This window comes from Ruegeria sp. AD2(2025) (genome assembly GCF_056542385.1).
The window spans coordinates 169753-226294 of sequence record NZ_JBQFZS010000001.1 but is presented as its reverse complement, the minus strand read 5'-3'; the positions used below and the strand labels follow the sequence as shown (position 1 = coordinate 226294).

Sequence of the window (56542 nt, the reverse complement as noted above, 5' to 3'; positions counted from 1 at the left end):
AGGTTCTTCCATCTGCCTGCCCCACCCCGGCAATCGCCGCATCCGCGACCCAATGCGAGCGATGGGTGCAATGCCCCGGGACCGGCTCCATCTCGGCGATGGCATCGCCTAGGCGCAGGCGGAGAGTGAAGGTCCCTTCGGAGGTGACGACATCGACCAGATGATCGCGCCCCGACAACCGATAGATCTCACCCCCAAACGTAGCGGGCAACCGGGCGTTCAACCGGGGTTTTTGCAATCCCGCTTCCAGCGCCGACCGGTCGCGCCGATGCACCAGAACCAGCCCGGCGGCAAACAGAACGCCATAGGGTGCAACGGCCAGAAGCCCCGGTGCCATCTGACCGCCGAGCGTGAACAGCGCCCATGTCAGCAACCAGAGAGACGGGGCAAATAACATCAGGATCAGCAGCGCAAAAACAAAATCGCGGATCAGCAACCCGGAATTCTGTAGCCTTTCGCGCACCAGTTTGCGAGCCGTCCAGGTCGCTGCCAGCGCCAGCAGCATCACGCCCGTCCAGAACAACAGACGCTGGGGGAAAGACAGGCTCATATCCCGGAACGGCGCGAAGGAATAGGCCAGCAGTGGGATAAAGACCAAACCAGCCACCACCCTTTGCGGGCTGCACAGAGCCAGAACGGGTGCCAATTTCGACATCATGCGGGGTAACGCGCCCTCCCAAGACATAACCGACCAGAAAACGAGAGGGGTATTCTAGCCCTGTAACCGTCTGGAACAGAAGGCTTATCATCGGTTGACGTTAAGTCAAACCCGTTAATGTACGAATTAATGTAACTGTGAACAGATAAAATGAGGGCCGAAGAACCTGTGTGTCCTCCGGCCCTTACTGTCTCTTGGCCGCTTTGACCTCAGGCGGTCAGGCCCTCGGGTTCAGGCAGACCATTGGCGCGGCAGCAGGCGGTCAGGGTATTCGCCAGCAAGCAAGCGATAGTCATCGGACCGACACCACCGGGGACCGGAGTGATGGCACCGGCACGCTCGGATGCGCTGGCAAAGTCGACGTCGCCGACCAGTTTGTTCTTGCCGTCCCGCTCGATCCGGTTGATGCCCACGTCGATGACGGTTGCGCCTTCCTTGATCCAGTCGCCTGGCACCATCTCGGGGCGACCAACGGCGGCGACAACGATATCGGCGCGGCGCACCACATCCGGCAGGTCCTTGGTGCGCGAATGCGCGATGGTTACGGTGCAGCTATCGCCCAGCAGCAGTTGCGCCATCGGCTTGCCCACAATGTTCGACCGGCCAATCACAACCGCGTCCATACCCGACAGCGAGCCATGATGGTCACGCAGCATCATCAGACAGCCCAGCGGCGTGCAGGGCACCATCGACTTCTGGCCGGTACCCAGCAGACCCACGTTCGAGATGTGGAACCCGTCCACGTCCTTGGCAGGATCGATCGAGTTGATCACCAGATCTTCGTTCAGATGCTTGGGCAGCGGCAATTGCACCAGAATGCCATGCACAGCCGGATCATTGTTCAGCTTATCGATCAGCGCCAGCAGGTCTTCTTCGGACGTGTCGACATCCAGCTTGTGCTCGTACGAGTTCATGCCGACCTCAACGGTCTGCTTGCCTTTCGAGCGGACATAGACCTGGCTGGCCGGGTCTTCACCCACCAGAACCACCGCCAGACCGGGGGTGATTCCGTTTTCTTCCTTCAGCTTTGCAACCTGATCGGCCACCTGCGCGCGGACTTTGGCCGCAAAGGCCTTACCGTCGATGATTTGGGCTGCCATCTTTCGATCCCTTCTTTCAAAACCAATCGGGCGCAAACTGCGCCCGAGCCATTCAGTCGGTTCCAATCACGCGTTCTTCACGCGCAATCGACCAGTCAATCAATATGCGCCATAGTCTCTCGGCCAGAGCGGCATCCAGGCCCAGCTCATCGGCGCTGGCGCAGACCTTGCCCACCACTTCTTCGACGCGGTCCGGGATGCGCGCGGGCAGTCCTTCGGCCGGTTTCAGCTCAGATGCGCGGTCGATATACCCCGCCCGCGTCACCAACATCTCGATCAGTTGGCGATCCAGCTTGTCGATCTGAACCCGCAGTTCCTGCATCGAGCGACAGTCTTGCGGCGGCGTCAGAGTGGGCATCGTGGTCTCCTCATGGCCCGGGGCACTCCCCGGACCACGAGATGTCTTATTCAGCGGCTTAGAACAAGCCCTCGATCTCACCTGCGTCGTTAAGGCAGATGGTTTCCGCAGCAGGTTTGCGCGGCAGACCGGGCATGGTCATGATCTCACCGCAGACAACAACGATGAAACCGGCACCTGCGGACAGGCGGACCTCACGCACCGGAACCGAGTGGCCGGTGGGCGCGCCGCGCAGGGACGGATCGGTCGAGAACGAATACTGGGTTTTCGCCATGCAGACCGGCAGGTTGCCATAGCCCGCGTCTTCCCACTCACGCAGTTGGTTGCGGATCTTGTTGTCGGCCAGAACTTCATCGGCACGGTATATGCGCTTGGCGATGGTTTCGATCTTCTCGAACAGCGGCATCTCGTCCGGATAGATCGGCGAGAAGTTCGCCGAACCACCATCGACGATTTCCACGACCTTCTCGGCCAAAGGCGCAGAGCCTTCCGAACCCAGTTCCCAGTGACGCGACAGAACCGCCTCGACCCCGTGCTCGCCGCAATAGTCTTTCACAGCCTGCACTTCGGCGTCAGTGTCGGTGACAAAGTGGTTGATGGCGACGACAACCGGAACACCGAAGGATTTAACGTTTTCGATGTGACGGCCCAGGTTTGCGCAGCCCGACTGAACGGCTTCGACGTTTTCCGCACCCAGATCGGCCTTGGCCACGCCGCCGTTCATCTTCATCGCGCGCACGGTGGCGACCAGCACCACAGCCGACGGAGCGATGCCTGCCTTGCGGCACTTGATGTTCATGAACTTCTCGGCACCCAGATCGGCACCAAAGCCCGCTTCGGTCACGACATAGTCAGCCACTTTCAGAGCGGTCTTGGTCGCGATGACCGAGTTACAGCCATGCGCGATGTTCGCGAACGGGCCACCGTGGACAAAAGCCGGGTTGTTTTCCAGCGTCTGCACAAGGTTCGGCTGCATCGCGTCTTTCAGCAGAACGGTCATCGCGCCTTCGGCCTTGATGTCGCGGCAGTAAACCGGGGTCTTGTCGCGGCGGTAGGCCACGATGATGTCGCCCAGACGCTTTTCCAGGTCTTTCAGGTCGTTGGCCAGACACAGGATCGCCATAACCTCGGACGCAACGGTGATGTCAAACCCGGCCTCACGCGGGAAGCCGTTCGACACGCCACCCAGCGAAGCGGTGATCTGACGCAGCGCGCGGTCATTCATGTCTACCACACGACGCCATGCTACACGGCGGGTGTCGATGTCGCATTCGTTGCCCCAGTAGATGTGGTTGTCGATCATCGCTGACAGCAGCGAGTGCGCCGAGGTGATGGCGTGGAAGTCACCGGTGAAGTGCAGGTTCATTTCCTCCATCGGAACAACCTGTGCATAGCCGCCACCCGCAGCGCCACCCTTCATACCGAAGTTCGGGCCAAGCGAAGCTTCGCGGATACAGATCATCGCATTCTTGCCGATGCGGTTCAGACCGTCGCCCAGACCAACGGTGGTCGTGGTTTTGCCTTCACCCGCAGGGGTTGGGTTGATCGCGGTGACAAGGATCAGCTTGCCGTCTTCGCGGTCCTGAACCGAATTGATGAAGTCCTGGCTGACCTTCGCCTTGTCGTGGCCATAGGGCAGCAGATCTGCGGATTCGATGCCGATCTTTGCACCGATTTCCTGAATCGGTTTCTTGTTCGCCTCGCGGGCGATTTCGATGTCGGATTTGTAGCTCATTGGGCAGGGTCCCTGATTGAATGCCGTGCAAAACCGACGCTTAGGGTCGGCGCTGATCAATCCATACAATTGTGTACCAGACCGATGGATATGGATTCCGACATAATCGTGCCGTGAAACGGCGTAGGGCCACTTCCTGTTGCGAGGCGCCCCGTGGCTTGTTGCGTCAGGGCGCCCAAGCGCGCTGATCGGGCACGAACAACTTCATCCTGTCGCCCAGCTTCAACGCTCCGGACCGCTCCACCCAAGCCGTCACACCGCGCCGGCCTTTGGCGGCGGGCTTGAACGCAGCGCCATGGCCAGGTTGCTCGGCCTCGATCTCGCGCCCGGGAATCACGCAGGGGCGGTTTTCCATATCAACTGTGATCGTCACACCATCGGGGCCCTGAAGCCGCGAGGACGGCGGGATATGCGTGAAATCCGGTATCCCGCGCAGCAGGATGCTGACGCCCAGAAAGGACGGGTCCAGATGATCCAGCCCTATGTCGGCCGCTGTGGCCTGCATCTCTTCCTCGGACAGGACCGAAAGCTGGCGCACATTGCGGATCTCGGTTCCTTGCGGATAGAGGTTCCTGACCCGCACGCAAGAGGCGCGGCAAAGCCCCTCGTGCCGCTCACCCCTGCCCCCCTCGAACCCGAGGGGCAGAGCGTCAACGGCCTCGGCCCGGATGGTCTTGCCCGTGGGCACATGGCCCAGCCAGACAACTTCGCCCGTGTATTCCGTTTCGCGCAAAACCGGCATGATCGCCCCTTACCTGTTCGTTGATCTCATAGCGGCCAAAAGCCAGTTGGCCAGCAAAGAAAAACCCGGGGCAAGCGCTCCGGGTTTTGATTGCTTAGGCCGAAGGCTCCGGCTCCATCCCACCCTCGGGCGGGGATTTCTTGGCCTTGGTTTTCGGGATCGCCGTGACGCTGGGTGCGTTGCCCTCGTCCGGCTTGTCACCCTCATCATCGCTTTCGCTGGGCGGCTCGCCATTCATGACGCGCTTGATCTCATCGCCGGTCAGGGTTTCATATTCCAGCAGACCTTGGGCCAGACGCTCCCATTCCTCGTGCTTTTCGGTCAGAATCTCGTGCGCGCGCTCATATCCCTGCTGGATCAGGCGCTTCACCTCTTCCTCGATGAGCTCTTTGGTGTGGGCCGAGACCGAGAAGCCAGCGGTGTTGCCCGAGTACCCTTCATGCGCTTCGGCATAATCAATATTGCCGACCTTGTCCGACATACCCCAGCGCATCACCATCGCGCGTGCCAACTGGCTGGCCTGCATGATATCACCGGCAGGGCCGTTCGAGACATGGTCCTCACCGTATTTGATGACCTCAGCAGCTTTACCCGCCATGGTCATGGCCAGCTTCTGCTCACACTCATCGCGGTGATAGTTCAGACGGTCCATTTCCGGCAGAGAGACCACCATCCCCAGCGCACCACCGCGCGGAATGATCGTTGCCTTATAGACCGGATCACATTCCGGCAGCGCCAGACCGACCACGGCATGGCCAGCCTCGTGATACGCTGTCTTTTCCTTCTGATCCTGGGTCAGCACCATGCTGCGGCGCTCGGCCCCCATCATCACCTTGTCCTTGGCGTTCTCGAAATCTTCCATCGTGACAAAGCGGCGGCCTACGCGGGCAGCCATCAGCGCAGCCTCGTTCACGAGGTTCGCCAGATCGGCCCCCGAGAAGCCCGGCGTACCCCGCGCGATGATGCGCAGGTCAACGTCAGGGCCCAGAGGCGTCTTGCGCGCGTGAACGCCCAAAATCTTCTCACGACCCTTGATGTCGGGGTTGCCCACCGTCACCTGACGGTCGAACCGGCCCGGACGCAGCAGAGCCGGGTCCAGAACGTCTTTACGGTTGGTGGCGGCCAGAATAATCACACCTTCGTTAGCCTCGAACCCATCCATCTCGACCAGCAACTGGTTGAGGGTCTGTTCTCGCTCGTCGTTACCGCCGCCATAACCGGCACCACGATGGCGGCCAACAGCGTCGATCTCGTCGATGAAGACGATACAAGGCGCATTCTTCTTGGCTTGTTCGAACATATCGCGCACACGGGATGCACCAACACCCACGAACATCTCGACAAAATCCGATCCCGAAATGGTGAAGAACGGCACACCTGCTTCACCCGCAATGGCACGGGCCAGCAGCGTCTTACCGGTGCCCGGAGGGCCAACCAGCAGCGCGCCTTTCGGGATCTTGCCGCCAAGGCGCGAGAATTTCTGCGGATTACGCAGGAACTCGACAATCTCTTCCAGCTCTTCCTTGGCCTCGTCGATACCGGCGACGTCATCAAAGGTCACGCGGCCATGCTTTTCGGTCAGCATCTTGGCCTTGGACTTGCCAAAGCCCATCGCGCCGCCCTTGCCGCCGCCCTGCATCCGGTTCATGAAATAGACCCAGACACCGATCAGCAGCAGGAAGGGCAGCAGCGTGATCAGGAAGGACTGGAAGCCCGATTGCTGCTGTTTGACAGCCTCGACAGGGATGTTCTCGTCGATCAGCAGTTTCGTCACCTCGGCATCGCCGGGTTTGATCGTCGTGTAGGTTGCGCCGCTCTGCGTGGTATAGCGAATCTGTTCGCCATCCAGCGTAACTTTGCTGACCTCGCCGCCCTGAACGGCGGTCACGAAATCGGAATAGGTTTTTTCATTGCCCTGAAGCGTTCCGCCCGGTCCGCTGAACAGGTTGAACAGTGCAAGGATCAGCAGAAACAGAACGACCCAGAAGGCGATGTTGCGAGCGTTGCCCAAGGAAAATCTCCCAGAAGGTTTCGGCGGATGGGGTCCACCGGGGTTGTTCCTTAAAATAGAGAGGATTGTGGCAGGTTCAATGCGATAAAATTGCGGTGTAGAAGTCTGGCCGGTCAGAAGGTGCCTCAACCCGCCATCCATTGGCAAATCCGACCAGCGGCGCGGCCCTTACCGCACCCCCGACCCACACGGCGGGGGCCGCCATCAACACGGCGCGGGGTTTTGCCGCCGCGCGCCAGTCGTCCAGTTGCAAGATACCCTCTTCACCCAACGCACGAATTTCAGCGCCGGGCGTGTCCGGTCCGGTCGCGACCCAGCGCCCGTCCCACAGCTCGCCGGGCGTGGTCGTCAGCGGGGCAAGGGCATTTAGCTCTCTGCAAATCCATGTTTTTTTACCATCTGCGACCAGTTGGCAACCGGCCAGAGTGGTCGTCTGACCGTTCACCACGGCCTGCACCGCCTGATCGACAGCGGTTTGCCGAGGCGGGTATTCTCGCCCCGCCAGCCATGTCACCGCAGCCACAACCAGGCGGCGGCGAATTTCTGCGGGCAAGGCCGCGACCCCGCCGCGGTCGAAACACAGATCGCCATGATGCACCTGAACATGGCGGCGCGCGGATTCCTGCGCGTATTGCGCCAAAGCCTCACGGGCTTGTGCAAGATTATTAGCGACTCGCGACAGGCCTTCGACCGTAATGCCGATCTGACCCAGCCCGGCCATGACCTCCCGAGCCCTGATCCGGTCAAAGCGGGGGTCGTGATTCGAAGGGTCGTCGATCCAGCCGATCCCCTGCCCCGTCAGATAGGTGCGCAGACGCGCCCGGGTGATCGACAGCATCGGGCGCAGCAGGGGAACACCATCTTCTGTACGCTCAGCCGCCATGCCCGACAGGCCCGAGACCCCTGCGGACCGGGCCAACCGCATCAGCACCGTTTCCGCCTGATCATCCGCGGTGTGGCCTAGCGCAATCGCCTCAAGCCCCAGATCGTCTGCCCATTCCGTCAGCAGTCGATACCGCGCCCGCCTTGCCTGATCCTGCAGGTTGCCGGACCCATCCCAGCCCTGCCATGTCAGGGTGTGATGCGGAATTCCCCAGCTTTGCGCCAGCGCCGCGACCGATTGAGCCTCGGCTGCGGACCCGGGCCGCAACCCGTGATCTACGGTGGCCGCGAACAACTCGATCCGGGTCTGCTGCGCAATCCCGCACAACAGATGCAGCAGAGCTGTCGAATCGCTGCCGCCCGACACCGCCACCCCCAACCTGCGCGGCAGCGGGTCGGGCAGGCCCGCCCGAATCTCAGACCGAAGCGTATCGGCGTCAGAGGTCAAGAACAGCCCAGCGCGGCCATTTCCTGTGTGGCCGAGCTTGCCGGGGCGGAACTTGGGAAGCGCACACCAACTTCGCCCAGCGTGATGCAGGCCTGATCGGTCTGCCCCAGACGCCCAAGTGCTGCGCCCAGTTCAAACAGCGCCTCGGGGGCCAAGGGGCCTTCGGAATCGCCGGTAAAGCTGGCCAGAAAGGCTCGCGCCGCTTCGCGCGTGTCACCGGTGCCTTCAAGCGCCTGACCACGCCGCAGGTTTGCCTGCGCCGCCAGCGGGCTACCGGGATAAGCCTGATCGAATTGCGAAAACAGGTTGGCGGCGGTCTGGAAATCTCCATCCGCAAGCGCCTGCGAAGCGGCGTCAAAATCCGCCTGCTCACCGACGGCCAGCTCACCCTGCTCGACCGCGTCGGGTTGCGTGGGCGTCGGGGCAACTGTGACCTCGGTGGGTGTCTCACCACCCAACGTCGAGGTTTCACCCAGCGTGCTCAGATCGCCGCCCTCCAGTTCGACCAGCCGGAACTCAAGATCGCCGATGCGGTTGGTGCCGTCGGCGACGATGTTCTGCACCCGCTGGTTCAACTGCTCAGTCTGCCGCGTCAGGCGCTGCAGCTCTGCCTCGATGGCATCGACACGCTCCAGCACTGAACTGCCGGACAGATTTGGCGCGGGCGAGCCGGTGGTCGAAAACTCGCGCTTGAGACGCTGGATTTCCACATGCAGCACCGTCAGCTCCTGCCGGATATCCGCCAAGGTCTGCTGATCCTGTGCCTGCGCCACACCAGCGACGGCCACAACCGCCGCCAGAACCAAACCTGCAAATCGCATCATCTTACCCCAAGGTTGAGCCGGTCAGCACCGTCACCGCGCGGCGGTTTTTGGAATAGCATTCCTCAGTGCTGCAGATTTCAATCGGACGTTCCTTGCCAAAGCTGACGGTGGTCAGCCGGTTGCCCGCCACCCCGCGCGAGATCAGGTATTCCCGCGCCGCATTGGCCCGGCGCGCGCCCAGAGCGAGGTTGTATTCCCGCGTACCCTGCTCGTCCGCGTGGCCCTCGATGGTGGCGACGAAATCCGGGTTTGCCAGCAGCCAATCGGCCTGCCCCTGCAGCACGGTCTGGGCCTGCGGGCTAAGGGTGGATTGGTCCACCGCGAACAGAACGCGATCCCCCACCGTCTGCTGGAAATAAGCAGGCGAACGCGGATCACTGGGCGAGCCCGGCACCAGCGAACCGCTGCCGCCCGCACCGCCGCCCAAGGCGGAAGGATCATTGTTGGAACAGGCGGCGATCAGGGTCAGCGCCCCGGCAGCCGCGATTTTGCTCAGAAGGTTCATCTCAAGTGCCTCGTGTTTCGTTTTGTTTATTGACGCGTTTCTATCACATTGCATGTTTGTTGTGAACGTCATCCACAGCGCGTGGAATTCAATTCTGTAACGGCCCCCAGGACGGATCGCTGCCGCCATCCGGCGTACGCACCGGGCGCAGGTTGCGCCCCGAAATATCCACCGAATACAGCGTTGACCGGCCACTGGCCCCCTGCGTTTCCCGCGTGAACATGATGACGCGCCCGTTGGGTGACCATGTGGGGCCTTCATCAAGGAACGATGCGGTCAGCAAGCGTTCTTCGCTGCCATCGGTACGCATGACACCGATATGGAACCGACCTTTGTTCTGTTTGGTGAATGCCACCAGATCACCGCGTGGCGACCAGACGGGGGTGCCATAACGGCCCTGACCAAAGCTGATCCGCGTTGCCTCACCCCCATTGGCGGGCATGATGTAAAGCTGCGGCGTCCCTGAACGGTCACTTTCAAACACGATCTGGCTGCCATCCGGCGAATAGCTGGGCGCGGTTTCAATCGCAGGCGTATTGGTCAGCCGCGCGCTTTGACCCGAGGCCAGATCCATCTTCCACAGATCCGTATTCCCGCCCTGCGTCAGCGAATACACGATCGAACGCCCGTCCGGGGAAAACCGCGGAGAGAAGCTCATCGTGCCTTCCTGCGTCGGCAGCTCTTGCCGCTTCACACGGCCCACATCCAGCAGGTAAATCCGGGGCTGGCCGGTTTCATAGCTGGTATACAGCAGCCGGTCGCCGGTGGGCGAAAAGCGCGGGGCCAGCACAATGGCCGAGCTGTCGGTCAGGTACTGCACATTCGCACCGTCATAATCCATGATCGCCAGCCGCTTGGCCCGCTGATCCTTGGGCCCGCTTTCCGAGACAAAGGCCACGCGGCTGTCGAAATAGCCACCCTCACCCGTGATCCGGCTATAGACCTGATCGGCCACCTTATGCGCCATGCGCCGCCAGCCATCCGTGGTGCCCGCGAACTGCAACCCGTTGCCCAGTTCAGCGCCCGAGAACACATCCCACACCCGGAACCGCACCGTCAGTCGTTTGCCCGAGACATTCACCGCCCCGGTCACAAGCGCCTCGGCATTGATCGCTTTCCAGTCGGCGAACTGCAGCGGCGCATCAAAGCTGCTGACCCGGCTGATGAACGCGTCTGACGAAATCTCGCGGAACAGGCCCGTTCCCGTCAGGTCCGACACCACCACGCGCGAGATATCCTGCGCGTACTGCGCCGCCGCCGCGTTATCGGGTACGAAACTGGGCACCGCGAAGGGCAAGGGCTCGATGACCCCTTCTGTCAGCTCCAGTTTCAGCTGCGCGTATACCGGCGTGGACAGGAGTGTCAGGCCAACTAGGAGGCTGGTCAGAAGTTTCATCATTTGATCCGCATCCTCTCGGGATTGAATGTAATCTCAATATCCTGCCATTGGCTGTATTTGTCAGCAGGCAGGTCGTATCCTTTTGCCCCGCAGCGCAAAATCGCGCGCCGCGCGGCCTCATAAGCCTGTTTTGCAGACGCCGCGGAACCGCCGGAACTGTCGAGCATCCGCAGGCTACCGCCAACAACCTTACCATCCGGTGTCAGCGAGAAGCCGACGACCACGACCGTCTGCAACGCATCGGTCGACAGTGAGCCGACATTCCAGCAGCGCGACACGGCGACCCGCATCGCGTCCTTCTCGCCGCTGGTTAGCGGCGGGCCAGAAGGTTCTGTGCCAGCCCCCAACGCCTCGGCCAGCGCATCGTTGATCGCCTGTTCGTCTTGCGCGGGTTCTGTCGGCGCCGGTTCGGTCGGCGCAGGCTCGGGTGTTTCGGCAACCTCGGGCTCGGGCTGCGGTGCCGGGCGGTTCGGGCGAACACGCGGGCGCGGAGAGGTGCGCGGGGCGGGGTCATCGGTCTCTTCCGCCTCGGTCACGATCTCGGGGGCGGCCTCTTCCGGCGCGGTCTGATCCTGCTGTTCCTGCTGCACCTCAGCCCCTTCGTCCAACGAGACCGGAGGGGTTTCGACATCGTCCGGCTTGGCTTCGGGCGGCGGCGGCGCGATGGGTTCGGGCGCAATCTTGTCCGCCGGTTGAGGTTCGGCCTCGGGTCCCGGAGGGACGGGCAGAACCGCAACCTCGGGCTCGGGCTGATCCAGCGTCGGAGGTTCCTCGATCAGTTCCGGTTCAGGCGCAATCTCCACAGTCTCTGGCTGGATCTCCGGCTCGGGTTCGGGCTCAGGCTGGGGTACCTCCTCGGGCTCGGGCGGTTCTTCCACAACGGGATCCGGCGCGGTGATCTGGTCCGAGGTCTCGGGCTGCTGCAAGTCTTCCGGCTCGGTCGGCACCTCAGGCGCGTTGCGCTGCGCGCTCAGCGCGGCAAACTGCTCAGACGAAATCACCGAGACGTCCTGCACAGTCATTGGCAACGGCTCGGACCGGAAGGTGCCGCCGAACAAAGCCCAGCCAATCAGGCTGACATGCGCAATTGCAGAAATCTTGGTGCCGGTGTCCACCGCGCGACCTCACCTTTACCCATCGTCCAGCGTTGGCCCGCCGGTATCGGTCACAAGGCCCACATTGGAAAACCCACCTGCATTCAGCGCGCCCATGACCTGCATCACTTGCGCGTAAGGAATGGCCCCATCCGCGCGCAGGAACACACGATCACTGCTGCGTTCTGCCGCAATGGCGCGCAGGCGACCAATCAACTCTTCGCGCTGAACGTCCGTGGTCTGGATTTGAACCCGGCCATCGGCGGTCAGGGTCACGGTCAGCGGCTCTTCGTTATCACCGGGCAAAGCACTGGCGGCGGTCTTGGGCAGATCGACCGGCACACCGACCGTCAGCAACGGGGCTGCCACCATAAAGATAATCAGCAGCACCAGCATCACGTCCACAAAGGGGGTCACGTTGATCTCAGCCATCGGCTGCGCGCGCCCGCGCCGCCGCCCACGCCTGCGCCCATTCCCGCCTGAGCTTTGCTGAACCGCCGCACCCATGGCTCAGCTATCCAACTGACGCGACAGGATGGTGGCGAATTCGTCGGCAAAGGCTTCATACCCGCCAACGATCCGGTCACTATCCGCGCTGAGCTTATTGTAGAAAATCACCGCCGGGATCGCGGCCAGCAGGCCCAGACCCGTGGCCAGCAGCGCCTCGGCGATACCGGGGGCCACAACGGCAAGGTTGGTGTTTTGCTGCTCGGCAATCTCGATGAACGCATTCATGATGCCCCAAACCGTCCCGAACAGCCCGATAAACGGGGCCGTCGAACCCACTGTCGCCAGAATGGGCAGACCTTTTTGCAGCCCTTCGGCCTCTTTCGCGATCGCCACATCCATCGACCGGTCGATCCGCGCGGTGGCCCCAGCAATCAGCCCGCCATCGGTCCGGTGCGAGCGTCGCCACTCGATCATGCCCGCCGCAAAAATCTTTTCGGAACTGCCGTCGGGCTGGGTTCCGGTCTGTTCGAACAATTCATCCAGAGGGTTCCCGGACCAGAAGCTTTCGTCAAACACCTGCGCCTCGCGCCGCGCGGCCCGGTAGTTGATCAGCTTCTGAACGATAATGCCCCAGGACCAGATCGATGCACCGATCAGCATCAGCATCACCAGTTTGACGATAAAAGTCGCGCGGGCATACAGCCCCCACATGGAGAAATCGATCTCCTGCGCCAGCGCCAGAGTTTCAGCTTCCATGAACCTGCTCTTTGTTTTGCCTGATGGCCATTTGGCCTTGTTTTGCCAAACGCTAACGCAGATGGATGTGAAAAGCCAACAGAACCACCCAGAGGGGCGAAATTGTTACATCAATGCGCGAATCTCTGCCGGAAGACGCACCGGCTTGCCTTCGGCATTCATGCACACGGCAGTCACCTCGGCCCGAAAAACCTCGGTCTCACCGCGTTTAACCAGCTGAGACATCGTCAGCCGCGCACCCGACAGTGAAACCATCTCGGTCTCGACAACCAGCTCATCCTCAAAGCGAGCCGCCGCAAGATAATCCGCCGCGATCCGCCTTACGACCCAAACAATGCCGGCATCCCGCATCGCGTTCTGATCATTGCCCAGCTTGCGCACCCAGTCCGACCGGGCACGTTCGATGAACTTCAGGTAGTTCGCGTGATAGACTACCCCGCCCATATCGGTGTCTTCATAATACACGCGAATGGGATACAGGTGTTTCATTGCGGCAGCTCCAATCTGGCAAACAGGCGCAACGCATGCGAGCGGTCCTGCGCGGCCCTCGGCAAGACAGGATCGTAGGCGGCGCGGATCAGTGCGGCAATATCGGGCCGCAGGATCGTTGCGTCACCGGCAATGGCCAACGGCGATTGGCTGCGAAAAGCGGCATCCGACCACAACAGAATCGTTTGCACCACCTGGCTCAGCGCCAATGTCTCTGCCGGAACCTTGGACAATTCCTTGTCCATCCGCAGGAATACAAAAGCCGCCCGGATGGCCCCGTCTTCTTCGAAGCGGAAAATACGGTACTGATTTGCGTCAGCCGCGACCAGACGTTCGACCAGCGGGGCCAGATCAGGGATCAAGCGATCCAGATCAGGCACCTCCAGCAGCTCCTGCCAGTCGCGGAAGAAAAAGACCATGCAATTGGCCCCCAGTTCGGGATCGGTTTCGGCCATCATATGGCCCGCCAATGTCACAACTGCCTCAAACGCCCCTTTAACGGTGGCCAAGGTCTCATCCTCAACCCCAAACACAATCGGCACAATGGGCCGCCCCCAGCGCGCAAACAGAAACTCTCCGCTCTCGCGGGTAAACAGCGCCTCGATCTGATCCGGAGTCACGCCCGCCCCTTCATCTTTTCAAAAATACTCCCGCCGGAGGCATAAAATCTAAAGCGCGCGGTATCAACCAAACAGATCGCTCTGTCCCTTGGGGGCAGCCATCCCCAAATGCGTCCACGCCTTCTGCGCCAACATCCGTCCGCGTGGTGTCCGTTGGATCAGGCCTTGCTGCAACAGATAGGGCTCAATCACCTCCTCCAGCGAATCCCGGCTTTCGGACAAGGCCGCCGACAGGGTTTCAATCCCCACGGGCCCACCCGCATAGTTCTCGGCGATCAGCTTCAGATACCGCCGATCCGCGCCATCCAGCCCCAGATTGTCGACCCCCAGCCGGGTCAGCGCTCCATCGGCCAATTCGCGGGTGATCCGCCCGTCGCCCTCGACAATGGCAAAATCCACCACCCGGCGCAGCAACCGCCCCGCGATCCGAGGCGTACCGCGCGACCGTCGCGCAATCTCGCGCGCGCCTTCATCATCCGCCGGAGCACCCAGCTTGCGGGCATTGCGGGTAACGATCTCGTGCAACTCATCGACCGTATAGAACTGCAACCGCGTCGGAATGCCGAACCGGTCGCGCAGCGGTGTCGTCAGCAGACCCATGCGCGTGGTGGCCCCGACCAACGTAAAGGGCTGCAATTCGATCCGCACTGTCCGCGCGGCGGGGCCTTCACCGATCACCAGATCCAGCTCAAAATCCTCCATCGCCGGATAAAGCACTTCTTCGACCGCAGGGTTCAGGCGGTGAATTTCATCGATAAACAACACATCACGCGATTCCAGATTGGTCAGGATTGCCGCCAGATCCCCCGCCTTGGCCAGAACCGGCCCCGAGGTCATACGGAAATTCACCCCCAACTCACGCGCCATGATCTGCGCCAGCGTGGTCTTTCCCAACCCCGGAGGGCCATGGAACAGCGTATGATCCATCGCCTCACCCCGCTGTCGGGCCGATTGGATAAAGATGCGCAAGTTCGCACGCGCTTCGGCCTGACCAATGAACTCATCCAGCGCCTGCGGGCGCAGGGCGCGGTCATTGTCCTCGGGCATGGGCGCGGGGCGCAGGGTGGGATCAGCGTCTACCATTCACTCAGCCTTTCGGAGCCAGCAGTTTCAGCGCGGCGCGGATCAGATCAGCCTCACCCGCGTCGGGCAGGCTGGCCGCCGCCTCAGCCACGGCCGAGGCCGCATCCGACGGGCCATAGCCCAGATTGCCCAGCGCCGACAATGCCCCGGCCGAAGCCGCCGCCGCACCCGAAGCCGGTTTCGGTGCACGCCGCGGCGCAGGCGCAGGTTCGGCCTCGACCACCTCCAGCGCCGGTCCATCCATCGCTTCGGTCACAGTGCCGCCCATGGCCATCACGCCCGGGGCCTTGTCCTTGAGGTCCAGAACAATGCGCTGCGCCGTCTTGGGCCCGACCCCTTTGGCGGCCTTCACCGCGCCCCAATCGCCCAAAGCAATCGCGCGGCTCACGCCATCCGGCCCCAGCGCACTGAGAATGGCCAGCGAGACTTTGGCCCCAACGCCCTGCACGGAACACAGCAGGCGGTGCCACTCCTTCTCGACCAGCGACAAGAACCCATAGAGCTGCATCAGGTCCTCGCGCACGACCATGTCGGTGTAGATCGAGACCGCCTCACCGACCCCCGGCAGCGCCGCCATGGTCCGGTCCGAGCAATAGACGATGTAGCCCACCCCGCGCACGTCGATCAGAACGTGATCCGCAGCGCGATAATCCAGCCGTCCGGTGAGTTTGCCAATCATGCGCGCACCTCTTTCATCCGCGCCTGCGGAGCGGCCCCATAATAGGAATGACAAATCGCAATCGCCAGCGCATCCGCCGCGTCCGCGCCTTTGGGTGAACAGCCGGGCAGTTGCAGCTTGACCATGTGCAAGACCTGCTCCTTCTCGGCATGCCCGACGCCCACCACGGTTTTCTTGACCCGATTGGGGGCATATTCCCCCACCGGCAGACCGGCCTGCGCCAGCGTCAGCAGCGCCACGCCGCGCGCCTGCCCCAGCTTGAGGGTCCCTGCCCCGTCCTTGTTGACAAAGGTCTGCTCAATGGCGGCCTGATCGGGCTGATGTTCGGCGATCACCTCGACAATCTGGTTATGCAGCGACAACAGCCGCTCACCCAGATCGTCGCCATCGGATTTACAAAGGCCATTGGCCACATGGCTCAGGCGGCTGCCCGTTGATTCGATGACGCCCCATCCCAAGGTCCTGAGACCCGGATCAATGCCCAGAATTCGCATGTTTTGCTTCGGCCTGCTCGGGTTTATGTGATCTTTTTTCACCGATTAGCACGAAGCGTGAACATTTTCCAAGGAAATCGGCGCATGGGTGAAACGCGACATCCATGTCGCACACGCAGCATCGCGGTCTGTTTGCGACAGCAGCCGTCCCGTTTTCGACGCTTTCCTAAGCCGAATTTCACCAATGATTTAAGGGTTTTTCAGCAATCCGGAGCTTTGCAAAAAACGCATAGGACACATGCAATTTCTGCGCTTGTAAGAGGCAATACCCATCTCTAGATGCCCGTCAGATCGCAAGATCAGATTTTAACGCAAACCAGAAGGAACAGGATATGGCTTCGCTGGACACCACCCAAATCACCACCGGCTCGTTCGGCCTTGTTGGCCGTATCGGTGCCGCATTCGCCTCGGTCGTCAATGCCGTCGTCGAATGGAACGACGCCCGCGCCACGCGTGACGTGCTGAACGGTCTGACAGACCGCGAACTGGATGACATCGGCCTGTGCCGCGGCGATATTGACGCCGTTGCTGAAACGCGCCGCTAAGGGTTTCGACCACCACTCACATGCCCCCTCGCGTCCCTGAGGGGCAAAGAAAAACACCGTATGCTGATAGGCATACGGTGTTTTTATTGGTAACGGACGTTGGCCCTTAGAACAAAACCTTGTTCAGTTGCGTCGCAAAAAACGCAGTCACCGGATCGGCTTGCATGATCCAGGCGCCAGCCTGTTCGACAGGGGTCCCCTGGTTCAAACTGTCAACGCGCGTCTCATAGGCCGAAGGGCCGAGATGTGACAGCAAGAAAGCCTTGAAGCCGAAAAAGCCAAGCAGGCACAGCAACAAGACCTTGGCCGGGATAGCCGACCGAACACGCTGAGGTTTCATCACCACCAGCCCATCCGAGCGCATCGTGGCCCGATAGCCCCGGCTAAGTTTCTGGTGTTTTTTGTTCAGACGCGTGACGCGCTGATCGAATTCCAGTTGTTTTCCAGTCATGGCAGCCTCCGAAAACCGCCCCCCGATTGCATCCAGTAACGGTAGGTAGAGATTGCGACAAAAGCGTGGCGAAAATCCACAAAACTCCTGTAAATGGCCTAATTTCCGCCCTGATTGCTTAAGATTAGCGTCGTCCATTCGCCAATCTCGTCCCTGCGCGCCAGATTGAACCCGTTTTGTAGATAAACCGAGATCACATCATCGGCCTGCTCGTTGAGGATTCCCGACAGGATCGCCTGCCCTCCATTGCGCAGATTCGCTGCAATCTCGGGGGCCAGAGCCACCAGCGGTCCTTTCAGGATATTGGCAAAGATCAGATCATAAGGCGCATGGGCCTGCAGGTCGGGATGATCGAAACCAGCAGCCTCAACACAGCGCACCGCGCCGGACATGCCATTGGCCTTCAGATTGGCCTCGGCCACATCCACGGCGACCTGATCAATGTCGCTGGCGATGATGTCACCGTCCCAGACCCGCGCGGCAGCCATGGCCAGAACGGCGGTACCGCAACCGATATCGGCCACTTTGCGCGCCTCGAACCCCTGATCCAGCAGGGCGTCCAGCGCCTTCAAACAACCCAGCGTCGTGCCGTGATGGCCGGTGCCAAAGGCCATCGCGGCCTCGATCAACAGGGGGATGCGGCCCTCGGGCAGCTTGTCGGCGTCGTGGCTGCCATAGACAAAGAACCGCCCGGCCTCGACCGGGGCCAGTTCGCGCCGCACATGGGCGACCCAATCGGTTTCGGGCAGTTCCGAGACCACAAAGGGCTTGGCGTCGAACGCAGCCGCAAGAACAGCCAGAGCGGTGTCATCAGGGGCCTCGGTGAAATAGCCGCCCACTTCCCACAGGCCCGAGCCGTCTTCGACCTCGAACACGCCGACGCCGGTGGGTTCGGGGATCAGACGCTCCATCGCTTCGCCCAGGCCTTCGGCGGCTTTCTTGCCGGTCAGGGTGGTGAGGGCGGTGAATGTGGGCATGGGGGCCTCCTGTCTGCAACGTGCCCCTGCGCCTAGGGCGGTGGGGCGACAACGTCAAGCGCACTTATTCGGCGGGGGCCGGGGCGTATTTCGACAGGATCGTTTCGTTGCCCGGCGCCGGGTGACGCGGGATCAGCAGCGACAGGGCCAGCGAAATCAGCGCCATCGCAGCCGCCAGACCGAACACCGCACCCGGAGACACCACCCACAACAGCCCCAGCAGCGCGGGTAGGAACACGGCGGCGATATGGTTGATGGTAAAGGCCACGGCGGCGGTGGGTGCGATATCCGCCGGATCGGCGATTTTCTGGAAATAGGTCTTCAATGCCAGCGCCAGCGCGAACAGCACATGGTCGATCACATAAAGGATCGCCGCCAGCAGAACGCCCCAGCCAAACCAGTAGATGCCGCCATAAGCTGCAAACACGATGGCAAGCCCGGTGTATTCGAAGATCAGCGTGCGGCGTTCGCCAAACATCGACACCGCCTTGCCCAGCATCGGCGCGGCCATCATGTTGATCATCAGGTTGATCAGGTAGAGGCTGGTGAGTTCATGCACCTCGAACCCGAATTTCTCGACCATCATGAAGCCCGCAAAGACGATGAATATCTGCCGCCGCGCACCGGCCATGAACTGCAGCGCGTAATACAGCCAGTAGCGGCGGCGCAGGATCAGTTTTTTGGTCTGCGGCGTGGGGGCGTCGAATTGCGGATAGGCCAGAAGGCAGAACAGCGCCAGCAGCGCCGTCAATCCGCCTGCGGCCATGAAAACAGTGTTGTAAGACAGATCAAACCGGTCCCATGTCAAGACAATCAGCCCATATACCACCATGGTCGAGGCTGACCCCGCCGCCACCATCCACCCCAGCATCTGAGGCGCGCGGTCCTTGGGCAGCCATTGCAACTGCAGCGATTGGTTGACCGTTTCGTAGTAATGAAAGCCGATCGAGCTGATCAGCGTCACGAACAGCAAACCGCCCAGGCTGGGAAACCAAGCCGTCACCGCCGTCGCCAGGCCCAGCATCAGCAGCGAGATCATCGCCAGAACCTGTTCCCGGACAAAAAGGATCACGGCGATCACGCCGATGGCCAGAAAACCCGGAATCTCGCGCACGGTATGCAGCAGGCCAATGTCGGCGCCGTCGAAATTGGCGGCCTCGATGACAAAATTGTTCAGCAGCGCGCTCCACGCGTTAAAGGCGATGGGCATGGTCAGAGCCATCACAAACAACAGCGTCATCGGGCGGCGCCAGAACGGAAGGCCTTTCGCCTCGGACAGGGGCATGGGGTGCAGCATTCGTCCCCTCTACGCCCATTTCGCCGGATTGACGAGGGGCAAGCAGCGCCCGCACAAAGTCTGTGCACAGGTCAGTAGAAGCTTTGCGGATCGATATCGACGGTCAGGCGTATGTCGCCCTTCAGGCGCAGCGGAGCAATCCAGCGGGCGATGGCGTCCTGTATCGGCGCGCCTTTAGGGGCTTTGACAAGCAGGCGCACCCGATGCCGCCCTCGGATACGCGCAATCGGTGCGGGTGCTGGTCCGAACACCTGTGCATCCACCGCGCGCAAAGGCGCATCGTTTCGCGCCATGGCGTTGCCGATATCAAAGACGGGCGCAACCTCGGGGCCGGACAGAACGATCCCGGCCATGCGGCCATAGGGCGGCACACCCGCCGCCTGCCGCGCGGCGGCCTCGGCTTTCCAGAACCCTTCCTCGTCACCCGACAGAATCGCGCAGATCACAGGATGCTCGGGCTGGAACGTCTGCAGCAGCGCCTGCCCCGGCTTATCGGCCCGCCCCGCGCGACCCGCGACTTGCCGCATCAGCTGAAATGTCCGCTCGGCAGCGCGCAGGTCGGACCCGTGCAGGCTGAGATCGGCATCGATCACGCCGACCAGCGTCAGCTTGGGAAAGTTGTGCCCCTTGGCCACCAATTGCGTGCCGATGACGATATCCGCGTCGCCCTCGGCAATTTCCTCGATCTTGGCTTTCAGCGCCCGGGTCGAGCCGAACAGGTCAGAGCTGAGCATCGCAATCTTGGCCTCGGGAAAGGTCGCCTCGGCCTCTTCCGCCAACCGTTCGATCCCGGGCCCGACGGGGGCCAGCTTGCCCTCGACCTTGCACGAGGGGCAGGCCTCGGGCATCGGCTTGGTCTCGCCGCATTGGTGGCACATCAGGCGTTTGAGAAACCGGTGCTCGACCATCCGCGCATCGCAATGATCGCAGGCGATCTGTTCGCCGCAGGCCCGGCACAGCGTCACCGGCGCATAGCCGCGGCGGTTGATGAACAGCAGCGATTGTTCCCCGCGTTCGATCCGCTGCCGCACCGCCTGACGCAAAGACGGAGAGATCCACGTCCCCGGCTGCATCTGCTCGGCGCGCATGTCGATGGGCTTCATCTCGGGCAGCACCGCCGCGCCGAACCGGGCCGTCAGATCGAGCCGCTCATACTTGCCCGCCTCGGCATTGGCCCAGCTTTCCAGCGAGGGCGTTGCGCTGGCCAACACCACCCGCGCGCCGCAGATCGCGGAACGCAACACGGCCATGTCACGGGCGCTGTAATGCACGCCATCTTCTTGCTTGTATGAGCTGTCGTGTTCCTCATCGACCACCACAAGCCCCAGATGACGGAACGGCAGGAACAGCGCCGACCGAGCCCCAACGACCAGTTGCGCATCCCCCTGGCCGACCATACGCCAAACCCGGCGGCGCTCGGTCATGGTCGCGCCCGAGTGCCATTCCGCCGGGCGCGCACCGAACCGCGCCTCGACCCGCGTCAGGAACTCGGCCGTCAGCGCAATCTCGGGCAGCAGAACCAGCGCCTGCCGCCCCATGCGCAGGGCTTCTGCTACGGCTTCCAGATAGACCTCGGTTTTGCCCGAGCCCGTCACGCCTTTCAACAGCGTCGTGCCATAGTCGCCCGTCCGCTGCCCGGCCTGTAGCCGCGCAACCGCAGCCGCCTGATCTTCGGTTAGCGCTTTCCCCGGCAGATCGGGGTCCAGACGCGGATAGGGCAAATCGCGCGGGCTGTCCTCTTCCCGCACCGCGCCTTGTTTGACCAAGCCTTTGACCACCGAGGACGTCACCCCGGCCTGCTCGGCCAGTTCTTTCAGCGTGAAAGCCAACCCGCCATAGTCACGCAAGACCTCCAGCACCCGCGTCCGCGCATCGGTCATGCGATCCGGCTGAGCCTCACCCAACCGGTAAACCTTGCGCATCGACGGCGGGTCACCCAGCCCCGGCGCGCGGGTCGCCAAACGCAGCATCGCAGGCATCGGCGTCAGCGTGTAGTCGGCCACCTTGCCCAGAAACACCCGCATCTCTTCCCGCATCGGCGCGACCTCAAGCACCCGGATCACCGACCGTGCCTTGGCTAGATCGAAACCACCCTGCCCCGGCCCCCAGACCACACCCAGAACCTTGCGCGGGCCCAGCGGCACCTCAACAAACGCACCCAGAAAACACCCGCCTTCGGGCGCTTTGTAATCCAGCGTCCGGTCCAGAGGCTGAGTGGTCAGAACAGCCACCAGCTCACCCTGATCGAAATACTCCTGCGCGCTCACCGCATCTCCTAACTGGGGGTTTCAGCATCGGTGTTATTGGGGTAAAGGCATCCGCGACCAAGGCCAACCCATCAAAGGACTGCCCTCATGAAATTCTTCGTAGACACAGCCGAGATCGACGCCATCGCCGAACTGAACGATCTGGGCATGGTGGACGGCGTCACCACCAACCCCTCGCTGATCCTGAAATCAGGCCGCGACATTCTGGAAGTCACCAAGGAAATCTGCGATCTGGTCGACGGCCCCGTATCCGCCGAGGTTGTCGCGACCGAAGCCGACGACATGATCGCCGAAGGCCGCAAGCTGGCCAAGATCGCACCGAACATCGCCGTGAAGGTGCCGCTGACATGGGCCGGCCTGAAAACCTGCAAAACACTCAGCGACGAAGGCCAGATGGTCAACGTGACCCTGTGCTTCTCGACCAATCAGGCGATTCTGGCCGCCAAGGCGGGCGCGACCTTCATCTCGCCCTTCATCGGCCGTCTGGACGATATCAACCTCGACGGCATGGACCTGATCGCCGATATCCGTCAGGTCTATGACAATTACGGGTTCGAGACCGAAATCCTCGCCGCCTCGATCCGCACCGTGAACCACGTGACCGACAGCGCCCGCATCGGCGCTGACGTGATCACCGCACCTCCGGGCGTCATCAAGAAGCTTGCCGATCACCCGCTGACCGACAAAGGTCTGGAAACCTTCCTCGCTGACTGGGCCAAAACCGGTCAGAAAATCCTCTGATCCCTGACGCTGCCGCGCGGTGCCGACAGGCACCGCGCCCGGCCCAACGGGCAAAGTTGATCTTTGATCAACGCACGACCAGCGGGAGCGCCCTGCCACATCACGGGCGAAATTCGCCTTTCACGTGCATTTTTCCCAAGGCAAATCGGTCAACCCGTGGTATAAGCCCGCAAAACAAAAAACGACCGGACGGGACATGAGCAGCGACCCCAAGCTAAAAGACAACCTGCGCGCCGCGATTCTGGCCGAGCCAGACGCCGTGCTGGATGACAAGGACCTGATGCAGGCCCTTGTGGCCGCCAACGAACAGGCCCGCGGCGACAACGTGATCGACCTGCGCGGCATCGCCATGCAGCGGCTGGAACAACGGCTGGACCGGCTGGAAGACACCCACCGCTCGGTCATCGCGGCTGCCTATGAAAACCTCGCAGGCACCAATCAGGTGCACCGCGCCATTCTGCGCCTGCTGGAACCCACCGTGTTCGAGGACTTCCTGCGCGCCCTCGGCAATGACGTGGCCGAGATTCTGCGCGTCGATCACATCACGCTGGTGCTTGAAACGACCGTGGTTCAGGATGACCCCGCCGTCAGCCAGTTGGGCGGCGTTCTAACCGTTGTCGAGCCCGGTTTCATCGACAACTACCTCAGCACCAACCGCAGCGGTTCCGCGCGCGAGGTCACCCTGCGCGAAATCAACCGCACCGACCCTCAGGTCTATGGCACGCAAGCCGGTGACCTGCGGTCCGAAGCCTGCCTCAAGCTGGACCTCGGCGCGGGCCGCCTGCCCGGCATGATCGTCATGGGGGCCCGCGATCCGCGACATTTCACCCCGCAGCTGGGCACCGACCTTCTGGCCTTCTTCGCGGGCGTCTTCGAACGGTCGATGCGCCACTGGCTGTCGTGAGCCTGATCTCTCCGGCCTGTCGCGACGCACTACAGCACTGGCTGGACAGTCTGAGAGCACTCGCGGGCCGGTCTGAGAACACCCTGAACGCTTATCGCAGCGACGTGACCGAGTTCCTGTCGTTCATGACCCTGCACCACAGCGAACGGCAGGGGCTGGCCGCGCTGGAACGTATCACCATTTCGGACATGCGCGCGTGGATGGCCGATCAACGCAATTCGGACGTGGGCGCGCGGTCGCTGGCCCGCAAGCTCTCGGCGGTCAAGACCTTCTACCGCTGGCTCGCCGAGCGCGAAGGGTTCGAACCCACCGCCGTCCTATCCACTCGCGCGCCCAAGTTCACCAAGAAACTCCCCCGCCCGCTGGCCGAAGACGCCGCCCGCGCCATGATCGACACGGTCGAGATGCAATCAGCCTCAGACTGGATCGCCGCCCGGGACGTGGCCGTCGTGACGCTGCTCTATGGCTGCGGCCTCCGCATCTCCGAGGCGCTGTCGCTCACCGGTAACGACGCACCCCTGCCCGCCTCTCTGCGTATCGTGGGCAAGGGCGGCAAAGAACGGGTCGTCCCTGTGCTGCCCGCCGCCCGTCTGGCGGTGGATCGTTATGTGAAACTCTGCCCCCACCCACAATCGCCCAACGCCGCGCTGTTTCGGGGCGCGCGCGGCGGTGCGCTGAACCCCGGCATCATCCAAGGCGTTGTCGCCAAGGCCCGCATGCAGCTTGGCCTGCCCGCGACCGCAACGCCGCACGCCATGCGCCACAGCTTTGCCACCCATCTGCTGTCCGCCGGAGGCGATCTGCGCGCCATTCAAGAGCTGCTGGGCCACGCGTCGCTGTCCACCACACAAGCCTACACCGCCGTCGATACCGCCCGGTTGATGGAGGTTTACAACCGCGCCCACCCAAAGGCCTGAGGCAAATGCGCTGTTCCCGCTTTTTGCTTTGCATCTGGGGCGCGCTTGGGCCATGACACGCCCATGACACTCCGGTTCAAAGCTCTTTCCGTTCATCTCTTCACCGCCACGGGCGCTGTCTTTGCGATGCTGGCCATGCTGGCCGCCGTCGAGGGAAAGTGGAGCCTGATGTATCTCTGGCTGGTCGTCTCATTCGTGGTCGACGGCATCGACGGGCCACTGGCGCGGCATTATCACGTCAAGCACAACGCCCCCGAGTTCGATGGCGTGCTGCTGGACCTGATCATCGACTATCTGACCTATGTGTTCATTCCCGCCTTCGCCCTGTTCAAATCGGGCCTGATGGACGGCTGGACCGGCTGGTTCGCCATCATCGTCATCACCTTTGCCAGCGCCATGTATTTCGCAGATACGCGGATGAAAACAAAGGACAATTCATTCTCGGGCTTCCCCGGCTGCTGGAATATGTTCGTGATCGTGATCTTCGCGCTCGAGCCCAATTTCTGGGTCATCCTGCTGCTGGTCACGTTGCTGTCGCTGGCGATGTTCCTGCCGCTCAGATTCATCCACCCGGTTCGCACCGAACGCTGGCGCACATTGTCGCTGCCGGTGGCCTTCGCCTGGACGTTCTTCGCCGGATGGGCCGCCTGGGTGGATTTCCACCCCGAAAGCTGGGCCCATTGGGGGCTGGTCGTCACCAGCCTCTATCTGGTCTCCGCCGGTATCGCGCAGCAGATGATCCCACCGCGCCGGGCCTAAAGAACTTCTTCGACCTCGAACTCGGTCCCGTTATGGGTGAAGACATCCCCCTCCTGCAGACCGGCCATCGCCAGATAGATGGGGCTTTGGGTTGAAATGCCCATATAGGTCTCACCGTCCACCTCAAACCGCGAGGTCGAGACACATACCACAAAGCGGCGATTGTTGAATCTGATCACTGCACCGGGCTGCACGGTGTCGGTCAGGCCGAAATCGGTGTTCTCGATCACATCTATTTTGGCGTGATGCGCCTGCACGGGCGCGTCGAACGCTGCTGCCAGATCGGCATTTTCGCGCGACGCAGCGATATCGTCCTTGTCATGCCCTTCCCGGTCATCCAGCTGAGAATCCCTCAGGAACGCATCGTAGTGCGCCTGGGCGGTGGCCAGTTCCTGTTCTTCCAAAGACATCAGACGATCAATGATAGTTTTCTTGCGGGCGGCGGAGGCGGTCTGACCGGTCATGCAATCTGGTCCTTCAAATTCTGTATTTTGTATAGGTTGGGGCTGCGCCCGGCCGATTGCAACAGCTATTTGCAGATCAGATCAACAGGCCAGCGGCTCCTTCATGGCGCAGCAAGGCCACTTTCGTTTCGACCCCGCCCTCGCCAGAGAACCCGCCAAGGCCCGTGGCAGACAACACCCGATGGCACGGAATGATCACAGGGATCGGATTTGCACCGCAGGCTTGCCCGACCGGCTGCGCGGGCTGACCCAACTGCTTCGCGATATCCCCATAAGTCAACGTGTCGCCAAAGGGGATGGCGAACATGATATCGCAGACCTGTTGCTGAAACGCCGACCCCGCAACGCGATATGGCAGATCGAACCGCTGCAGCCGCCCCGCGTCATAGGCCGCCACCTGTGCCGCCGCCTCGCGCAACAAAGCCGTCGCACGCCCCTCATCCCGACCATTCCAGACCAGACGGGTAATGGCACCCTCATGTTCCTCGAGGCCAAGACGTCCGAACTGCGTATCCACCGCGATCATAGGCATGGAAGTAAGGTGGCAGATGCTTCACAGCCCCTGCAACCCGAATCCTGACGATCCGTCCTTCATCTGGCCAAAAAATATCCCGGAGCGCGAGGCAGAGCCTCGCAAAAAGCCCTGCCACACGCGCTCCGATGCCAGATCAGCTCAACGCTTCATCACAGCGCCCGCACACAGCATCATGCGCGTGGCGCCCAACATCCGGCAGGATTTTCCAGCAGCGTTGACATTTCGCACCTTCGGCTTTCTCGAAAACCACACCGATCCCCTCAATCTCGGGCACGCGGAACGCTTCGGCCGGAGCCGGATCACCGGTGACCGTTAGACCTGACGTGATGCACAGATCATCCACGTCAAACGTTGCGAGCAGGTCACGGGTTTCCGCATCTTCAACATAAACGATGGGTGCGGCCTCCAGGCTGGAGCCGATGACCTTGTCCTGCCGCTGCAGCTCCAGCGCAGCCGTCACGGCACGGCGGACGCGCCGGACCTTGGCCATATTCGCTTCCAGATCGACATCCCGCCAATCGGCGGGCGTCTCAGGGAAGTCCACCAGATGCACCGAACTGTCATCGCCGGGGAACCGCTCAAGCCAGACCTCTTCCATGGTGAAGACCAAAACCGGAGCCAGCCATGTGGTCAGGCGGTGGAACAGGATATCCAACACGGTACGCGCCGCGCGACGGCGCAGGCTATCACCATCGCAATAGAGCGCATCCTTGCGGACGTCGAAGTAGAACGACGACAGATCGACCGTGGCAAAAGTGAACACGGCGCTGAACACGCCTTGGAAATCGAACGAGGCATAGCCTTTGCGCACCTGTTCATCCAATTCGGCCAGACGGCTGAGGACCCAACGTTCCAGACGCGGCATATCCTCGGGCGCAACCCGGTCTTCCTCGGTGAAGTCGGCCAGCGAGCCCAGCATGAACCGCATAGTGTTACGCAGACGGCGATAGCTGTCAGCGGTGCCCTTCAGGATTTCAGGCCCGATCCGCTGGTCGGCGGTATAGTCGGTCTGAGCCACCCAAAGGCGCAGAATATCGGCGCCGTATTGCTTGACGACCTCTTCCGGCACGATGGTGTTGCCCAGCGATTTGGACATCTTGTTGCCCTTGGCATCCAGCGTAAAGCCATGGGTCACTACGTTCCGATAGGGTGCCCGCCCCTTGGTGCCACAGGCCTGCAGCATGGACGAATGGAACCACCCGCGATGCTGGTCGGTGCCCTCCATGTAGACATCGGCGATCCCGTCCTCAGTCCCGTCCTCACGGTCCCGCAGAACAAAAGCGTGCGTCGAACCGGAGTCGAACCACACATCCAGCACGTCGAACACCTGGTCGTAGTCATCGGGGTTAACGATACCGTCGAGGATTTTCTCTTTGAACCCGTCGGCGTACCAGATATCCGCGCCGTCTTTCTCGAACGCGGCCTTGATGCGCGCGTTCAGTTCCTCATTGCGCAGCAGGTAATCCGCGTCGGTGGGCAGAGCACCTTTCTTGGTGAAACACGTCAGCGGCACACCCCATGCACGCTGGCGGGACAGAACCCAATCCGGGCGTGCTTCGATCATCGAATACAGGCGGTTGCGGCCCGTCTGCGGCGTCCATGTCACCAGCTCATCGATTGAGCGCAGGGCACGTTCGCGGATGGTATCCCCCATCTCGCCCATGCCATCGTCCAGCTTGCGGTCCACGGATGCAAACCATTGCGGCGTGTTACGATAGATGATCGGCGCCTTGGATCGCCACGAATGCGGATAGCTGTGCTTGATCTTGCCCCGCGCCAGCAGCCCGCCGACCTCGGCCAGCTTGTCGATGACCGCCTTGTTTGCGTCGCCCTCGCCACCCTTCCGAGACAGGATGTACTTGCCGCCAAAGAAAGGCAGATCGGCGCGGAACGAGCCATCGTCCATCACGTTATAAGTGATGACCTGCTCCAACATGCCCAGATCGCGATAAAGTTCGAATTCCTCCATCCCGTGCGAGGGCGCACAGTGAACGAAGCCGGTGCCTTCGGTATCGGTCACAAAGTCAGCCGCGCGGAAATCACGGATATCGTCCCATTCACCATTGCCACCTTCGGCACCGGCCAGCGGGTGGGTCAACTGGATCTTAGCCAGATCCTCCTGCGTGACATCGCACAGGCGTCGATACATGGAATCATCCAGCCGCGCCCGCGCAAACACATCCGCCGCGCGATCATCGGCCAGCAGATAACGCTCGCCAATCCGAGCCCAGCATTCCTCGGGGCGGCCTGTTACCTCATAGAGGCCATAGGAAATGTCTTCGCCATAGACCACCGCTTTGTTCGACGGCATGGTCCACGGCGTGGTTGTCCAGATCACCACGTAAGCGTTGTCCAGTGTCACATCACCAGTGTTAACCACCTTGAACTTCACCCAGATGGTAAAGCTTTCCTTGTCGTGATACTCGACCTCGGCCTCGGCCAGAGCCGTCTTCTCGATGGGCGACCACATCACGGGCTTGGAGCCCTGATACAAAGTCCCGTTCATCAGGAACTTCATGAACTCGTCGGCAATCACCGCCTCAGCGTGATAGTCCATGGTGATATAGGGATCGGGCCAGTTGCCGGTGATGCCTAGACGCTTGAATTCCTCGCGCTGGATGTCGATCCAGCCCTCGGCAAACTTGCGGCATTCCTGACGGAAGTCGACGATGTTCACCTCGTCCTTGTTCTTGCCCTTCTTGCGGTACTGTTCCTCGATCTTCCATTCGATCGGCAGACCGTGGCAGTCCCAGCCGGGCACATAGCGTGCGTCATGGCCCATCATCTGGTGGGAGCGTACGATCATGTCCTTGATCGTCTTGTTCAGCGCGTGGCCGATATGCAGGTGGCCGTTCGCATACGGGGGGCCGTCATGCAGGGTAAACGGCGTCCGGCCCTCTTTCTCGCGCAGGCGGTCATAGACGCCGATCTTTTCCCAGCGCTCCAGCCATGCAGGTTCGCGCTTGGGCAGGCCCGCGCGCATGGGGAAATCGGTTTTGGGCAGGTTCAGAGTGTCTTTGTAGTCAGGTGTCTCGGCGCACATTGGGGGCGTCCTCAGGATGGTCTTGTCGTCATGTGGATCGAAGCGGTCAGTGCGATATCTCAAGCACCTTTGCCCGGCGTCTCGTGGTATCAGAGCGCCGGGGATATAATTCGAATAATGATGGCCAAACGGTCATGCATGGCCGCGCTTATAAGACGGCCACGCCTAATGGTCCAGAGGTTCCGACCCTTGCGGCAAATGGCGCAGCTTGGCCCAGCGGTTGAGCCACGCCAGGCCCGCCAATGCCAGCCCCAAGGCCAACAGCGAGAATACCCGGATCAGCCCGCCCAGACCCGCAATGTCGATCAGAAACACCTTGGCCACCGCCAGCCCGATCACCGCTAGTCCGACCTTGCGCATCAGATCGGACCGACGCGCTAGCGACTGGTAGAACAGCACGGCCCCGATGACCAAAAGGGTAAGGGTATATGTGTAAAGCTCGGGTTGGGTGACGCCGTTGCCTTCGAACATCCCGCCCGCGCCCTGCCAGACATGCCGGATCGCCAGACCCAGCCAGACAGCGGCCAGCGCTGCGGCGGCTGCATAACTGATCCGCCGCAGCAAGACCGGCATCGCACCGATGCGCCAGGCCGAGAATCCGATGGCCAATGCAGGCAGAAGATAGGCCACCGCAAGCGTGTTCACGACCGGCGGCCCCAGTACCGGGTCGGTGAGCGGATTGATCAGCGGGTTGGCCTCGGACAGGGCCTGCGCCAGCCGGGCAATACCGTGTGCCGCGAAGAAGCCGGCCAGCAGATAGCGCGCATAGTTCAGCTTGCCGCCGAGTTCAAACCGCTGAACCTGCGCATAGGCCAGCAGCAGCCAGATGACCGCCAAAAGGCCCAGACCCCAATGGCTGTCCCTGGCCCCGCCTTCGCCGAACCCTTCAAGCCACCGCAGCAACAGCAACGACAGCAGGATGCCCGCCGTCGCCCACGCAGCACTTTCCAAGAGCAGCGTGGCGATGGGGCGAGTCAGCGGTTTCAGAAGCATCCAGCCCGCGACGAATCCAATCACGGCAGCGGCATAGACCAGCACCATCTCGGCCAGAGGCGCGTCATTGGCCCAGTCCAAGCCCGGATCCAGAACCAGCCGAACGGTTACGGTGAACACTCCGGCCCAAATGAACCAGCTCATCGGTGGCAGATCAAAGCGCCGATCCAGCGCGGCGGCCACGACGATCATCACAGTCAAAGCCACGGTCAGGGCCGCCGAACTGAGCACGATGATGCAAGCAAAGCTGAGACATGCCAGCGCCGACAGAGTGGCGAGCGAGGGCCGCATCCGGTCGTCGCCATCCACTCGCGCAAACCGTTCAGCCAGAACCACCATCATCGCCCCAAGTGCCACAGCATGCAGCGCCCAAGGGTAGGCCCCGATCACCTCTGCCGGGCGCCAGCCGACCTCAAGCGCGATGGCCATCAGCGGCGCGAACAGGGCCGAGGCACCGGCCCAGACCACGCCATAGCGCCCGCCTTGAAACGCGCGCCACGCAGCAAGCAGCGAGATCAGTGCGCCCAGCGCCACCAGCATCGTGACGATCATGGGGAAATCCGCCTCGGCCGTTTCAGCGTAGGTGTCTGCGAAGGCGCGCACCGCCGCGCCATAGTCCAACCCGTGCACCAGTACGAACCAGATCAGGCCCAGCGCAGGCATCACCGCCACATCCTGCAGCGCCTGCGCGTCCTTCGCCCAGATGATAAGCGCCAGCGTCAGCCCGGCCAGCAGCGCAACGCCCAGCCAAAACTCGCTTGTCGAATCCGCCCAGTGAATCGACAGGATCACCGAACTGGCCGCAACGGCTGCAAAGGCCAGCCGGGTCGGAAACTCGGGCCACGGATCGCCTTTCTTCCGGCGGATCATTTGCGTGATCATCGGGCCGGAATGATCGGGCCAGATACGCCGCACCGGGATCGCGATGGCGATCAGCGCGAAGGCCGTGATGCAGGTCAGATACGCGGGCTCGGTCAGCGGCGAGGACAGCACCAGCAGAAACGCTGCGCTGTAAGCTCCGACAAGAGCCAAGACGGAAATCCACGCCCAGCGCCGAACCGTGTCGATGCCCAGCCCCAGTACCGCGATCACGAAGAAATAGCCGTAAAGCCACGTCGGATCGTCCGAGGACCCACCCACGACGAACGGAGCAGCGAAGGCTCCTATCAGGCCCACCGCCGCCAAAAGCGGGCCGTGGAACCAGCCCAGAACCAGTCCAAACAGGGCCACCAGAGCCATGCCGATCAGAGCCGCCTCAGGGCCGATCAGGCCGTATAGCTGCCGCGCTGCCAGAATGGCCCCGAACAGGGTCACCAGCCCCGCCCCCGAGAAGACCGAGGGTAAATAGGCCGTGGCCGCGTCTTCGTCATCGCCAAACCGGCGGCGCACGATTTCTCCGGCAACGATCAGCGCCGCACCAAATCCCAGCGCCGCAAGCACCCGAGCGGTCGGCGGCAGCAAGCCGTTTTCGACCCCGTATTGCACCAGAAAAATCCCCGCCAGAGCCAGCGACAGCGCAGAGACCGCATAAAACCAGTTTTCGCGCAGCCACGCGGCCAGCGCGGCGAACCGATCCTCGCGCACGACGATGGCGGCGGGGGGATCGGCCGCGGGTTCGGACAAAGGATCGTCTTTCGGCTCGTCATCCACGGGCGTTGACGGTTTGGTCCACGGCGCCGGGCGACGCTCGGGAACAGTCGGGGCGGCTGGCGGAGAAACCTCGGCCGGGGTCTCGGACGATTGTCCCGCCAGCTGACGCTCAAGCTGTTCAACCCGCTTGCGCAGCCGGGACTGGCCGATCAGCAACACAACGATCGAGACGGGAATGGCCAGCACAATGAGGCCGACGAGGACAAGCAAGGATTCCAACCGAAACCTCCGGACAGTGATGGGTTGAAAATACGCCCCTCAAGCGCAGGTTAACAGTCTGGAAATCCAGATGGATATCGTGTGTTGCCGGGATCGTTCTCAATGGGGTTTGGGACGGTTCATCAGGGATGGAATAGAGACCCGACCCAATAGGCGATGGCCGCCGCGGCACCTCCGATCAGCAGGGTTTCTCCGCCCGAGCGCCACCACGGCGCCAGAGACCAGCGGCTTTTCATCGCGCCGATGGCGAAGAACACACCTGCGGTCATCCAGGCCGACAGGGTGAACGCATTCTCCATCGACAACAGGAACGGCAGCAACGGGATCATTCCGGCAACCAGAAAGGCAAAAAACGTCGCTAGCGCAGCCTTCAACGGGTGCGGATCGACGCTGCCCAACCCGTATTCGCCCTCGATCATCAGGTCGATCCAGTTGTCGTGGTTCGAGGTGATCTCATCCGTCGCCTCGTCCAGAACGTTGCCCGACAGGCCCTTTTGGGCAAGGATTTCGCGCACTTCGTCGCGCTCACCGTCCGGATACAGGCGAATATGCCTCTCTTCGATGGCGCGGATACGGTGGATGTTGTCCAGTTCAGCCTTAGTGCCGGAATAATTGCCAGCCGCCATCGAAAACCCGTCGGCCAGCACATTGGCCAGCCCCAGCGCCACGATGATGAAGGGAGACAGACCTGCCCCGGCCACCCCGGCGACGATCGCGAAGGTCGTGACCGAGCCGTCGATGCCGCCATAGACCACATCGCGCAGAACACCGCGCCCTGGCGGGGCATTGATCCGGGCGGATATCTCCTGCTGGCTGTGGCCGTGATCGGTCATGGCTGGCTCCGTCCTGTTTATGCAGGACCGCTCCAGCGCGGGCTTTGCGCCAGATCAAGTCTTGGAAAACAGCCCGCTGAGCGCGCGTTTGATCATGCCCCGGGTCGAGGGTTTGTGGCGTTTCGAAAACGGCAGGGGTCGGCAGACCTCCATCGCGGCAACACCGACCCGGGCAGTGAGCGCGCCATTCACCAGCCCCTCGCCAAAGCGGCGCGACAGTTTGCTAAGGACCGAGCCGCCCAGAATGGGTTCCAGCAGATCGTCCCCGACAGCCACAGCTCCGGTGGCGACCAGATGCACGAACACAGCCCGGGTCAGTCGCCAACTGCCCAGAAAACCCGCGCGTCCGCCGTAGATTTCCGCAATGCGCCGGATCATCCGCAGCGAGCTTGCCAGCGCCGTCGCGACATCCGCCAGCGCCAGCGGGACCAGAGCCGTCACCGTCGCGACCTGCCGGGCTGCTGCCTCGACCTCGCGGCTGGCGGCAGCGTCCAGCGGGGCCAGAAGTTCGTCTTCTGCCAGAGTAAGAAGCGTCGAGGCGTCGAATTGTTCGCCCATCCGTTCTTTTAGGCGGTCGCGGCCCCAGCGGGTTTCATCGCGCCCCTGATAGAAGGTGATCAGGCGGTTTGTAACGGTGCGGGCCTGTGACAGGTCCTCATCCGCCAAAGCCGCGTCAGCGGCACGGCGCAAGCCGTCGACACGGGACAGACGGCTGATCGCGGCCAGTTCGCGCAGCGCAATGATCAGCACGACCAGCAACAGCGCGGCGATCAGACCGGTGACAATCCATCCCAGAATGGGTGCACGCTCTAGCAGAGATATCGCGAAATCCCACGCCGCAACCGAGACCACCGCCCCCACAACTGCCAGCGCCAACCCCCAGAACCAGCGCGACAGAGCCGAGGGTTTGCGGGCCGCGAACCGAACCGCCGCCTGCATCGCCTGCCCTTGCGGCGGTGCAATGTCGGGCACGGGCGGCGCGGTCGACACGTCGGCTGCGGGCGCGTCGTTTTCCAGATCAATCAGCACGGGGCCTTTAGCCATCGACCGCCTCCTCGCGTGTCCAGACATATTTGATATCCGGCAGGTTTTCGTCATTCCCGGACCCGTCGCCGCGCGCGACCTCGACAAAGCCGTTGCGTTCATAGAACCGGCAGGCGGGGTGATTGGCCTGAAACGCAAACAGGCTCAGCTCGGACCGCCGCCCTTTGGCATGATCCAGCAAATGCCGCCCGATCCCCTGCCCGCGCGCCGGGGCAGCCAGATAGAGCGAGTGCACCTCGTCCCCGTTCAGCGCCAGAAATCCGGCCACCTGACCCTGCATCTCGGCAACCGTCACCCAGCCGAGATCGATCATCCGGCCACAAAACGCGATGGTTTCAGCCTGGGTGTGCAATTCCGGCATCCAGTCGTTCTCGCGCGCAAACCCATGCAGAATAGCGCCCGTGGTTCCGGCATCGGTGCTGCGTGCAGGGCGAAGGATCACTGTCACAGCCGGTCCCCGATCAGAAACTGCGCGGCCCGATCCAGCCGAATATGCGGAGGGCCGTCGCCGGGGTTCAGCGTCAGATGTGCCGGTGCGAACGCCATGTTACCATAATCCTCGCCCAGCCAACCGTCTGCCCCGTTGCGCGCAGGGCTCAGCAAATGGGCGGGGTCCTCTGGCAGCTCGCCGGGATAAAAGGCCGCCTGTTTGCCGCTGTCCAGCAAAGTGCCGCGCACGCAGGGCAAATCGACCCCGTTATGGCTGCGCATCTCTTCGGTGGAGGTTCGCAGCGAGGCCAGCGACAGGGCCGCCGTTTCTGCCCCCGCAAAGCTGGCCCGATCACGGGCGTCGCGGGTCAGCACCTCGATGATCGCGGTCAGGCGCGGGTGCTGCCGGTGGTGCAGGTGGTCGGCCTTGGTGGCGGCAAACAGGATACGCTCGACCCGTTTGCCCAGCAGCAGCCTGTTCAGCCACGCGTTGCGGCCCGGGCGGAAGGCCGACAGAATATCAACCATCGCACGGCGCATATCCTCGACCGCTTGCGGGCCTTTGTGGATCGCACCCAGCGCATCGACCAGAACGATTTGCCGGTCAATCCGGGCAAAGTGGTCGCGGAAGAAGGGTTTGACCACTTGGGATTTATAAGCCTCGTATCGCCGCTCCATCTCGCGGTGCAGCGAGCGGCGACGCGATGCCTCGGACAGGGCTAACGGCGCAAAGGTCAAGACGGGAGACCCCGCCAGATCGCCGGGCAGCAGGAACCGACCGGGGGTGCAGTCGTAGAACCCGGCCTCACGCGCGGCGTTCAGGTAGGCGGTGAAGCTGCGGGCGAGGGTCTGGGCCAGAGGTTCATCATGCGCGGTGGTTGGATCAGTCGACCGCGTCTGAGCCAGAAACGCCTCGGCCTCTGGACGCTTCGCAATATGTTCGAGCGTGTCCCGCGACCAATCGTCATAAGACTTGTCCAGCAAGGCCAGATCCAGCAGCCATTCACCGGGATAGTCCACGATATCCAGATGCAGCGTGCGCGGGCCCTGTAGCCCTGACAGCAAGCCCGCAGGCTGCACCTTGAAGGAAAGGCGCAGCTCGGACACGGCGCGCGTACTGTCCGGCCAGCGCGGTGTGGGGCCGGTCAGCGCCGACAGATGGGATTCAAAATCAAACCGGGGCACGGTGTCGTCGGGCTGCGGCTGCAGATAGCAGGCGGTGATCCGCCCCTCCTGCTGCGCCGCCAATCCGGTCATACGCCCCCGGTCCAGCAGGTTGGCGACCAGAGACGTGATGAACACGGTCTTGCCCGACCGCGCAAGTCCGGTGACGCCCAGCCGGATGACCGGCTCGAAGAACGTCTCGGACACGCGGTCGCCCACGGATTCGACCCCGCGCACCAGACTGTCTGCCAAGGATGAGATGACCAAGCTGTCGCCCCGCTTTTATCTTTTTTCCCAAGATAGGTAGCGGTCGCAAGACATGCCAGAGCTTTCGCCCCCCTCTTGCCCGCCCGTTCAAGGCGCGCTACCAGCGGCGCATGCCCAGATACGCGCTGAAAGTCGAATACCAAGGGGAACCGTTCGCCGGGTGGCAACGGCAGAAAGAGTTGCCCTCGGTTCAGGGCGCGATCGAGGCTGCGCTGTCGCGGATCGAACCCGGAGACCATACCATCGCCGCCGCCGGTCGCACCGATGCGGGCGTGCACGCGCTTGGGCAAGTGGCGCATTGCGATCTGGTCAAAGACTGGGACCCGTTCCGCCTGTCCGAGGCGTTGAACTATCACCTCAAGCCGCAGCCCGTTGCCATCGTGCAGGCCGCGCGGGTCGATGACGATTGGCACGCCCGCTTTTCCGCGTTGGAGCGGCAGTATCTGTTTCGCATCCTGATGCGCCGCGCGCCTGCGACCCATGATCGGGGGCAGGTCTGGCAGATCAATCATAGGCTCGATGTCGCGGCGATGCAGGCCGGGGCCGATATGCTGATCGGGCGGCATGATTTCACCACTTTCCGGTCGTCCATCTGTCAGGCCGCCAGCCCGGTCAAAACGCTGGATGAGCTGCGGGTGGAACAGGTTCAGGGCTTCTCGGGCCCCGAGATCCATTTCCACGTTCGCGCCCGGTCGTTCCTGCACAATCAGGTGCGCAGCTTTGTCGGCACGTTAGAACGCGTCGGTGCCGGGGCATGGACGCCAGAGGATGTGCGAGACGCGCTTGAGGCGGCCAACCGCGCGGCCTGCGGGCCGGTCTGCCCGCCGCAGGGGCTCTATCTGGCGCGGGTCGGGTATCCTGAACCGGTGTTTGGCTAAAGTCACACCGCCCGCAGCAACAGGCCGCTTGCGATCACCGCAATGATGAGGCCGGCGACAAGTTCGATGGTCGGGGCCAGTACCGAGGCAAAGCGCGTGGCCGAAGCCGAGGCCAACAATCCACCGCGCAGGCCAAAGGACGTCCAACCGACCAGTGTTGTCACGGTTGCCGTGCCCAGCGCCATGGCGAAGGCTCCGGCGATGCCGACCATGGCGATGCCCATCTGCCAAGTCAGGATCAGGACGAACAACGCCCCGGTGCAGGGGCGTGCGGCGATGCCTGCGATCAGGATCAGCGCCTCGCGCAGACTGCCCACCTGAGCGGCCTCTTCGGCGGTCGGGCCGTGCCGGTGGCCACAATTCGCGCAGGTTCCGTGGTCATGATCATGGTGGTGATGTGTATGCGACGTCTGGCCTTTGTGACGCCGCGCGAAGCTGCGCAGCGCGCGAAAGATCAGCCAAAGGCCGATGGCCGCAATCGCACCATAGCTGATCGGGGCCATGACCTGTTCGGTCGTGCCCACCAACGCCTCGCGCGACATCTGGAACACCAGAACCCCCGCATAGACCAGCACAACCGCAGTCACGGCCTGCCCGAGGCTGGACAGGACGCTGATCGCAGACAAGCGCCAGAACGCGACGCGGCGGCCCAGACCGTAGCCGCCGATCAGAACCTTGCCATGGCCGGGGCCGATGGCGTGGAAGAACCCATAGGCGAAACAGACGGTCAGCAGGGTCGCGATGGCCTCGGGCTGTTGGGCGCGGGCGGCGCGCAGGGACCGGGCGATCTGGTTTTGGAATTCTCGTTGCTCGCCGGCCGCCCATGCGGCCAGATGGTCAAACCCGCCGCTGCCCCAGAACCACAGCAGCAAACCACAGGCAATGGCGACGGGAACGATCAGGTACCGGGACATGAAAGCCTGATCTCGGTTGCAAATTTCTCACCAACCAGAGGGATATCGTTTTCCTCAAGGTCATAATCCGCGTCCAGCGTCCGCAGAAAGGCCTGCATCTGCGCCAGTTCTGCGTCAATATCCGGATCGCTCCGTTCGATCTGACAGACAGCGGGCCCCGAAACGGTCACGGGGCGGGTCACCTCATAGGCGGTGTAAAAGCTTTCATCAAAGGCTTTGACCGACAGGGCGTTGGCCGGGATCGGTGCGCCCTCGACCGCGCGCAGATGGGTGGTCACGATGCGCGCGTCCTCGGTCGTGGCCTGTGGCTCCAACGGGCCAGAGAGGGGGACCACCGTATCGCCCATGCGAATGACCAGATCGCCGTTATACCCTTCGACCCATTGGGCATCGAAGCCGCTTAGAAACTGTTTCTCGGAGGCGGTCAGAACACCGTCGCCGTCCTGATCCAGACGCATGTCCTCCAGAACCAGCAGCGAGTAGAACTCGTCATACGCCCAGGTCACACGGACATGGGTCAGGTTGCCTGCATCGTCGACAATGAACTCCAACCCGGTGTCGATGAAGACATGCGGGTGGGTCAGAGCCGGAAGCGGCAGGCAGCAGGTAAGCAAAGGGGCAATCCAGCGCATGACGCGAAGATAGGATGCGCGGCGAGTATCGGCAATCCAATTGCACGCGAACGTGCAGAAACCTGCCGCTCTAGCCCGGCGGGAACAGAACCAGCGTCTGCAGCGCCGTTCCCACGGGTCCTTGCGTATCAAACAGCACCGACTGGGACATGCCGATCCCCGAGGGCTGCCAGTGCGAAATCGAATCCGAGGCAAGCCAGTCTGAGACCGGCTCACGGTGGATTTGCACCGTCAGATCAGTGTTCATGAACCCCATCTCTCGGGTCGGCGCATTCCACGAAATGCCATTGCCGCAATCCGCAAGCGGGCAGAGCGCCTGAATCGGCGATGGCTCCTCACCCTCCAGCAAGGGGGGTGTGCGCATCCAGACCGTCTTGGGACCAGCGCCCTGATTGCCCCCCGTGGGATATGCGATCTGCGAATGATGGGCAAAACCGGGCAGATCGTGCCTCATCTCGCCTATGGGAAACGGGCCGTCGACCACATCCTCAAATCGTGGCGCTGGCAGAGTGATATTGGGCACATCGCCAAGTTCCCTGCGCACCATATGCATCGTCGTGGCCGTGGCACACAGCGTATCGTCCAGATCATGCACCGAGACCCGCGTGGTGGCGAGCGTCTTGGTGTGGCGCGTGGTCTCGGCCGCGACGCGCAGCCCGGCCAAGGGCAGCGGGCGCAGCAGATCGACCGTCAGCCGGGTCAGCATCTTCTCGGGGCCGACCTCGGTTTCTGCCGCCCGCACGATCAGGCCGCTGACCGGCCCTGCATGGCAGTAATCGGCAGACCAAGGTCCGCGCGCGGGATCATTGCCGACAAATGCGCCTTGAGCGTTCTGATGGAAATAGGCCTGCCCCAATACGTCCGTTGTCATCGCGGTTCCGTCGCCTCAGACCTTTTCCTGCGTGTATTTCTTTAGCTCGGCCCGCGCGATTTGACGGCGGTGCACCGCATCCGGCCCATCCGCCAGCCGCAGGGTGCGCACATGAGTCCAGGCAATCGCCAGCGGGGTGTCCTGACTGATCCCCTGCGCGCCGAACATCTGCACCGCCTCGTCGATCACTTTCAGCGCCACCCGAGGGGCCACGGTCTTGATCTGACTGATCCACGGGGCCGCCGCCCGTGCATCGCCCTGATCCATGTACCACGCCGCCTTCAGGCACAGCAGGCGGGCCATTTCGATCTCCATCCTGCATTCGGCTATGATGTCGTAATTGGCCCCAAGCTGCGCCAGCTTCTTGCCAAACGCCTCGCGCTGCAGCGAACGCTTGCACATCTGCTCCAACGCAGCTTCGGCCTGTCCGATGGCGCGCATACAATGGTGGATGCGCCCCGGCCCCAAGCGACCCTGCGCAATCTCGAACCCCCGCCCTTCGCCCAGCAGCATGTTTTCCGCCGGAACCCTGACGTCGGTGAAACGGATGTGCATATGCCCATGAGGCGCGTCGTCATGGCCATAGACCTCCATCGGGCGCAGCACCTCGATCCCGGCCGTGTCCGCGGGCACCACGATCATCGACTGGCGCTGGTGCTTGGGCAGATCGTCTCCGCCCGTCTTGACCATCACGATATACACCTTGCAGCGCGGATCACCCGCCCCCGACGCCCACCATTTCTCGCCGCTCAGAACGTAGCCCTCCCCATCCCGCACGCACGACATGGAGATGTTCGTGGCATCGGACGAGGCCACATCCGGTTCGGTCATCAGATAGGCCGAGCGAATCTGACCTTCGAGCAGCGGCTTCAGCCATTGTTCTTTCATGGTGTCCGACCCGTAGCGTTCGAACACTTCCATGTTGCCGGTGTCAGGCGCCGAGCAGTTGAACACCTCGGCCCCCAACGGGGTCTTGCCCATCTCTTCGGCGAAATAGGCGTATTCGACGGTGCTGAGACCAAAGCCCTTGTCGCTGTCGGTCAGCCAGAAGTTCCACAGACCCGCCGCCTTGGCCTTGGCCTTGAGCCCCTCAAGGATTTCAGTCTGACGCGCGGTATATTGCCAGCGATCGCCTTTGTTGATCTCAGCCTGATATTCCGCCTCAAGCGGCATGACCTCATCGCGGATCATGTCGGCCACGCGCTGCAGCAGGGCGCGGTTCTCGTCGCGCAGTCCGAATGTCATGGTCATGAAAATTCCTCTCAGCAGCCCGGCGTCAACCTTTACCTTTGCGCAAAGGATGGCTTAGCTGCACGCGGGCTGTCCAGTTGCGTGACGGCACGTCACTTGGACAAAATGAACGTAGGAGCTGCGCATATGGCGTTGTTGGTGGATACGGGGCACTCGGGTTGGCTGACAAACGAGGACATAGCCAGCGAAATCCGAAAGCACGATCCTGCAGCCGATGTGCGCACGCCCGAGACCATTGGGGATGCTGGCCAGATCAAGATGGTCGCGGTGTCAACTCTTCGGTCCGACCTTCCGCAGCGGCTGCCCAATCTGCAACTGGTGCAAAAGCTTGGGGCCGGGGTCGAAACCATCGTCAGCCATCCGAACCTGCCGGATCATGTCCGCGTGGCCCGCCTGAAACCCGACGCCCCAGCGCAGGGTATTGCCGAGTGGTTTGTGGCCTACATCCTGCGCGCCCAGCGTCACATGCCGCAATACGAGGCCGCACAGGCCCGCGCCGAATGGGCCCCTCAGGCCCCTCTGTTCACCCCCGATACCGTGGTCGGCGTTCTGGGGCTGGGCCACATCGGCGGGCGCACCGCCCAGATGCTGCGCGCGGTGGGATTTCAGGTGATGGGTTGGAGCCGGTCCCCCAAACACTTCGACGGCGTCACCTGCCTGCACGGCGACGACGCGCTGCCCCAGATGCTGGGCCAATGCGACTATGTCTGCGCCATCCTGCCTTCAACCCCTGCAACGGTGAACCTGTTCGACGCGCCGATGCTGGCGGCGATGAAACCCGGCAGTCACCTGCTGAACGCCGGTCGCGGCGACCTGATTGACGAGACCGCGCTGATGACGGCGCTGGACCAGGGCTCACCCGCCCATGCCGTTCTGGACGTCACCCGGCAGGAACCGCTGCCCGCGGACAGCCCGCTCTGGCAACATCCGGGCGTCACGATCACACCGCATGTCTCGGGCTGGCATCTGGGCGATGCGCTATCCGACGTGGCCGAGAATTTCCGCAGGCTGCAATCCGGTACCACCCTGTTGCATGAGGTCGACCGGCAGCTCGGCTACTGATCCTCAGGGGGCCAGCAACCAGTTGCCATCGGCAGTCTTGCACCGGCGCGTCCGGATATCGCGGTTTTCGCCGGAACCCTCGGGTTGGACAACATGCTGCAGGATCACACAGTTGCCTTCTACACTTTGAATGCGAACTGTCCCGTTCGAGCCGGTGGCGTCATTGACCCATGCCCGCTGCTGCCCCACCGAAGGCGCACCCGCACTGAGCAACGCATTGGACGCGGCGTTCACCACTTCGAAATCGGCGGGGGTCAGCCCCATCTCGGCGATGATTCGTGAAATCGGCTTGGCCTGTAAGGCCCCGCTGACGCCGAGGGCCAGTACGGCGGCCATCGCAATAGAAATCCGGGCTTTCATGAGCGCCTCTCTGAACTGAAATACATTTGCTCTCAAGGATATACCTCTGCGCGACTGCGGCCAAGCCCCTGCCGTCCACCTTCAAAATATCCCGAACAAACCTATCGCAAGCCTGCCGCTAGGATGACGCCCGCATTCGGCGGATAGTGACGCAAGACGAACCAGAGGCATCCGATGACATATCCAACCTACTATGCGCCCAAAGGCGGGCATCCGGGGCAGGAACAGCTTCTGACCGACCGCGCCATGTTCACCGACGCCTATGCGGTGATCCCCAAAGGCACCATGCGCGACATCGTCACCAGCTTTCTGCCCTTCTGGGAGGGGACGCGCCTGTGGGTCCTGTCCCGCCCGCTCAGCGGATTTGCCGAGACCTTCTCACAGTACATCATGGAGGTTCAGCCCGGCGGCGGCAGCAACCAGCCCGAAACCGATCCGGGCGCGCAAGGCGTGATCTTCGTGGTGGACGGTGGCGTGCGCCTGACGCTGGGCGAAACAACCCACGATCTGGAAACCGGCGGCTATGCCTATATCCCGCCGGGCAGCGATTGGACGCTACACAACCGATCCGAGGCGGTTGCTCGCTTCCATTGGGTCCGCAAAGCCTATCAGGCAGTACCAGGCCTGCCCGCCCCCGATCCGATCATCACCAACGAGCGTGATATCGCCCCCATTGCGATGCCGGGAACCGAGGGGCGCTGGGCCACCACCCGCTTTGCCGACCCGCAAGACCTGCGCCACGACATGCATGTCAACATCGTAACCTTTGAGCCCGGCGGCGTGATCCCTTTCGCCGAAACCCATGTGATGGAGCATGGGCTTTATGTGCTTGAGGGCAAGGCCGTTTATCGTCTCAATCAGGACTGGGTCGAGGTCGAGGCCGGCGACTATATGTGGCTGCGCGCCTTCTGCCCGCAGGCCTGTTATGCCGGTGGTCCGGGGCGGTTTCGCTATCTGCTGTATAAAGATGTAAACCGTCATATGCCGCTTGCGCCACCTGTCCGCTGACCCAAGGCGCGGCCTGCTGTAGCGGAAAATTGCCCTGCAGGGGTTCCCAGAATCGCTGGAATCTGATGAAATCACATAAGATTTCAGCACTGGAGATAGTTCGATGTTACTGCGCGGAACGACGATTGCACTGGCAACCGCCCTTGGCCTTACGGCATTTAACGCGGCCCCGGTCGCAGCCAAGGAGGAAACCAAATCCGTCTCCGTCATGAGCCGCACCTGGGCGGTCACTCAGGTCTCGGATGCTCCTGTGGTCTACCGGGCGACGCGCGACAACAACAATCTGAACCCGTTCGGCCCTCCGCCCCGTTTGCGTACCATTCAGGCGATTGCCGCGATCCAGCAGGCGACCGGCTGCAAGGTGATCCGTTCCAGCATGTATCAGAACATCTCGGGCCAGTTTTTCTCGCAGGTCAGCTGCGGCTGAAAATTGGTACAATCCAATCATTGAGGTCGCATAACCGGCCTGCCATAGCTGGGCCATGAGAATTGCGATCAACGGATTCGGCCGTATTGGCCGCACGATTCTGCGTCAGGTCCTCAGCCTGCCGCAGCATTCGGACATCGAACTGGTGCTGATCAACGATATCGCGCCGCTCGAGACCTGCGCCTATCTGTTTCAATACGACAGCACCTTCGGCCCTTACCCCGGTTCCGTCGCTTGCGGGGATGCCGCGCTGGTCATTGATGAGCGTATCATCCCGATGTCGCACAGCACCGATCTGGCGCGGGTGGACCTGTCTGGCGTCGACGTCATGCTGGACTGCACCGGCATCGCGCGGACGTCGGATGTCGCCAGCCGCGGCCTGAGCGCGGGTGCTGGTAAGGTGTTGATCTCCGGCCCTTCTCCCGCGGCTGAGCTGACCGTGGTGCTGGGGGCAAACGAGGACCAGTTGGGCAATGCGCGGATCGTGTCCAATGCGTCATGCACCACCAATGGTCTGGCCCCGCTGGTCAAGCTGCTCGACACGATGGGCGGGCTGGTGTCAGCCCATATGACCACCATCCACTGCTATACCAACAGCCAGCCCATGATCGACGCCCCGCGCGGAGACCTCGCGCGTTCCCGCGCCGGGGCGCTGTCGATGGTGCCCACAACCTCCAGCGCCACACATCTGATTGATGTGGTCCTGCCCCACCTCGCGGGGCGCATCTCGGGCGCGGCGGTGCGGGTTCCGACGGCAAGCGTCTCGGCGGTTGACCTCGTGGCGACGCTCGAACGCGGCATGACCACCGAACAGTTTGACCACGCGCTGCGCGCAGCAATCGCAACCTCCGAGGTTCTGGGTTGGACAGATCACCCTCTCGTCTCGTCCGACCTGAGGGCACGTTCTGAATCTCTGATCATCGCAGGCCCCGAGACCCGCCAGATCGGAGAACATCAAACCCGCGTCTTCGGCTGGTATGACAATGAATGGGGTTTCTCAGCCCGGATGCTGGATGTGGCCCGCCTGATGGCCGACGCCTGACCGCAGCGGGCGGGCTTGCCCGCGCGCTGCCCGGCCCAACGGGTCCCGAGGGGCATCTTTGATGCACCCGGACCGGGCGGGAGCGTCTCGGTTTAGCCTTCGGTCACTTCGTAAGGGTCTTCGAACCAGAATTCTTCCAGATTATCGCCCGCCCCGATCCGGTCCACCACCGCAAACAGCCCGGGCCCATGCAGCGGAGTCAGAACACCATGCCAGACGCCGCGATGATAGTTCACCGCCTGCCCCGGCTGGGTGACAAAGGCGCGTGGTCGCGCTGGCCGCCCGCCCTCATCCGGCGCGACGATTACCAGAAACGGCTGCTGTGTCATCGGGATGAACGCCTGACTGCCGTCGGGATGCCGCTCGACCATGTCTAGCCGATAGGGCAACGCACGCGGATTGGCGTTGAACAGGCTGAGCCCCGCGCGACCGTCCGCAAATTCCAACGCCGCACGGTCGTGATACCGCCCGCATTGCCCTTGATTGATGATCTTGTCGGGCTCTCCCGCGACCTCGATCAGATCCCCAAACGGCGCGAATGCCTCAGCCGAGATCGGCTCAACCACGATACGAGTCATGACAGCACTAGGTCTCGCAGGCGAAACTCGGCAATGCGTTCGACCTGACGGCAGGCTTCAGCAAATTCCGTATCCCGATCCTGATCGATCCGCCGCTCAAAGGCTTGCAGGATTGAGGCTTTGTCATGATCCCGCACCGCAATGATGAACGGGAACCCGAATTTCTCGGTATAGCGCTGGTTCAGTTCAGTAAACGCCGCCCGTTCTTCATCCGTCAGCGCATCCAAGCCCGCCGAGGCCTGCTCGGACGTACTTTCCTGCGTCAACCGCTTGGCCTGAGCCAGCTTGCCCGCGAGGTCGGGATGCGCAGTCAGCACGCCCAACCGTTCCGCCTCAGAAGCCGAACGGAACATCCGCGCGAGAGCATTGTGCAGCCCGCCCGCCATATCATGCGCCGGGCCAAGCTCAAGATCAAAGGCGCGCTCCGCGATCCATGCTGAATGCTCGAAAATGCCCCCATAAGCTGCGACAAACGCCTCTCGGTCCATTTGCGAAGGCCTCGGCCTTTGCATCGGAGGATGGGTATTGGCCCAATGCTCCGCAATCTGCAGGCGCGTCGCAAACCACACATCCGAGAACCCGCGCGCGTAATCCAGAAAGCGTTTCAGTGCCATGACCCGCCCCGGTCGCCCGATCAGACGGCAATGCAGGCCGATCGATAGCATCTTCGGTGCACCGGCCTCGCCCTCAGCATAGAGCGCATCGAAGCTGTCCTTGAGATAGGAATAGAACTGATCACCCGCATTGAACCCCTGCGGCGTGGCAAAACGCATGTCGTTGCAGTCCAGCGTATAGGGAACGATCAACTGATCCCGCCCCCCGGTCTGCATCCAATAGGGCAGATCATCGGCATAGGTGTCCGCGACATAGGCAAACCCACCCTCTTCCGCCACCAGACGAACCGTATTCTCTGAACAGCGCCCCGTGTACCACCCGCGCGGACGTTCCCCGACCACTTCGGTGTGCAGGCGGATAGCCTCGGCGATCTGTGCGCGCTCCTCATCCTCGGGCATGTCCTTGTGTTCGACCCATTTCAGCCCGTGGCTGGCAATCTCCCACCCGGCGGATTTCATGGCGGCAACCTGATCCGGGGACCGCGCCAGAGCGGTCGCGACGCCATAGACCGTGATCGGCAGGTCCTTCATCAACCTGTGCAATCGCCAGAACCCGGCCCGCGCGCCGTATTCATAGATCGATTCCATGTTCAAATGCCGCTGTCCTTGCCATTGCGCGGCCCCGACGATCTCGGACAGAAACGCCTCGGACGCGGCATCGCCATGCAGAACGCAATTCTCGCCGCCTTCTTCGTAGTTCAGCACGATCTGCACCGCCAGTTTCGCGCCGCCCGGCCATTTGGCATCCGGCGGGGTGGCTCCGTATCCGATCAGGTCCCGAGGGTAACGCGGCGGCTGCATGGTGTGTTCCAATTCGTTTACTGTTCCCGACAGCCTTAAACCAGAAAACCGCGCGGGATTATCAAATCAATCCGAACGCTGTTTCCGGTTCTTTCGGCATTTCCACTGTTTTCAACTTTGCGCCAGACTGTGACAAACCGAAAGGCAATTCAAAGGAGACACCCCGTGGCAGGTTATCTGACGACCCATGTTCTGGACACGGCGCGCGGCTGCCCGGCCGAGGGGCTGCGCATTGCGCTGTACCGGATTTCGGGCGACGCCCGTGACAAGCTCGCTGAGACCGAGACCAACGCGGACGGGCGCACCAACAGCCCGATCCTGCCGCAGGATGTGTTTGAAACCGGGACGTACGAGTTGATCTTCTTCGCCGGAGATTACCTGCGCGCCACCGGTCAGGACGGCGAAGCGCCCTTGTTTCTGGATCAGGTTCCGATCCGGTTCGGCATGTCCGACCCAGGCGCGCATTACCACGTGCCGCTGCTGCTATCGCCCTACGGCTACTCTACATATCGCGGCAGCTGAGCGCGGGCGCGGCGCGGTCCGATCTGGCCCATCTGGCAACGCGCTGACCAAAGGCGCAACCGCGCTGCGGCAAGGCCGCAGCGCCCGGCCCAACGCTGTGCGGTGCCGGAACGGCACAAACAGGGGCGGGAGCGCATCTTGGTTCAGTGTTCCGAGGCGCGGACCACCTTGCCGATGCGCTCGATCATGAAATCCATGAACAAACGCGCCTTGGGGTCCTGATGACGCCGATGCGTATAGAGACACGCCATCTGCACCGGCACCGGAGGGGTCTCGGTCGCTACGGGCACCAGACGGCCCGCTTTCAGATGATCTGACACTTCGAACACCGGCTTCATGGCGATGCCCTGCCCCGACAGCGCCCAATCGGTCAGGACGTCCCCGTCATCACATTCGAACCGACCGGACACCGCGAACCGCTTGGGGCCATCGGATGTGTCCAGCATCCACTGAAATTCGGTCGCGCCGGGAAAGCGCAGGTTCAGGCATTCGTGTTTGTCGGCGATCAGGTCAGCGCCAGTTACCGGCGTCCCCCGTCGCGCGACATAGTCCGGCGCTGCGCACAGCACACGCTGGCAGTCGGCGATTTTACGGATGCGCAAGGTGCTGTCCTCTGGCTGACCGATGAAAAACGCCAGATCCAACCCTTCGGTGGTCAGATCGACCGACCGGTCTGTCAGCCGCAGGCGCACGTCAATCTCGGGGTATTCCGACAGAAAATCAGGCACATACGGGGCCAACAGCCTCCGCCCCACGCCAAGCGGAGCCGCTACGAAAAGCGAACCGCGCGGTGCTTCGGTCAGGTGGGTGACCTGAGCCTCGGCCTCATCCACCGCATCCAGTACAGCCACCGCGCCGGGATAAAAGGCTTTGCCCTGCTCGGTCGGCGATAGGTTCCGCGTGGTGCGCTGAAACAGGCGGACGCCCAGATGATCCTCCAGCTGAGAAATGCGTGCCGAGGTCACCGCAGGTGAAATCCGCAGGTCTCGCCCGGCGGCGGACATGCTGCCAAGATCGTAGACGCGAACAAAGGTGCGGATATTGTCGAGATAGGACATCTTATCGTTTTTTTTGATACAGTTTGACAATATACGGGAATACCGAAGAAAAGCCCCTTTGCCTAGTGTGACGGCAACTGATCGGAGAGAGCTTTCATGTACGACTTTGCCGTGTTCTGGGACTGGATGGCTTTTGGCGTGCGCTGGCTGCACGTCATCACCGCAATCGCCTGGATCGGATCCTCGTTCTATTTCATCGCGCTGGACCTTGGTCTGAACCGCAACATCCCCGGCCCGGCGGATGGTGAGGAATGGCAGGTACATGGCGGCGGCTTTTACCACATCCAGAAATATCTGGTCGCCCCGGAACGGATGCCAGAGCATCTGACCTGGTTCAAATGGGAAAGCTACGCGACCTGGCTCAGTGGCGCCGCGCTGCTGATGATCGTCTATTGGGCTGGCGGAGAGCTTTATCTGATCGACGCCCAAAAGGTCGATCTGGCGTTGTGGCAGGGTATTCTGATCTCAGCTGCCTCTCTGACCATCGGCTGGTTGATCTATGATTACCTGTGCAAATCCGGCTTGGGCGAACGCCCGACCCTGCTGATGGTGTTGCTGTTCGTGCTGCTGGTGGTCATGGGCTGGGGCTACAACCAAATCTTCACCGGGCGCGCGATGATGCTGCATCTGGGCGCGTTCACGGCCACGATCATGACCGCCAACGTGTTCTTCATCATCATGCCGAACCAGCGCATCGTGGTGGACGGCCTCAAAAACGGGCGCACGCCGGATCCGAAATACGGCAAGATCGCCAAGCTGCGATCAACGCATAACAATTACCTGACGCTGCCGGTCGTGTTCCTGATGCTGTCGAACCACTACCCGTTGGCCTTTGCGACCGAATACAACTGGATCATCGCTGCACTGGTGTTCCTGATGGGCGTCACCATCCGGCACTACTTCAACACGCGCCACGCCCGCGCCGGAAACCCGACTTGGACATGGGCCGTCACCGCGCTGCTTTTCCTTGCGATCATGTGGCTTTCGACCGCCACGATGCACGAAACGCTGGACGAGGCCGAGGCTGCCGCACTCACACCCTATGAACAGAAATTCGCCGAAGCCGACGGGTTCGAAGACGCGCATGATATCGTATTGGGCCGTTGTTCGATGTGCCACGCGCGCGAGCCTGTGTGGGAGGGTATCCTGTGGGCGCCCAAGGGCGTGCTGCTGGAAACCAAAGCCGACATCGCCCGCAACGCGCAGCAGATTTATCTGCAATCCGGCGTCACCCACGCCATGCCCCCCGCAAACGTGACCTATATGGAGCCCGAAGACCGCGCCGCGATCATTCGCTGGTTCCGCAACGCGGACCTCTAGGCCGAAAAATCGCGTTTAGTGCTTCCCCTGCGCGCCATCAGATGCTCTAACAAGAACCTAACAAGCCGCACGAACGCACATCGCGGCCAAAGTGATTTCGACTTGGGGCAGTTGGAGCCAGTTTAATGATCCGGAGCAGACCGCGCAGCGTTCTGAGATGCTGGCTTTACGGCACGCTGGTCGCCCTGTCCCCCACCCTTGCCGCGGCACTTGAAACCACGCTGTCCGTACCAGGGGCCTCGAAAGATATTGTAGACCGGCTCGAGGAGACCTCTTCAGTCTTCACGTCGGAATCGCGCGGGCTCGATACCTCGCTGGAAATCCTGTCTGCGGCGCTGTCGGATTACCGCACCATCGTTCAGATCATGTATGACGAGGGGTATTTCAGCCCCGTGGTCAGCATCAAGCTGGACGGGCAGGAGGCGACCAATATCAACTCGCTGAACGTCCCGGCGCAGTTCAGCCGAGCGGCGATCTCGGTTCAGCCGGGACCGAAGTTCAAATTCGGCACCGCCGTGGTTCAACCCCTTGCGCCCGAAACGGTACTGCCTGAAGACTTTGCAACTGGCAAGCTGGCCACAACCGGCGCAATTCGGGACGCGGCACTGGCCGGGGTGCAGGGCTGGCGCGACGATGGTCATGCCAAGGCGGATGTCGCGGATCAGAAGGTAATAGCCCGCCATTCGCAAGCCCGGCTGGACGCAACGATTGATCTGGACCCGGGGCCACGCCTGACCTTCGGCAAAATGATCATTCAGGGTGACACCAATGTTAAGCATAAGTCGATCCGGGACATCGCGGGCTTCCCGAGTGGAGAAGTCTACTCTCCTGAGCAGGTCCAGAAGGTTGGCACCCGACTGCGCCGTACGGGGACGTTCAGCTCGGTCTCGCTGAAGGAACGCGATACGCCCAATCCCGATGGCACGCTGGACTTTGACGCCACGTTCGAGGACCTGCCCCCCCGCCGCCTGACCTTCGGGGCCGAGATCGCCTCGCGCGATGGGGTCGACGTCACGGCCACATGGACACACCGCAACGTGTTCCGTCGTGCCGAACGCCTGCGGTTCGAGGCCGCCATCCGTAATATCGGCGGGGCCGAGGATATCGACGGGCGCATCGGCCTGCGTCTGGATCAGCCCGACCGGCTTGGCCCGGATGATAACACCTTCTGGAGCGCCCTTCTCGAGCGACGCAATACCGAGAACTACAACGTCTCGGTCGCGGCGTTGTCTTACGGCGCGCGGCGCACGTTCTCGGACCGGCTCTATGCCGAAGCCTCGGCCGGGTTTCAGTATTCCGACGCCGATGACGCCTTTGGCGACGGGCGCAAGTTCCGGTATTTCATCCTGCCGTTCCGGTCCGAATGGGATGAGCGCGACAGCAAGGTCAGCGCCACCCGCGGGTATTTTCTGGACGCTCAGGTGATGCCGTTCATCGGGTTTTCGGAAACAGATACCGGTTTGCGCATGTTCTTTGACGGGCGCGCCTATAACGATCTGGGCACCAACGGGTGGCTGGTGCTTGCCGGGCGGGTGCAACTGGGATCGGTCATTGGGCCATCGCTGGACGGGGTCACACCAGACTTTCTGTTCTTCTCGGGCGGCGCGGGCACGGTTCGGGGTCAGCCCTTCGAAAGCCTCGGCATTCCCATCGGGGACGGGGTCGCGGGCGGCAAATCCTTTCTGGGACTTTCAGCCGAGGTGCGCGGACGCGTAACCGACGCGATCTCGCTGGTGGGGTTCTACGATTACGGCGTGGTCGACACCTCGTCCTTCATCGGCAGCGGGTCCGAGGAACATTCTGGCGCGGGACTGGGCATCCGCTATGATCTGGGTGGTTTCGGCCCCCTGCGCTTTGACCTTGCCGTACCGGTTCAAGGCGACACCGGGGCTGGGCTGCAGTTCTATCTTGGGATCGGGCAAGCGTTTTGATGCGTCGCGTTGCATATCCCCTGCTGCTGAGCTCGGTGGCTTTCGCCGCCCCCGTTTCCGCGCAGGACGAAGACGGCGGCAGCATGATCGAGCGTTTCCTGCAAGACACCCTGTCGGGCGACGACCAGAACGTGCGCGTGATCGGGCTGCAAGGCGCGCTGAGTTCCCGCGCCACCATACAGGAGATCACGGTTGCCGATGACGAAGGCGTCTGGCTTACCATCAAAAACGCCGAGCTGGACTGGAACCGGCTGGGGCTGTTGCGGGGCCGCTTCTCGGTCAACGCGCTGACGGCGCAAGAGATCGATATCGCTCGGGCGCCCGGCACGACGACCAAAGAGGGCCCCCCACCCTCGACCGAGACACAACCGTTTCAACTGCCCGAGCTGCCGGTCTCGATCGAGATCGGCGAGCTGCGCGTAGACGACCTGTCGCTGGGGGAGCCGCTGATCGGGGTCGCGGCTGATCTGCAGGTGAACGGGAACCTGTCGCTGGCAGGCGGTGCGCTGGACACCACGCTGGATATCGATCGGCTGGACCGGGCGGGGGATACTATCGACCTGACGGCGGGCTTTGACAATTCAAGCCGCCAGATCGATCTGGACCTGACCGTTGCCGAAGCCTCGGGTGGGTTGATCGCAACCGCGCTGGGCGTGCCCGACACACCGCCCATCGAACTGACGGCCAAAGGGTCCGGCCCGGTCAGCGATTTCACCGCCGATATCGGCCTCAGCAGCGATCAGCAGTTGCGCGTCACCGGTCAGGTCCGGTTGCGTAGCGCAGAAGAGGGTGGGACCGCCGCGGACGGCATCGCCTTCACCGCCGATTTGGGCGGTGACCTGACGCCGTTTCTGGCCGAGAGCATGGACACGTTCTTTGGCACCGACACCAAGCTGTTCGTCGATGGCCGCACCCATCCCGACGGCGCGCTGGATATCTCGGACATCGAAATCACCTCGCAGGCGTTGGAGCTGAAAAGCCAACTCAGCCTCGGCGCGGGCGGCGCACTACAATTGGCCGCACTGCAGGGCCGGATCACGCCGCCCGAGGGCGACAGTGTCGTGCTACCCATCAGCGGTGGCGACACCTCAATCGGCGCGGCGCAGATCTCGGCGCTGTTCAATGCCGAGAATGGGAACCTGTGGGACCTGAGCCTGACCACAAATGCTGTCTCGACACCCAATCTGAAACTGGAACACGCGCGCATCACCGGTCAGGGCGCGCTGGATCAGAGTAATGGGCTGTCGGTCGATGGCGACCTGCAGGCGGTTCTGGACGGGCTGGAGATGGCCGATCCGGCGCTTGGCACGGCGATTGGCGATCAGATCACGCTGGACGGGCAGTTCGACTATGGCAGCGACCAGTCGCTGGAACTGTCGGGATTCGAACTGGTCGGCAGCGATTATACGCTGGGCGCAGATGCGGTGATCAGCGGTCTGGCGACCGGGCTGCAGGTAGATGGCAACGCCACGTTGCGGGCCAGCGACCTGTCGCGATTCTCGGATCTGGCGCAGCTGCAGTTGGGCGGAGAGGCCTCGATTCGGGTGCAGGGCAACGGCTCACCGCTTGAGCGCAGCTTTGACGGCAAGGTGGTGGTCAGCGGGCGCGACCTGTCCACCGGGCGCGACGATATCGACCCGGTGATCTCGGGCGAGACCGAGATCACGCTGGATGCCAAGCGCGGCACGGACGGCGTGACCATACGCAAATTCGCTATCACCAGCGAGGCGGTGACAGCACAAGCCAGCGGTACGGTCACAACGCCGGACGGCAATGTCTCGATCGACGGGCAGGCCAACGTCAATGCCTCGGATTTGTCGGTGTTCTCTGGCCTCGCCAAGCGCGAACTGGCCGGTGCCGTTCAGGCCCGGCTGGATGGCAAGGGCACCGTTCAGACGCTGGAATTCGACGGGCAGGCCAGCGTGATCGGCACCGATATCCAGACCGGGATAAGCGATATCGACCCGCTGCTGACAGGCCGCACCACGATCAACTTTGACGGTGCGCGCTCGGACGATCAGATCGTTATTCGCAGCGCGACGATCAATGGCAAAGCCCTGACCGCCGAGGTCGCGGCGACGATCGATGATCCCACGGGCGAGCTTGCAGTGGATGGTTCGGCCGAGGTGAACGCGCCCGATCTGTCGCTGTTTTCGGGGCTGGCGGGGCGTGAGTTGGCCGGGTCAATCAAGGCCGATCTTGCGGGTCAGGGTGCAAAAGGCAGCAAGACCTTTGATGTGAAGGGCAATGTTACGGCGGATGATATCGGCACCGGTATCGATCTGGTTGACGGGCTGGTGCAGGGCCGCACCACGCTGAACGTGGACGCGGTGAATAACGATCAGGGCCTGAACATCCGCACTTTCCAGCTGAACGGCACGGCACTGACCGCCGATGCGTCGGGCCAATTGGACCGCGACGCGGGCGGGCTGACCTTTTCGGCGGCGCTGGACGATATGAACCGCCTCTCGCCCACCTTGTCCGGTCCGCTGCGGCTGGAGGGAAACGTGGCCCCCACCGGCTCGGGGCTGGAAGGCACCGCGCGACTTTTGGGGCCCGAAAGCTCGTATGCCAGCCTGTCGGGCAGCGTCGACACAAATGGTGCCGCCGATCTGGATTTCGACGCCCGCCTCAACCGGATCGAACGGTTTGCCCCCGATTTCCCCGGCACCGTCTCGGCCACGGGCACCGCAAAACGGGACGCGGGCAAATGGACAATCGACGCCAAGGCCGAAGGCCCAGCCCAGATCAACAGCACCGTCGCAGGCACGTTTGACGAAACCAGCGGCACCGCCGATCTGAAAATGCAAGGCGGGGTCAATATCGGCATCGCCAACGCCTTTATCTCGCCCAACAGCCTGCAAGGCACGGCGCGCTTCGATCTGGCCCTGCAAGGCGCCCCCTCGCTGAGCGCGCTCAGCGGTACGATCTCGACCTCGGGCACTTCGATGGCGCTGCCAGAGGTGGGTCAGACGATCACCGGCATCTCGGGGGCCGTCACGCTGGCGCAGAGCCGCGCGGCGATTGATCTGCGCGGCGGCGTCCGTGCGGGCGGAGGCTTTACGGTCACTGGCCCCGTCGACCTGACGCCGCCCTTCAATGCGCAGATCACCACCGCGCTCAACAATCTGGTTCTGACCGACAAGCTGCTCTATGAGACCACGCTCAACGGTCAGATCGCGCTGACCGGAGCGTTGGCGGGCAACAGCGCGATTGCCGGGCAGATCAATTTCGGCGAGACCAACATCAACCTGGCAGCCGCCGCAGGCGCCGTGGGTGCCGCCCCGATCCCGCCGATGGAGCATCTGAACGAAAGCCGCGCGGGGTTTGTGACCCGCGAACGCGCCAATCTGGTCAAAAGCGAGGAGGCCGCACAAAGCAATTCCCGTATCACGCTGGATGTCGGCCTTCTGGCCCCCAAGGCGGTTTTTGTGCGCGGGCGCGGGGTGAATGCGGAGCTGGGCGGACGTATCCAGATCGGTGGCACCACAACGGCAGTGGTGCCCTCGGGGCAGATCGAACTGATCCGCGGTAATATCGACATTCTGGGTCGGCGTCTGGCGCTGACCAAAGGTCTGGTGACCCTGCAGGGCGACCTGACCCCCTATATCGAGTTCGAATCCTCGACCAGCACCTCGGACGGCACGGCCACGATTGAGATCGCCGGACCATTGGACTCGCCCGAGGTCACCGTATTCTCGGACCCCGAGCGGCCCACCGAAGAGGCGTTGGCCATGCTGCTTTTCGGTAACCGGTTCTCAGAGTTGTCGCCCTTTGTCATCGCGCAGATGGCGGCATCCCTGGCCCAGCTCAGCGGTGCCGGAGGGGACGCGACCAAGGGGTTGCGGGATTCAACAGGTCTGGACACTGTCGACATCGGCGCGACCGAAGGCGGCGCGGGCCGCCTGGGCGCGGGCGCATATCTCAGCGACAACCTCTATACCGATTTCACCGTCAATACCGAGGGCGATACCGAGGTGAACCTGAATCTGGACGTCACCGACAGCTTCACCTTGCGCGGCACCGTAGATGGCCGCGGAGAAACCGGGCTGGGCATCTTCTTCGAACGCGACTACTGACGGCCCTAACCGTTCCGTCAGGTGTTAAACAGGAAGTGCATCACGTCGCCATCGCGGACGATATAGCCCTTCCCCTCGGCCCGCATCTTGCCGGCCTCTTTCGCGCCCTGTTCGCCATTCGCCGCGATGTAGTCGTCATAGGCGATGGTTTCGGCACGGATGAAACCTTTTTCGAAATCCCCGTGGATGACACCCGCGGCCTGCGGCGCAGCGGTGCCGATCCGAATGGTCCAGGCGCGCGCTTCCTTCGGGCCGACGGTGAAATAGGTCTCAAGCTTCAGCAGGTCGTATCCCGCGCGGATCAGACGGTCGAGGCCCGCCTCTTCCAGCCCCATTTCCTCGAGGAACATCTGCGCTTCGTCCTCTTCCAGCAGGCTGATCTCTTCTTCGATCTTGGCACTGATGATGACATGCGCGTTGCCCTGTTCGGCCGCCATCTCGGCCACGCGGGCTGAGTATTCATTGCCCTCGGCGGCTTCTTCCTCGGACACGTTGCAGACGTACAAGACCGGCTTGGTGGTCAGAAGCTGCAGCATCTTCCAGGCCTTTGCGTCTTCGTCGCTGACCTCGACCAGACGCGCGGGCTTGCCGCTTTCCAGCATCTCTTGCGCCGTCGCCAGCAGGCGATCCTGCTGCTGCGCTTCCTTGTCGTTGCCCTTGAGCTTGCGCACCAGATTGGCGCGGCGCTTTTCGATGCTCTCGAGATCGGCCAGCATCAGTTCGGTCTCGATGGTGTCGGCATCGGCCACGGGATCGACCCGGCCATCCACATGGGTCACGTCGCCGTCTTCGAAACAGCGCAGCACATGGGCGATGGCGTCCGTCTCGCGGATGTTGGCCAGAAACTGATTGCCCAGCCCCTCACCTTTTGAGGCGCCTTTGACCAGACCTGCGATATCCACAAAGGTCATCCGCGTCGGGATGATCTGCTTGGACGACGCAATCGCCGCCAGCTTGTCCAGCCGCGCGTCAGGCACGGCCACATCGCCCACATTGGGCTCGATGGTGCAGAACGGGAAGTTCGCCGCCTGCGCAGCGGCGGTCTTGGTCAGCGCGTTGAAGAGGGTCGACTTGCCAACATTCGGCAGACCCACGATTCCCATCTTAAAGCCCATTGCGGCCTCCTGAATACCGTACGAGCGCTGCTTCTATGCAGGTCCGGGTCGATGCGCAAGGCGCTGGGGTCCGATCACCAGCCGAGTCCAATCGGCCACATCACGAAATCGGGATCACATTGTGTTCTTGCGCGCATTGAAAACACGCACTTATGGTCACCAATAGATAAAATCAGAATAAACGACGGACGTGGTAGTGACGATGAAATCCCTTCTTGTTTTGGCATTTACCCTGGCAGCAGCAGGCGCGGCG

At 62.3% G+C, this 56542-nt stretch carries 54 protein-coding genes (2 of these 54 running past the window's edge); 15 read left to right on the top strand and 39 right to left on the bottom strand.

The annotated features are described in order from the left end of the window. The 18 genes from ACR1XV_RS01060 to ruvC form a co-directional block, all read right to left on the bottom strand. Window positions 1–658: the 5' portion of a LytTR family DNA-binding domain-containing protein gene (locus ACR1XV_RS01060; RefSeq protein WP_480528417.1), read on the bottom strand. The gene continues 80 nt to the left of window position 1, outside the view; only the first 658 of its 738 coding nucleotides appear in the window; it begins with the start codon at window positions 656–658; its stop codon lies off the left edge, out of view. A gap of 209 nt (window positions 659–867) precedes the next feature. Next, complete coding sequence (gene folD / locus ACR1XV_RS01055) at window positions 868–1758, bottom strand: bifunctional methylenetetrahydrofolate dehydrogenase/methenyltetrahydrofolate cyclohydrolase FolD (RefSeq protein ID WP_480528416.1); 891 nt, start codon at window positions 1756–1758, stop codon at window positions 868–870. 52 nt (window positions 1759–1810) lie between these two features. Continuing rightward, window positions 1811–2116 (bottom strand): chorismate mutase, encoded by a 306-nt coding sequence (locus ACR1XV_RS01050; protein WP_480528415.1) that lies wholly within the window; start codon window positions 2114–2116, stop codon window positions 1811–1813. A gap of 58 nt (window positions 2117–2174) precedes the next feature. Then, a complete protein-coding gene (locus ACR1XV_RS01045; RefSeq protein ID WP_480528414.1) occupies window positions 2175–3851 on the bottom strand; it encodes a formate--tetrahydrofolate ligase in 1677 nt (558 codons plus the stop codon). A 166-nt stretch (window positions 3852–4017) separates the two neighbouring features. After that, window positions 4018–4593, bottom strand: a complete 576-nt coding sequence (locus ACR1XV_RS01040) for an MOSC domain-containing protein (RefSeq protein WP_480528413.1) — start codon at window positions 4591–4593, stop codon at window positions 4018–4020. 94 nt (window positions 4594–4687) lie between these two features. Next, entirely contained in the window at window positions 4688–6604 is a 1917-nt protein-coding gene (gene ftsH / locus ACR1XV_RS01035; protein WP_480528412.1) for an ATP-dependent zinc metalloprotease FtsH, read from the bottom strand. Window positions 6605–6680: 76 nt separating this feature from the next. Beyond that, window positions 6681–7934, bottom strand: coding sequence for a tRNA lysidine(34) synthetase TilS (gene tilS, locus ACR1XV_RS01030; protein ID WP_480528411.1), 1254 nt, complete (start codon window positions 7932–7934; stop codon window positions 6681–6683). After that, window positions 7931–8755, bottom strand: coding sequence for a tol-pal system protein YbgF (ybgF, locus tag ACR1XV_RS01025; protein ID WP_480529273.1), 825 nt, complete (start codon window positions 8753–8755; stop codon window positions 7931–7933). Before ybgF ends, tilS begins: the two co-directional genes overlap by 4 nt. A gap of 4 nt (window positions 8756–8759) precedes the next feature. After that, complete coding sequence (pal, locus tag ACR1XV_RS01020; RefSeq protein ID WP_480528410.1) at window positions 8760–9263, bottom strand: peptidoglycan-associated lipoprotein Pal; 504 nt, start codon at window positions 9261–9263, stop codon at window positions 8760–8762. A gap of 88 nt (window positions 9264–9351) precedes the next feature. Continuing rightward, a complete protein-coding gene (tolB, locus tag ACR1XV_RS01015; protein WP_480528409.1) occupies window positions 9352–10662 on the bottom strand; it encodes a Tol-Pal system beta propeller repeat protein TolB in 1311 nt (436 codons plus the stop codon). Further along, complete coding sequence (locus ACR1XV_RS01010) at window positions 10659–11777, bottom strand: energy transducer TonB (protein ID WP_480528408.1); 1119 nt, start codon at window positions 11775–11777, stop codon at window positions 10659–10661. Before ACR1XV_RS01010 ends, tolB begins: the two co-directional genes overlap by 4 nt. Before the next feature lie 15 nt (window positions 11778–11792). Beyond that, window positions 11793–12263 carry a protein TolR gene (tolR, locus tag ACR1XV_RS01005; RefSeq protein WP_480528407.1) on the bottom strand — a complete coding sequence of 157 codons (471 nt, stop codon included), beginning with the start codon at window positions 12261–12263 and terminating at the stop codon, window positions 11793–11795. Window positions 12264–12266: 3 nt separating this feature from the next. After that, the gene (gene tolQ, locus ACR1XV_RS01000; protein ID WP_480528406.1) at window positions 12267–12962 is read right to left on the bottom strand and encodes a protein TolQ; all 696 of its coding nucleotides are present in this window, start codon (window positions 12960–12962) and stop codon (window positions 12267–12269) included. Window positions 12963–13067: 105 nt separating this feature from the next. Continuing rightward, window positions 13068–13451 carry a tol-pal system-associated acyl-CoA thioesterase gene (ybgC, locus tag ACR1XV_RS00995; protein ID WP_480528405.1) on the bottom strand — a complete coding sequence of 128 codons (384 nt, stop codon included), beginning with the start codon at window positions 13449–13451 and terminating at the stop codon, window positions 13068–13070. Next, window positions 13448–14071 carry a hypothetical protein gene (locus tag ACR1XV_RS00990; protein ID WP_480528404.1) on the bottom strand — a complete coding sequence of 208 codons (624 nt, stop codon included), beginning with the start codon at window positions 14069–14071 and terminating at the stop codon, window positions 13448–13450. Before ACR1XV_RS00990 ends, ybgC begins: the two co-directional genes overlap by 4 nt. A 63-nt stretch (window positions 14072–14134) precedes the next feature. Continuing rightward, window positions 14135–15154: a Holliday junction branch migration DNA helicase RuvB gene (ruvB, locus tag ACR1XV_RS00985; protein ID WP_480528403.1), complete on the bottom strand. Its 1020-nt coding sequence runs from the start codon at window positions 15152–15154 to the stop codon at window positions 14135–14137. A gap of 4 nt (window positions 15155–15158) precedes the next feature. After that, on the bottom strand, window positions 15159–15833 hold the full coding sequence (gene ruvA / locus ACR1XV_RS00980; protein ID WP_480528402.1) for a Holliday junction branch migration protein RuvA: 675 nt from the start codon (window positions 15831–15833) through the stop codon (window positions 15159–15161). Then, window positions 15830–16327 (bottom strand): crossover junction endodeoxyribonuclease RuvC, encoded by a 498-nt coding sequence (gene ruvC, locus ACR1XV_RS00975; RefSeq protein WP_480528401.1) that lies wholly within the window; start codon window positions 16325–16327, stop codon window positions 15830–15832. The genes ruvA and ruvC overlap by 4 nt, the downstream gene beginning before the upstream one ends. Before the next feature lie 332 nt (window positions 16328–16659). Between ruvC and ACR1XV_RS00970 the strand changes: the two genes are divergently transcribed. Next, window positions 16660–16872 carry a DUF1127 domain-containing protein gene (locus ACR1XV_RS00970; protein WP_480528400.1) on the top strand — a complete coding sequence of 71 codons (213 nt, stop codon included), beginning with the start codon at window positions 16660–16662 and terminating at the stop codon, window positions 16870–16872. A 106-nt stretch (window positions 16873–16978) separates the two neighbouring features. On the opposite strand, the gene ACR1XV_RS00965 is transcribed toward ACR1XV_RS00970, so the two are convergent. From ACR1XV_RS00965 to ACR1XV_RS00950, 4 genes are all read right to left on the bottom strand, one after another. Further along, the gene (locus ACR1XV_RS00965; RefSeq protein ID WP_480528399.1) at window positions 16979–17461 is read right to left on the bottom strand and encodes a hypothetical protein; all 483 of its coding nucleotides are present in this window, start codon (window positions 17459–17461) and stop codon (window positions 16979–16981) included. After that, window positions 17422–18300, bottom strand: coding sequence for a 50S ribosomal protein L11 methyltransferase (locus ACR1XV_RS00960; protein ID WP_480528398.1), 879 nt, complete (start codon window positions 18298–18300; stop codon window positions 17422–17424). The genes ACR1XV_RS00965 and ACR1XV_RS00960 overlap by 40 nt, the downstream gene beginning before the upstream one ends. Before the next feature lie 64 nt (window positions 18301–18364). Next, window positions 18365–19597 (bottom strand): MFS transporter, encoded by a 1233-nt coding sequence (locus ACR1XV_RS00955; protein ID WP_480528397.1) that lies wholly within the window; start codon window positions 19595–19597, stop codon window positions 18365–18367. A 71-nt stretch (window positions 19598–19668) separates the two neighbouring features. Next, complete coding sequence (locus tag ACR1XV_RS00950; RefSeq protein WP_480528396.1) at window positions 19669–21864, bottom strand: primosomal protein N'; 2196 nt, start codon at window positions 21862–21864, stop codon at window positions 19669–19671. 87 nt (window positions 21865–21951) lie between these two features. On the opposite strand from ACR1XV_RS00950, the gene fsa reads away from it, so the two are divergent. The 4 genes from fsa to ACR1XV_RS00930 all read left to right on the top strand — a co-directional run bounded on the left by fsa (window position 21952) and on the right by ACR1XV_RS00930 (window position 25185). Continuing rightward, entirely contained in the window at window positions 21952–22605 is a 654-nt protein-coding gene (fsa, locus tag ACR1XV_RS00945; RefSeq protein ID WP_480528395.1) for a fructose-6-phosphate aldolase, read from the top strand. A gap of 196 nt (window positions 22606–22801) precedes the next feature. Further along, window positions 22802–23509, top strand: coding sequence for a DUF484 family protein (locus tag ACR1XV_RS00940; RefSeq protein ID WP_480528394.1), 708 nt, complete (start codon window positions 22802–22804; stop codon window positions 23507–23509). Continuing rightward, complete coding sequence (locus ACR1XV_RS00935; protein ID WP_480528393.1) at window positions 23506–24426, top strand: tyrosine recombinase XerC; 921 nt, start codon at window positions 23506–23508, stop codon at window positions 24424–24426. Before ACR1XV_RS00940 ends, ACR1XV_RS00935 begins: the two co-directional genes overlap by 4 nt. 63 nt (window positions 24427–24489) lie before the next feature. Further along, window positions 24490–25185 (top strand): CDP-alcohol phosphatidyltransferase family protein, encoded by a 696-nt coding sequence (locus ACR1XV_RS00930; protein WP_480528391.1) that lies wholly within the window; start codon window positions 24490–24492, stop codon window positions 25183–25185. Here the strand turns inward: ACR1XV_RS00930 and ACR1XV_RS00925 are convergent. The 8 genes from ACR1XV_RS00925 to ACR1XV_RS00890 all read right to left on the bottom strand — a co-directional run bounded on the left by ACR1XV_RS00925 (window position 25182) and on the right by ACR1XV_RS00890 (window position 35826). Then, a complete protein-coding gene (locus tag ACR1XV_RS00925; RefSeq protein WP_480528390.1) occupies window positions 25182–25649 on the bottom strand; it encodes a hypothetical protein in 468 nt (155 codons plus the stop codon). The genes ACR1XV_RS00930 and ACR1XV_RS00925 overlap by 4 nt on opposite strands. A gap of 76 nt (window positions 25650–25725) precedes the next feature. Beyond that, a complete protein-coding gene (locus ACR1XV_RS00920; RefSeq protein ID WP_480528389.1) occupies window positions 25726–26181 on the bottom strand; it encodes a methylated-DNA--[protein]-cysteine S-methyltransferase in 456 nt (151 codons plus the stop codon). A gap of 136 nt (window positions 26182–26317) precedes the next feature. Then, the gene (gene ileS / locus ACR1XV_RS00915) at window positions 26318–29227 is read right to left on the bottom strand and encodes an isoleucine--tRNA ligase (protein ID WP_480528388.1); all 2910 of its coding nucleotides are present in this window, start codon (window positions 29225–29227) and stop codon (window positions 26318–26320) included. 165 nt (window positions 29228–29392) lie between these two features. Beyond that, window positions 29393–32089: a DUF2339 domain-containing protein gene (locus ACR1XV_RS00910; RefSeq protein ID WP_480528387.1), complete on the bottom strand. Its 2697-nt coding sequence runs from the start codon at window positions 32087–32089 to the stop codon at window positions 29393–29395. A gap of 122 nt (window positions 32090–32211) precedes the next feature. Beyond that, window positions 32212–32922: a VIT1/CCC1 transporter family protein gene (locus tag ACR1XV_RS00905; RefSeq protein ID WP_480528386.1), complete on the bottom strand. Its 711-nt coding sequence runs from the start codon at window positions 32920–32922 to the stop codon at window positions 32212–32214. Window positions 32923–32976: 54 nt separating this feature from the next. Beyond that, window positions 32977–33966, bottom strand: coding sequence for a YcjF family protein (locus ACR1XV_RS00900; RefSeq protein ID WP_480528385.1), 990 nt, complete (start codon window positions 33964–33966; stop codon window positions 32977–32979). After that, the gene (locus ACR1XV_RS00895) at window positions 33959–34414 is read right to left on the bottom strand and encodes an N-acetyltransferase family protein (RefSeq protein ID WP_480528384.1); all 456 of its coding nucleotides are present in this window, start codon (window positions 34412–34414) and stop codon (window positions 33959–33961) included. The genes ACR1XV_RS00900 and ACR1XV_RS00895 overlap by 8 nt, the downstream gene beginning before the upstream one ends. Further along, window positions 34411–35826 (bottom strand): YcjX family GTP-binding protein, encoded by a 1416-nt coding sequence (locus ACR1XV_RS00890; protein ID WP_480528382.1) that lies wholly within the window; start codon window positions 35824–35826, stop codon window positions 34411–34413. Before ACR1XV_RS00890 ends, ACR1XV_RS00895 begins: the two co-directional genes overlap by 4 nt. 110 nt (window positions 35827–35936) lie before the next feature. On the opposite strand from ACR1XV_RS00890, the gene truA reads away from it, so the two are divergent. After that, window positions 35937–36704 (top strand): tRNA pseudouridine(38-40) synthase TruA, encoded by a 768-nt coding sequence (gene truA, locus ACR1XV_RS00885; RefSeq protein WP_480528380.1) that lies wholly within the window; start codon window positions 35937–35939, stop codon window positions 36702–36704. Between the two features lie 2 nt (window positions 36705–36706). On the opposite strand, the gene ACR1XV_RS00880 is transcribed toward truA, so the two are convergent. From ACR1XV_RS00880 to ACR1XV_RS00865, 4 genes are all read right to left on the bottom strand, one after another. After that, the gene (locus ACR1XV_RS00880; RefSeq protein WP_480528379.1) at window positions 36707–37618 is read right to left on the bottom strand and encodes a nickel/cobalt transporter; all 912 of its coding nucleotides are present in this window, start codon (window positions 37616–37618) and stop codon (window positions 36707–36709) included. Further along, window positions 37603–38250, bottom strand: coding sequence for a DUF1007 family protein (locus ACR1XV_RS00875; protein ID WP_480528378.1), 648 nt, complete (start codon window positions 38248–38250; stop codon window positions 37603–37605). Before ACR1XV_RS00875 ends, ACR1XV_RS00880 begins: the two co-directional genes overlap by 16 nt. Window positions 38251–38320: 70 nt before the next feature. Next, the gene (locus ACR1XV_RS00870; protein WP_480528377.1) at window positions 38321–39121 is read right to left on the bottom strand and encodes a thioesterase family protein; all 801 of its coding nucleotides are present in this window, start codon (window positions 39119–39121) and stop codon (window positions 38321–38323) included. Between the two features lie 15 nt (window positions 39122–39136). After that, a complete protein-coding gene (locus ACR1XV_RS00865; RefSeq protein WP_480528376.1) occupies window positions 39137–40372 on the bottom strand; it encodes an acyl-CoA dehydrogenase family protein in 1236 nt (411 codons plus the stop codon). Between the two features lie 126 nt (window positions 40373–40498). Between ACR1XV_RS00865 and ACR1XV_RS00860 the strand changes: the two genes are divergently transcribed. After that, window positions 40499–41434, top strand: coding sequence for a 2-hydroxyacid dehydrogenase (locus ACR1XV_RS00860; protein WP_480528375.1), 936 nt, complete (start codon window positions 40499–40501; stop codon window positions 41432–41434). A gap of 3 nt (window positions 41435–41437) precedes the next feature. Here ACR1XV_RS00860 and ACR1XV_RS00855 read toward each other — a convergent pair whose 3' ends face one another. Beyond that, entirely contained in the window at window positions 41438–41794 is a 357-nt protein-coding gene (locus ACR1XV_RS00855) for a hypothetical protein (protein ID WP_480528374.1), read from the bottom strand. Window positions 41795–41968: 174 nt separating this feature from the next. On the opposite strand from ACR1XV_RS00855, the gene ACR1XV_RS00850 reads away from it, so the two are divergent. From ACR1XV_RS00850 to ACR1XV_RS00840, 3 genes are all read left to right on the top strand, one after another. Beyond that, window positions 41969–42802 (top strand): bifunctional allantoicase/(S)-ureidoglycine aminohydrolase, encoded by an 834-nt coding sequence (locus ACR1XV_RS00850; protein WP_480528373.1) that lies wholly within the window; start codon window positions 41969–41971, stop codon window positions 42800–42802. 103 nt (window positions 42803–42905) lie between these two features. Then, on the top strand, window positions 42906–43229 hold the full coding sequence (locus ACR1XV_RS00845) for a hypothetical protein (protein WP_480528372.1): 324 nt from the start codon (window positions 42906–42908) through the stop codon (window positions 43227–43229). A 55-nt stretch (window positions 43230–43284) separates the two neighbouring features. After that, window positions 43285–44271, top strand: a complete 987-nt coding sequence (locus tag ACR1XV_RS00840) for a type I glyceraldehyde-3-phosphate dehydrogenase (protein ID WP_480528371.1) — start codon at window positions 43285–43287, stop codon at window positions 44269–44271. Between the two features lie 92 nt (window positions 44272–44363). On the opposite strand, the gene ACR1XV_RS00835 is transcribed toward ACR1XV_RS00840, so the two are convergent. Both ACR1XV_RS00835 and puuE read right to left on the bottom strand, forming a co-directional pair. Continuing rightward, window positions 44364–44849 (bottom strand): ureidoglycolate lyase, encoded by a 486-nt coding sequence (locus ACR1XV_RS00835; protein WP_480528370.1) that lies wholly within the window; start codon window positions 44847–44849, stop codon window positions 44364–44366. Then, window positions 44846–46264 carry an allantoinase PuuE gene (gene puuE, locus ACR1XV_RS00830; RefSeq protein WP_480528369.1) on the bottom strand — a complete coding sequence of 473 codons (1419 nt, stop codon included), beginning with the start codon at window positions 46262–46264 and terminating at the stop codon, window positions 44846–44848. Before puuE ends, ACR1XV_RS00835 begins: the two co-directional genes overlap by 4 nt. A 165-nt stretch (window positions 46265–46429) precedes the next feature. Between puuE and uraH the strand changes: the two genes are divergently transcribed. Beyond that, window positions 46430–46786 (top strand): hydroxyisourate hydrolase, encoded by a 357-nt coding sequence (gene uraH, locus ACR1XV_RS00825; protein WP_480528368.1) that lies wholly within the window; start codon window positions 46430–46432, stop codon window positions 46784–46786. A 143-nt stretch (window positions 46787–46929) separates the two neighbouring features. Here uraH and ACR1XV_RS00820 read toward each other — a convergent pair whose 3' ends face one another. Beyond that, the gene (locus tag ACR1XV_RS00820; RefSeq protein WP_480528367.1) at window positions 46930–47844 is read right to left on the bottom strand and encodes a LysR family transcriptional regulator; all 915 of its coding nucleotides are present in this window, start codon (window positions 47842–47844) and stop codon (window positions 46930–46932) included. 96 nt (window positions 47845–47940) lie between these two features. On the opposite strand from ACR1XV_RS00820, the gene ACR1XV_RS00815 reads away from it, so the two are divergent. The 3 genes from ACR1XV_RS00815 to ACR1XV_RS00805 all read left to right on the top strand — a co-directional run bounded on the left by ACR1XV_RS00815 (window position 47941) and on the right by ACR1XV_RS00805 (window position 55174). Continuing rightward, a complete protein-coding gene (locus tag ACR1XV_RS00815) occupies window positions 47941–49164 on the top strand; it encodes a urate hydroxylase PuuD (RefSeq protein ID WP_480528366.1) in 1224 nt (407 codons plus the stop codon). A gap of 125 nt (window positions 49165–49289) precedes the next feature. Beyond that, entirely contained in the window at window positions 49290–51095 is a 1806-nt protein-coding gene (locus tag ACR1XV_RS00810) for an autotransporter assembly complex protein TamA (RefSeq protein WP_480528365.1), read from the top strand. Beyond that, the gene (locus ACR1XV_RS00805) at window positions 51095–55174 is read left to right on the top strand and encodes a translocation/assembly module TamB domain-containing protein (protein WP_480528364.1); all 4080 of its coding nucleotides are present in this window, start codon (window positions 51095–51097) and stop codon (window positions 55172–55174) included. Before ACR1XV_RS00810 ends, ACR1XV_RS00805 begins: the two co-directional genes overlap by 1 nt. Before the next feature lie 17 nt (window positions 55175–55191). Here the strand turns inward: ACR1XV_RS00805 and ychF are convergent, their stop codons facing one another. After that, entirely contained in the window at window positions 55192–56289 is a 1098-nt protein-coding gene (gene ychF, locus ACR1XV_RS00800; RefSeq protein ID WP_480528363.1) for a redox-regulated ATPase YchF, read from the bottom strand. A gap of 202 nt (window positions 56290–56491) precedes the next feature. On the opposite strand from ychF, the gene ACR1XV_RS00795 reads away from it, so the two are divergent. Continuing rightward, window positions 56492–56542: the 5' end (the start) of an acyloxyacyl hydrolase gene (locus tag ACR1XV_RS00795; protein WP_480528361.1), read on the top strand. 435 nt of this gene lie beyond the right edge of the window; 51 of the gene's 486 nt are visible here — the first part of the coding sequence; the start codon lies at window positions 56492–56494; its stop codon lies beyond the right edge, outside the window.

Bases quoted from the DNA above. Each gene is read 5' to 3' on its own strand.
- folD (WP_480528416.1), bottom strand. From the start codon at position 1,758: ATGGCAGCCCAAATCATCGACGGTAAGGCCTTTGCGGCCAAAGTCCGC.
- ACR1XV_RS01050 (WP_480528415.1), bottom strand. From the start codon at position 2,116: ATGCCCACTCTGACGCCGCCGCAAGACTGTCGCTCGATGCAGGAACTG.
- ACR1XV_RS01045 (WP_480528414.1), bottom strand. From the start codon at position 3,851: ATGAGCTACAAATCCGACATCGAAATCGCCCGCGAGGCGAACAAGAAA.
- ACR1XV_RS01040 (WP_480528413.1), bottom strand. From the start codon at position 4,593: ATGCCGGTTTTGCGCGAAACGGAATACACGGGCGAAGTTGTCTGGCTG.
- ybgF (WP_480529273.1), bottom strand. From the start codon at position 8,755: ATGCGATTTGCAGGTTTGGTTCTGGCGGCGGTTGTGGCCGTCGCTGGT.
- pal (WP_480528410.1), bottom strand. From the start codon at position 9,263: ATGAACCTTCTGAGCAAAATCGCGGCTGCCGGGGCGCTGACCCTGATC.
- tolB (WP_480528409.1), bottom strand. From the start codon at position 10,662: ATGATGAAACTTCTGACCAGCCTCCTAGTTGGCCTGACACTCCTGTCC.
- tolR (WP_480528407.1), bottom strand. From the start codon at position 12,263: ATGGGTGCGGCGGTTCAGCAAAGCTCAGGCGGGAATGGGCGCAGGCGT.
- tolQ (WP_480528406.1), bottom strand. From the start codon at position 12,962: ATGGAAGCTGAAACTCTGGCGCTGGCGCAGGAGATCGATTTCTCCATG.
- ybgC (WP_480528405.1), bottom strand. From the start codon at position 13,451: ATGAAACACCTGTATCCCATTCGCGTGTATTATGAAGACACCGATATG.
- ruvB (WP_480528403.1), bottom strand. From the start codon at position 15,154: ATGGTAGACGCTGATCCCACCCTGCGCCCCGCGCCCATGCCCGAGGAC.
- ruvA (WP_480528402.1), bottom strand. From the start codon at position 15,833: ATGATTGGCAAACTCACCGGACGGCTGGATTATCGCGCTGCGGATCAC.
- ruvC (WP_480528401.1), bottom strand. From the start codon at position 16,327: ATGCGAATTCTGGGCATTGATCCGGGTCTCAGGACCTTGGGATGGGGC.
- ACR1XV_RS00970 (WP_480528400.1), top strand. From the start codon at position 16,660: ATGGCTTCGCTGGACACCACCCAAATCACCACCGGCTCGTTCGGCCTT.
- ACR1XV_RS00965 (WP_480528399.1), bottom strand. From the start codon at position 17,461: ATGGACGACGCTAATCTTAAGCAATCAGGGCGGAAATTAGGCCATTTA.
- ACR1XV_RS00960 (WP_480528398.1), bottom strand. From the start codon at position 18,300: ATGCCCACATTCACCGCCCTCACCACCCTGACCGGCAAGAAAGCCGCC.
- ACR1XV_RS00955 (WP_480528397.1), bottom strand. From the start codon at position 19,597: ATGCTGCACCCCATGCCCCTGTCCGAGGCGAAAGGCCTTCCGTTCTGG.
- fsa (WP_480528395.1), top strand. From the start codon at position 21,952: ATGAAATTCTTCGTAGACACAGCCGAGATCGACGCCATCGCCGAACTG.
- ACR1XV_RS00940 (WP_480528394.1), top strand. From the start codon at position 22,802: ATGAGCAGCGACCCCAAGCTAAAAGACAACCTGCGCGCCGCGATTCTG.
- ACR1XV_RS00930 (WP_480528391.1), top strand. From the start codon at position 24,490: ATGACACTCCGGTTCAAAGCTCTTTCCGTTCATCTCTTCACCGCCACG.
- ACR1XV_RS00925 (WP_480528390.1), bottom strand. From the start codon at position 25,649: ATGACCGGTCAGACCGCCTCCGCCGCCCGCAAGAAAACTATCATTGAT.
- ACR1XV_RS00920 (WP_480528389.1), bottom strand. From the start codon at position 26,181: ATGCCTATGATCGCGGTGGATACGCAGTTCGGACGTCTTGGCCTCGAG.
- ileS (WP_480528388.1), bottom strand. From the start codon at position 29,227: ATGTGCGCCGAGACACCTGACTACAAAGACACTCTGAACCTGCCCAAA.
- ACR1XV_RS00905 (WP_480528386.1), bottom strand. From the start codon at position 32,922: ATGACCGATCACGGCCACAGCCAGCAGGAGATATCCGCCCGGATCAAT.
- ACR1XV_RS00900 (WP_480528385.1), bottom strand. From the start codon at position 33,966: ATGGCTAAAGGCCCCGTGCTGATTGATCTGGAAAACGACGCGCCCGCA.
- truA (WP_480528380.1), top strand. From the start codon at position 35,937: ATGCCCAGATACGCGCTGAAAGTCGAATACCAAGGGGAACCGTTCGCC.
- ACR1XV_RS00880 (WP_480528379.1), bottom strand. From the start codon at position 37,618: ATGTCCCGGTACCTGATCGTTCCCGTCGCCATTGCCTGTGGTTTGCTG.
- ACR1XV_RS00875 (WP_480528378.1), bottom strand. From the start codon at position 38,250: ATGCGCTGGATTGCCCCTTTGCTTACCTGCTGCCTGCCGCTTCCGGCT.
- ACR1XV_RS00870 (WP_480528377.1), bottom strand. From the start codon at position 39,121: ATGACAACGGACGTATTGGGGCAGGCCTATTTCCATCAGAACGCTCAA.
- ACR1XV_RS00865 (WP_480528376.1), bottom strand. From the start codon at position 40,372: ATGACCATGACATTCGGACTGCGCGACGAGAACCGCGCCCTGCTGCAG.
- ACR1XV_RS00860 (WP_480528375.1), top strand. From the start codon at position 40,499: ATGGCGTTGTTGGTGGATACGGGGCACTCGGGTTGGCTGACAAACGAG.
- ACR1XV_RS00855 (WP_480528374.1), bottom strand. From the start codon at position 41,794: ATGAAAGCCCGGATTTCTATTGCGATGGCCGCCGTACTGGCCCTCGGC.
- ACR1XV_RS00850 (WP_480528373.1), top strand. From the start codon at position 41,969: ATGACATATCCAACCTACTATGCGCCCAAAGGCGGGCATCCGGGGCAG.
- ACR1XV_RS00845 (WP_480528372.1), top strand. From the start codon at position 42,906: ATGTTACTGCGCGGAACGACGATTGCACTGGCAACCGCCCTTGGCCTT.
- ACR1XV_RS00840 (WP_480528371.1), top strand. From the start codon at position 43,285: ATGAGAATTGCGATCAACGGATTCGGCCGTATTGGCCGCACGATTCTG.
- ACR1XV_RS00835 (WP_480528370.1), bottom strand. From the start codon at position 44,849: ATGACTCGTATCGTGGTTGAGCCGATCTCGGCTGAGGCATTCGCGCCG.
- puuE (WP_480528369.1), bottom strand. From the start codon at position 46,264: ATGCAGCCGCCGCGTTACCCTCGGGACCTGATCGGATACGGAGCCACC.
- ACR1XV_RS00820 (WP_480528367.1), bottom strand. From the start codon at position 47,844: ATGTCCTATCTCGACAATATCCGCACCTTTGTTCGCGTCTACGATCTT.
- ACR1XV_RS00815 (WP_480528366.1), top strand. From the start codon at position 47,941: ATGTACGACTTTGCCGTGTTCTGGGACTGGATGGCTTTTGGCGTGCGC.
- ACR1XV_RS00810 (WP_480528365.1), top strand. From the start codon at position 49,290: ATGATCCGGAGCAGACCGCGCAGCGTTCTGAGATGCTGGCTTTACGGC.
- ACR1XV_RS00805 (WP_480528364.1), top strand. From the start codon at position 51,095: ATGCGTCGCGTTGCATATCCCCTGCTGCTGAGCTCGGTGGCTTTCGCC.
- ychF (WP_480528363.1), bottom strand. From the start codon at position 56,289: ATGGGCTTTAAGATGGGAATCGTGGGTCTGCCGAATGTTGGCAAGTCG.